The sequence below is a fragment of the Occallatibacter sp. FHG110214_02 genome, assembly GCF_059115385.1.
This window is the reverse complement of the sequence record NZ_JBZYWK010000002.1, coordinates 346,030-403,700: the sequence shown is the minus strand read 5'-3', so window position 1 is coordinate 403,700 and position 57,671 is coordinate 346,030. Positions and strand designations below refer to the sequence as shown.

The 57,671-nt window shown below is 54.1% G+C and carries 38 protein-coding genes and 1 tRNA gene (1 of these 39 running past the window's edge); 22 read left to right on the top strand and 17 right to left on the bottom strand.

What is annotated here, in order from left to right; genetic code table 11:
* Nucleotide 1: 1 nt before the first annotated feature.
* A tRNA-Phe gene (locus AC5S3R_RS03560) sits at nucleotides 2-76 on the top strand.
* A 390-nt stretch (nucleotides 77-466) separates the two neighbouring features.
* Here the strand turns inward: AC5S3R_RS03560 and AC5S3R_RS03555 are convergent.
* Complete coding sequence (locus tag AC5S3R_RS03555) at nucleotides 467-1,816, bottom strand: MFS transporter (RefSeq protein ID WP_494265296.1); 1,350 nt, start codon at nucleotides 1,814-1,816, stop codon at nucleotides 467-469.
* Between the two features lie 33 nt (nucleotides 1,817-1,849).
* Between AC5S3R_RS03555 and AC5S3R_RS03550 the strand changes: the two genes are divergently transcribed.
* Nucleotides 1,850-2,767 (top strand): dihydrodipicolinate synthase family protein, encoded by a 918-nt coding sequence (locus AC5S3R_RS03550; protein ID WP_494265295.1) that lies wholly within the window; start codon nucleotides 1,850-1,852, stop codon nucleotides 2,765-2,767.
* Nucleotides 2,768-2,776: 9 nt separating this feature from the next.
* Nucleotides 2,777-3,634, top strand: coding sequence for an IclR family transcriptional regulator (locus AC5S3R_RS03545; protein WP_494265294.1), 858 nt, complete (start codon nucleotides 2,777-2,779; stop codon nucleotides 3,632-3,634).
* Between the two features lie 2 nt (nucleotides 3,635-3,636).
* On the opposite strand, the gene AC5S3R_RS03540 is transcribed toward AC5S3R_RS03545, so the two are convergent.
* Nucleotides 3,637-5,922: a beta-N-acetylhexosaminidase family protein gene (locus AC5S3R_RS03540; RefSeq protein ID WP_494265293.1), complete on the bottom strand. Its 2,286-nt coding sequence runs from the start codon at nucleotides 5,920-5,922 to the stop codon at nucleotides 3,637-3,639.
* Nucleotides 5,923-6,317: 395 nt separating this feature from the next.
* Here AC5S3R_RS03540 and AC5S3R_RS03535 point away from each other — a divergent pair, with 395 nt between their 5' ends.
* The gene (locus tag AC5S3R_RS03535) at nucleotides 6,318-9,779 is read left to right on the top strand and encodes an outer membrane beta-barrel protein (protein WP_494265292.1); all 3,462 of its coding nucleotides are present in this window, start codon (nucleotides 6,318-6,320) and stop codon (nucleotides 9,777-9,779) included.
* A gap of 538 nt (nucleotides 9,780-10,317) precedes the next feature.
* Here AC5S3R_RS03535 and AC5S3R_RS03530 read toward each other — a convergent pair.
* Together AC5S3R_RS03530 and AC5S3R_RS03525 are read right to left on the bottom strand one after the other, a co-directional pair.
* Nucleotides 10,318-13,650: an amidohydrolase family protein gene (locus AC5S3R_RS03530; RefSeq protein ID WP_494265291.1), complete on the bottom strand. Its 3,333-nt coding sequence runs from the start codon at nucleotides 13,648-13,650 to the stop codon at nucleotides 10,318-10,320.
* A 73-nt stretch (nucleotides 13,651-13,723) separates the two neighbouring features.
* On the bottom strand, nucleotides 13,724-14,605 hold the full coding sequence (locus AC5S3R_RS03525) for a MurR/RpiR family transcriptional regulator (RefSeq protein ID WP_494265290.1): 882 nt from the start codon (nucleotides 14,603-14,605) through the stop codon (nucleotides 13,724-13,726).
* Nucleotides 14,606-15,533: 928 nt separating this feature from the next.
* On the opposite strand from AC5S3R_RS03525, the gene AC5S3R_RS03520 reads away from it, so the two are divergent.
* The gene (locus AC5S3R_RS03520) at nucleotides 15,534-16,205 is read left to right on the top strand and encodes an RNA polymerase sigma factor (RefSeq protein WP_494265289.1); all 672 of its coding nucleotides are present in this window, start codon (nucleotides 15,534-15,536) and stop codon (nucleotides 16,203-16,205) included.
* On the opposite strand, the gene AC5S3R_RS03515 is transcribed toward AC5S3R_RS03520, so the two are convergent.
* Together AC5S3R_RS03515 and AC5S3R_RS03510 are read right to left on the bottom strand one after the other, a co-directional pair.
* Nucleotides 16,177-18,237 (bottom strand): S9 family peptidase, encoded by a 2,061-nt coding sequence (locus AC5S3R_RS03515; RefSeq protein WP_494265288.1) that lies wholly within the window; start codon nucleotides 18,235-18,237, stop codon nucleotides 16,177-16,179. The two genes, AC5S3R_RS03520 and AC5S3R_RS03515, sit on opposite strands and share 29 nt — an antisense overlap.
* 100 nt (nucleotides 18,238-18,337) lie before the next feature.
* Entirely contained in the window at nucleotides 18,338-21,358 is a 3,021-nt protein-coding gene (locus AC5S3R_RS03510) for a TonB-dependent receptor (protein WP_494265287.1), read from the bottom strand.
* 229 nt (nucleotides 21,359-21,587) lie between these two features.
* On the opposite strand from AC5S3R_RS03510, the gene AC5S3R_RS03505 reads away from it, so the two are divergent.
* Together AC5S3R_RS03505 and AC5S3R_RS03500 are read left to right on the top strand one after the other, a co-directional pair.
* Nucleotides 21,588-23,564 carry a S9 family peptidase gene (locus tag AC5S3R_RS03505; RefSeq protein WP_494265286.1) on the top strand — a complete coding sequence of 659 codons (1,977 nt, stop codon included), beginning with the start codon at nucleotides 21,588-21,590 and terminating at the stop codon, nucleotides 23,562-23,564.
* Nucleotides 23,565-23,657: 93 nt separating this feature from the next.
* Complete coding sequence (locus AC5S3R_RS03500; protein WP_494265285.1) at nucleotides 23,658-23,852, top strand: zf-HC2 domain-containing protein; 195 nt, start codon at nucleotides 23,658-23,660, stop codon at nucleotides 23,850-23,852.
* A gap of 106 nt (nucleotides 23,853-23,958) precedes the next feature.
* Here AC5S3R_RS03500 and AC5S3R_RS03495 read toward each other — a convergent pair whose 3' ends face one another.
* From AC5S3R_RS03495 to AC5S3R_RS03480, 4 genes are read right to left on the bottom strand one after another with little or no spacing between them, the layout of a single operon-like run.
* Nucleotides 23,959-24,141 (bottom strand): hypothetical protein, encoded by a 183-nt coding sequence (locus tag AC5S3R_RS03495; RefSeq protein WP_494265284.1) that lies wholly within the window; start codon nucleotides 24,139-24,141, stop codon nucleotides 23,959-23,961.
* An 11-nt stretch (nucleotides 24,142-24,152) separates the two neighbouring features.
* A complete protein-coding gene (locus AC5S3R_RS03490) occupies nucleotides 24,153-24,335 on the bottom strand; it encodes a hypothetical protein (RefSeq protein WP_494265283.1) in 183 nt (60 codons plus the stop codon).
* 11 nt (nucleotides 24,336-24,346) lie between these two features.
* Entirely contained in the window at nucleotides 24,347-24,871 is a 525-nt protein-coding gene (locus AC5S3R_RS03485) for a class I SAM-dependent methyltransferase (RefSeq protein WP_494265282.1), read from the bottom strand.
* A gap of 9 nt (nucleotides 24,872-24,880) precedes the next feature.
* Complete coding sequence (locus tag AC5S3R_RS03480) at nucleotides 24,881-25,423, bottom strand: SDR family oxidoreductase (protein ID WP_494265281.1); 543 nt, start codon at nucleotides 25,421-25,423, stop codon at nucleotides 24,881-24,883.
* A gap of 67 nt (nucleotides 25,424-25,490) precedes the next feature.
* Between AC5S3R_RS03480 and AC5S3R_RS03475 the strand changes: the two genes are divergently transcribed.
* Entirely contained in the window at nucleotides 25,491-25,856 is a 366-nt protein-coding gene (locus AC5S3R_RS03475; protein ID WP_494265280.1) for a hypothetical protein, read from the top strand.
* Nucleotides 25,857-26,626: 770 nt separating this feature from the next.
* Here AC5S3R_RS03475 and AC5S3R_RS03470 read toward each other — a convergent pair.
* Entirely contained in the window at nucleotides 26,627-27,928 is a 1,302-nt protein-coding gene (locus AC5S3R_RS03470; protein WP_494265279.1) for a histidine-type phosphatase, read from the bottom strand.
* A gap of 124 nt (nucleotides 27,929-28,052) precedes the next feature.
* Nucleotides 28,053-30,968 carry a TonB-dependent receptor gene (locus AC5S3R_RS03465; protein ID WP_494265277.1) on the bottom strand — a complete coding sequence of 972 codons (2,916 nt, stop codon included), beginning with the start codon at nucleotides 30,966-30,968 and terminating at the stop codon, nucleotides 28,053-28,055.
* A gap of 157 nt (nucleotides 30,969-31,125) precedes the next feature.
* On the opposite strand from AC5S3R_RS03465, the gene AC5S3R_RS03460 reads away from it, so the two are divergent.
* Both AC5S3R_RS03460 and AC5S3R_RS03455 read left to right on the top strand, forming a co-directional pair.
* On the top strand, nucleotides 31,126-31,806 hold the full coding sequence (locus AC5S3R_RS03460; protein ID WP_494265276.1) for a response regulator transcription factor: 681 nt from the start codon (nucleotides 31,126-31,128) through the stop codon (nucleotides 31,804-31,806).
* Nucleotides 31,797-33,206, top strand: a complete 1,410-nt coding sequence (locus AC5S3R_RS03455) for a sensor histidine kinase (RefSeq protein ID WP_494265273.1) — start codon at nucleotides 31,797-31,799, stop codon at nucleotides 33,204-33,206. The genes AC5S3R_RS03460 and AC5S3R_RS03455 overlap by 10 nt, the downstream gene beginning before the upstream one ends.
* A 73-nt stretch (nucleotides 33,207-33,279) precedes the next feature.
* On the opposite strand, the gene AC5S3R_RS03450 is transcribed toward AC5S3R_RS03455, so the two are convergent.
* A complete protein-coding gene (locus AC5S3R_RS03450; RefSeq protein WP_494265272.1) occupies nucleotides 33,280-34,323 on the bottom strand; it encodes a YncE family protein in 1,044 nt (347 codons plus the stop codon).
* A 414-nt stretch (nucleotides 34,324-34,737) separates the two neighbouring features.
* Between AC5S3R_RS03450 and AC5S3R_RS03445 the strand changes: the two genes are divergently transcribed.
* The 8 genes from AC5S3R_RS03445 (at nucleotide 34,738) to AC5S3R_RS03410 (ending at nucleotide 44,795) form a co-directional block, all read left to right on the top strand.
* Complete coding sequence (locus AC5S3R_RS03445) at nucleotides 34,738-35,250, top strand: hypothetical protein (RefSeq protein ID WP_494265271.1); 513 nt, start codon at nucleotides 34,738-34,740, stop codon at nucleotides 35,248-35,250.
* 97 nt (nucleotides 35,251-35,347) lie between these two features.
* Nucleotides 35,348-36,361 carry an outer membrane protein assembly factor BamB family protein gene (locus AC5S3R_RS03440; RefSeq protein WP_494265270.1) on the top strand — a complete coding sequence of 338 codons (1,014 nt, stop codon included), beginning with the start codon at nucleotides 35,348-35,350 and terminating at the stop codon, nucleotides 36,359-36,361.
* A 179-nt stretch (nucleotides 36,362-36,540) separates the two neighbouring features.
* Nucleotides 36,541-39,150 (top strand): alkaline phosphatase family protein, encoded by a 2,610-nt coding sequence (locus AC5S3R_RS03435; protein ID WP_494265269.1) that lies wholly within the window; start codon nucleotides 36,541-36,543, stop codon nucleotides 39,148-39,150.
* A gap of 177 nt (nucleotides 39,151-39,327) precedes the next feature.
* Nucleotides 39,328-40,002, top strand: coding sequence for a response regulator transcription factor (locus AC5S3R_RS03430; protein ID WP_494265267.1), 675 nt, complete (start codon nucleotides 39,328-39,330; stop codon nucleotides 40,000-40,002).
* A gap of 2 nt (nucleotides 40,003-40,004) precedes the next feature.
* Entirely contained in the window at nucleotides 40,005-41,432 is a 1,428-nt protein-coding gene (locus tag AC5S3R_RS03425; protein ID WP_494265264.1) for an ATP-binding protein, read from the top strand.
* Between the two features lie 137 nt (nucleotides 41,433-41,569).
* Nucleotides 41,570-42,589, top strand: a complete 1,020-nt coding sequence (locus AC5S3R_RS03420; protein WP_494265262.1) for a YncE family protein — start codon at nucleotides 41,570-41,572, stop codon at nucleotides 42,587-42,589.
* 128 nt (nucleotides 42,590-42,717) lie between these two features.
* Nucleotides 42,718-43,407 carry a response regulator transcription factor gene (locus AC5S3R_RS03415; protein ID WP_494265260.1) on the top strand — a complete coding sequence of 230 codons (690 nt, stop codon included), beginning with the start codon at nucleotides 42,718-42,720 and terminating at the stop codon, nucleotides 43,405-43,407.
* Entirely contained in the window at nucleotides 43,404-44,795 is a 1,392-nt protein-coding gene (locus tag AC5S3R_RS03410; protein ID WP_494265258.1) for a sensor histidine kinase, read from the top strand. Before AC5S3R_RS03415 ends, AC5S3R_RS03410 begins: the two co-directional genes overlap by 4 nt.
* Nucleotides 44,796-44,840: 45 nt before the next feature.
* Here AC5S3R_RS03410 and AC5S3R_RS03405 read toward each other — a convergent pair whose 3' ends face one another.
* From AC5S3R_RS03405 to AC5S3R_RS03390, 4 genes are all read right to left on the bottom strand, one after another.
* Entirely contained in the window at nucleotides 44,841-47,948 is a 3,108-nt protein-coding gene (locus AC5S3R_RS03405) for an efflux RND transporter permease subunit (protein ID WP_494265257.1), read from the bottom strand.
* The gene (locus AC5S3R_RS03400; RefSeq protein ID WP_494265255.1) at nucleotides 47,948-49,249 is read right to left on the bottom strand and encodes an efflux RND transporter periplasmic adaptor subunit; all 1,302 of its coding nucleotides are present in this window, start codon (nucleotides 49,247-49,249) and stop codon (nucleotides 47,948-47,950) included. Before AC5S3R_RS03400 ends, AC5S3R_RS03405 begins: the two co-directional genes overlap by 1 nt.
* A gap of 31 nt (nucleotides 49,250-49,280) precedes the next feature.
* Nucleotides 49,281-50,561, bottom strand: coding sequence for a TolC family protein (locus AC5S3R_RS03395; RefSeq protein ID WP_494265253.1), 1,281 nt, complete (start codon nucleotides 50,559-50,561; stop codon nucleotides 49,281-49,283).
* A gap of 249 nt (nucleotides 50,562-50,810) precedes the next feature.
* Nucleotides 50,811-51,815 carry a hypothetical protein gene (locus AC5S3R_RS03390; protein WP_494265252.1) on the bottom strand — a complete coding sequence of 335 codons (1,005 nt, stop codon included), beginning with the start codon at nucleotides 51,813-51,815 and terminating at the stop codon, nucleotides 50,811-50,813.
* Between the two features lie 266 nt (nucleotides 51,816-52,081).
* Between AC5S3R_RS03390 and AC5S3R_RS03385 the strand changes: the two genes are divergently transcribed.
* The 4 genes from AC5S3R_RS03385 to AC5S3R_RS03370 all read left to right on the top strand — a co-directional run.
* Nucleotides 52,082-52,741 carry a response regulator transcription factor gene (locus tag AC5S3R_RS03385; protein ID WP_494265250.1) on the top strand — a complete coding sequence of 220 codons (660 nt, stop codon included), beginning with the start codon at nucleotides 52,082-52,084 and terminating at the stop codon, nucleotides 52,739-52,741.
* Nucleotides 52,738-54,141, top strand: a complete 1,404-nt coding sequence (locus AC5S3R_RS03380) for a sensor histidine kinase (RefSeq protein ID WP_494265249.1) — start codon at nucleotides 52,738-52,740, stop codon at nucleotides 54,139-54,141. The genes AC5S3R_RS03385 and AC5S3R_RS03380 overlap by 4 nt, the downstream gene beginning before the upstream one ends.
* A 383-nt stretch (nucleotides 54,142-54,524) precedes the next feature.
* On the top strand, nucleotides 54,525-56,231 hold the full coding sequence (locus AC5S3R_RS03375; RefSeq protein WP_494265247.1) for a metallophosphoesterase family protein: 1,707 nt from the start codon (nucleotides 54,525-54,527) through the stop codon (nucleotides 56,229-56,231).
* 150 nt (nucleotides 56,232-56,381) lie between these two features.
* A protein-coding gene (locus AC5S3R_RS03370; RefSeq protein WP_494265245.1) for a TonB-dependent receptor crosses the window boundary here: on the top strand, nucleotides 56,382-57,671 show its 5' end (the start). 1,713 nt of this gene lie beyond the right edge of the window; the window shows 1,290 of its 3,003 coding nt (coding positions 1-1,290); the start codon lies at nucleotides 56,382-56,384; the stop codon falls past the right edge of the window.

The window sequence follows — 57,671 nt, the reverse complement described above, 5'->3', positions numbered from 1 at the left end:
AGGCCAGATAGCTCAGTGGTAGAGCGCGGCCCTGAAAAGGCCGGCGTCGGCGGTTCAATCCCGTCTCTGGCCACCACCTGCATTACACTCTTCCGATCAGTAGTAATGCTGATTATTTCCAGCCCTGGCCACTACTAAAGTTCTCAATACAATCTCTTATGCCTATACCGCGCTCTGTTTTTCTGAGCGCAACTCAGTGGTTTGTCCTGCAGCCATGAAAGGCCCTTTGCGTCGACGGTTCGATCTCGTCCCTGCCATCAACCACTGATACGCTCCCCCCCCGAAACTCCGGTAAGCACTGGGCGTGACCACCCATTACAGGTACCAATTCAATGCCTTCGTCCTCGTGCAATACAAGAGGATGGCAGGCGAAAGCGGTATTCCAGAATGGACCGCAAGCTTGGGAAGTAACTACTGTTGACGGTGGTGGCGAACTGAAAAACATGGAATTCTGATTGAGGTGCCATTATGCGCACACGGATTGGGGATGCTGCTTCACTCGGGCGGCAACTCCTCTCATTCTGATAGCTAATAGCAGATAAATCACTGAAGTTGCGCTGAGGCAGATGCCGAAGCCAAAGCGATGTGCCGCCAAAGCTACCGCAAATGACGAAAGCGCGCCTCCGATCCAGCCAATGGAGTTCATGGTGCCGGCGGCAATTCCTCTGCATTCCGGCAAGACGACATCATAGAGCGATGCCCACAAGTTGCCATCGTAGACTCCTTTGGCGAAGCCAAAGCCAAGCACTCCCATGACAAAGGCTGGAATGGTTGTTGACTGTCCTATGAGGAGCAGGAAAGGGAAGCCAAGCAATAATCCGATTGTTTGAACCTTCTGGCGATTGCCTGGCTTTGTTGCAGCGCGATCTCCGAGGATGCCGCCAATCAAGACTCCAGCTACCGAGGCAGCCTGTAAATAGAGGGTGCTATAGATTCCCGCTTTTCCGATGCTCATGTGGAATCGCTCAACGAGAAAAGAGGGAAGCCATGCCAGAAAGATCATGGCAACAAAATTTGCGCCGAAAAAGATGGCAATCATGGCGCTTGCATTTGGGTTGCGCAGAATATTCTGGATGCCATCGCGAAAGCGTAGCTTCTCCGAATTGAGAATTCCTTGAGACGGACGTGTCGCGCGGATGAAGATTCCTACGAGTGGAACGAGGATCAACCCTGATAGGCCAAAACATTCAAAGCAGTATCGCCAGTCATGATGTTCGGCAAGTATGCCGGCAATAGAGCCACCAGCGATGGTGCCGGCATACACACTGGATTGGTGAATCGCCATTGCGCGCGATCGAGTTTCAGAGCCATGGTATAGCGCGATGAGCGCCATGGCTGCCGGAATATAGAAAGCTTCGCTGAAACCGCCAAGAGCACGAAAGAGCACGAGGCTCGGATAATTGGCAGATAGGCCAGTACCCCATGTAACCAGTGACCAGAATGTAAGCGCCGCCAGAACAACTTTCTTAGGAGAGACGCGGTCAGAAACCCATCCCGCTAACGGGCCTGAAACTGCATACAGCCACATAAACGATGACGCAACGACTCCCATTTGGAGATCGGAGAGATCGAATTCCCGCCGTAGCAACGGGAAGACAGAGAAGATCGCTTGGCGGTCAGCATAATTCGAGAAGCATATCAGCCACAGAATTGCTACAAGCCACCATTTGTATGTAACCCGCATGCAATTCTCGTGAGATTCGATGTTGAGTGTGCCTGAGAGGAAGATTAAGCCATAGGCTATTCTTTCGCATAGGTATTTCAAAAAATAAATAAATATTTCAATATTATTGAAGTAGTCAGTTTTATGGTCCAAAATATGAATAATTGGAAATTTCTAGGAGCTTGAATGCAACTCGCCCGTCCTCTACGCGGTATTGTTCCTCCCTTGGTTACTCCGTTAAATGCTCCGGACCTTTTGGATATCGAGGGATTAACCCGGTTAGTTGAATATCAGCTTGACGGAGGCGTGCATGGCCTGTTCGTTCTAGGAACAACCGGGGAAGGGCCTTCTCTGGCTTATAAAACACGTCGTGAACTTGTTCGGAGAGTTGTGGAGCAAGTCGCGGGACGGGTTCCGGTCCTGGTGGGAGTATCAGATACGGTGTATTCCGAGACGCGAAAGATGGCGGCTTTTGCGGCTGAGATTGGCGCCAGTGCAATCGTGATTGCGCCTCCTTATTACTTCTATTCCACGCAAGCTGATCTTCTTCGCCTGGTCGAGCAGTTAACAAGGGATTGCGAACTTCCAATCTTTCTCTACAACATGCCCAACATGACCAAGATGGTCTTTGAACCGGAAACCGTGGCGGAAGCTGCAAAACTGGACAACGTGTGGGGACTCAAGGACAGTTCCGGAGATCTCAACTATCTCGCGCGTGTTGTTGAAATCATGCGTGACAGGCCTGATTTCAGTATCCTTCTCGGCCCTGAGCATCTTCTTCGCGATGGGATGCGCATGGGAGCGCATGGTGGCGTGCATGGTGGAGCCAATCTTGTCCCAAGATTATTTGTGGACCTTTACAACGCATGCCTTGAGCAAGAGGAGAAGCGCATAGAAGAACTTCACAGTCAGGTAATTGCGTTGGGAGAGGTCATCTATCATCCCGAAGAAGATGAATACCGTTTTATCCGAGGGTTGAAGTGCGGGCTTTCCGTGCTGGGAATCTGCAATGATTTGCCAGCGTGGCCTTATCAACCAGCGGGAGCGGATTTAAGGCACTCGATCGAAGAACATCTGTACCAGCGTATGTCTGTTCGGGTATAAAGGGAACGTATGGCACTGCGGCCTATCTCAATGGAAACAAAGAAAAAAACAAAACGAGCCATTGGCAAAGCTGCCAACACCCCTGCCACCGAGGATAGCCAGTACGCATCGCGTGCCGTTGCCAAGGCGTTTGCTCTTCTGCGTATTCTCAGCCGATCCGGGGAACATCATACCCTCAGCTATCTTTCTTTGGAAGTTGGTTTGACGAAGAGTTCGACCTTTCGTCTCTTGCAGACCTTGCAGGCTCTGGGACAGATCAAGCAGGACGAAGAGGGGCGCTACGTCGCAGCGAAAGAAGAGCGTTCCAGCCGATTTGGTCAAATTGCGTCAATGCTGATTCCCATTGCTCGAGAACCAATGCAGCAACTTCAGATGCGCTTCAAGGAAACGGTGAGCCTGGCTGTCTTGTTTCCCAACCATATTGAAGTGGTGAGCGTGATCGAAAGTCCGCACATGGTCCGGATGGCGAATACCGTTGGCCGCATCCTTCCTCCTCATGCAAGTTCTCTCGGAAAGGCAGTTGCTGCGCACCAGCCTGAGCTTACGCTTGAACATCTGTTGAAGAGCTACGGTCTTCCCCGCTTCACGCAAAGCACGATTGTGGACGAGATGCAGGTTGCGCGTGAGATGCAAATGATACGGGAGCGCGGATACGCCACTGAAATGGAAGAGTCCGTGATGGATGGATATTGCTACGGCGTTCCTATTTTTCTGGATACCAACGCCGCAGTGGCCGCCATGAGTGTTTCTATGCCGAAATCGCGAGCTTTGTCAGAGGAGCAAAGCAAGTACCTGATTGCGGCGATGCGTGATGCCTCTGTCAATATTTCGAAAAGGCTGAAACAGGCAATGAAGGCAGTACAGTAAGGCTATTTCTGTACCGGAAATAGCCAAACCTCCGCTACCTGCAGTCCTCGCCCTCCCCCTCCTACTCCAACAGGCCTTGTCCATTGCAGATCTAACCGGCCAGTGGCTGTAGCTTCTCGCGGGATATCGAACTCAAGTGTTTCAGGGTTTCCTTCGCGATGCAGGGGCGCATGAATCTCAATGGAGTTATTTGCGGTCAAGTGAATAGGCAGCGTGTAATCTTCTCCCCCATAAGTAACGCGAAGACGATAATGTTGATTCGGATCAATCCGGGGATAAACAAGCTCGATGGGCGTGTCATACAGGGTTTCCGCATAGGTAATGGTAGAAATGCGCAGGCCGCTATCGGGGATTTTGTCTGCAATGCCATTGACACTTGTTGCGTAAAGCTGAGGATCAGTATGAGCCCCTTTTCCGGGCACAAGATGAGGTTCATTGTTCGGGTCACCGAGATCGTCATAGTAGCCTCCGGGACCTGGATCGGCGTAATGCAGAATATGGGCAAGAGCGGACTGTTTCTCTTCCTCGCTGGGCAATCCCGCAGCTTGGTCAAGCTCTTTATTAAGCCAGGCACGGTTATTTAGATTCACATCCACGCGATCCAGATTGGCTCCGCGTTCTATGCCCGATGCACCATATTTCTCAACACTGAGTTGCAGGCCAACAGAATGGAAAAGCGTATCGGCAAGTGCAACGATGTGATTCCGTAAATCCTTGCCAACCGCTGGTACAGGCTGCAAATCGGAATGTGCGGCGCGGATGGCAGCATCTGCTCCTGTCTTCGGAGCTGCCATAAGGTCTTCGAGAGCTATTTGTTCTTGATGTGTCTCGGCAATGAGCCGTTCTCGTATATAGGCATCGTAGTAGGCGCGATAAAGAGCCGACTGAAAGCGCCAGTTTGCCTTTTGATCCGGAGTAGCAGCTTCTTCCAGGCTGCGGAATTGCAGCAGGGTCGTGTCGATGCTTGCATTCGTCATGGCAGGTCCCTGCCAATTGCGTTCCAATGCCAGAATCCCTGCAGCGAAGTCATTGCTGGACCACCGGCCGATACGCGGCCCAATAAAATAACGGCCGTAATCACGCAGTGTCTCTACCGGATCTGACTTGGCAGACCAACCAAGCTGGTCCCAAATGAATTTATTGACATCATCATTTACGCCTTCGCTGTAGGTAACAAAGCCGGAATGATATTGCATGAAGGTTCGATAGATTTCCATCTCCGCGAATGGTCGCGGATCAATTGGTTCCCGTCCTTCAGAAAAGGCAAAGGCAGGGTCCCATTCCGGCATTGCAAATTGGGCGTGCATTACATGTCCAATGTCCGGATATGCCTGCAGAGCGTATTGCGTCGGAATTTTTGCGCGCTGTAGCGGAAAACTGTCGCGTGACTGGGGACCAACAAAAATGCCAGTGAGGAACGAAGGGTGGCTAGTCTGCAGGATTGAATAAAACTCCGTATACCACGCGCTGTTGAAACCTTGTGCCGAAATCCAGACAGTGGCATGTGGGTGGTATTTGTGAAGAGCTTCTGCTTCTTTTTCAACGAGCGGAATAAGATACTTCGGCTCAGTGTGGCCGGGATCACCACCGGGAACATAAAGCGCGTCGATATGGGGCAATGCGCGGAACAGCGCATCGCTCTTGCGAACCTCTGCTTCTACAGTCGCCGGGTTCGAGTAATCTTTGGCCATCTCGGGATAATAAAGATCAAAATCCAATCCATAGGAAACAGCGGAATTGCAAATCCCAATTAAAGTTTGCAGAGTAGGGGCGGGGAAGAGCGGGCTGGTCGCATTGTCATCAGAATTAGGAGCAATTACCTGGATCGTATTGTTTCCAAAAATAGCCAGGTCACGTGTCTGCTGATCGAACTGAGCTACCGTCCACGCATCGTAGGTATTATTTTTAAACCGATATCCGATTTGATGCCCGCGCACGGGGTATTCAGGCGCTGAGCTGAGATTAATTTCCTGTGGCAGGATAGCGTGCTCAGGCTCCATCTCTAATTTACGCAGTACATATCCTATTCCAAAAAGCAATCCGCGGTGATCGTTCCCGGCAATCACCACTACAATCCCATGTTCCGTATGCAAGGTCGATATAGAAAAACCTTCCGGCTTGTTCTTATCATTTTGCGGTTGCTGCTCCAATAAATGAAGTGTCTGCGGAGAAAGCAGCCTGGGAAGCTGGTCTCTGGTGCCGGTGACAAAGGATACAGGTGTGTCAGCCTCATGAGGCATCTGCTTCCAGGCGATATGAATGCGTTTTTCCGCTTCCTCCTGGAGCACAGCGATCGCCTTTTTCTCTACGGGATCTGCGAAGGCAGGAGAAACCAGTGCAGCATGCGTGCAATCGATAGGAGTGCAGGCAGCGTGGGTAGTGGAAAGGAGAGGGATTGCGAAAAGGCCTTGGCAGAGCCTAAGAGCTAAGCGTCCGACACGGGAAGTCATGGATAGCAGCATAGCTTAAGCAGAAGTATTTTCAAAAAACTTATTTAAGTGTCAATTTTTTATTGACAGTTTCAGATTATGTAAATTAGCGTCTTTTTACTGGCCGTTAAAAGTTTTCTGTACTGGCGCCTGCCTCCATGCAGGAAATGCCGAAGAAATGAGGATTCATGAAACGTTCTGCCCTGCGTCTTTGTGCTTGTCCCCGAATCTGTGCATTGCTTGCATTCTCTATTTTGGTTCTCTTTTGCTCATGGACGGCTTCTGGTCAGGGAATAACGGGCGATATCTCCGGCACCGTGACCGATACGACTGGGGCTGTGGTTGCCGGAGCAAAGGTGACGGCAAAGAACACCGCCACGAATGTTGTTACGACTGCAACTAGCAATAGCGATGGCGTATACAACATGAAGTTCCTGCAGGTCGGCAACTATACGCTGACCTTCTTTGCTCCTGGGTTTACCACGCAAACCACGCCGCCATTCGCGTTGGAGGTGGGGCAAGTAGCCAAAGTGGACGCAACGCTGCACATAGGCTCTGAGCAAACGGTAACGGTCAGCGCAGAAATGGCCCCTATTCTGAACTCCGATAATGCGACTCTTAGCACAACTATCTCGGAGACACTGATTAATGACTTGCCGATCAACGGCCACAATTTTGCAACGCTGGCCCAGTATGCTCCGGGTGTAAACGTTGCGGATGGAAATCAGTGGAATGGCGCATCGGGTTCTCCAAATAACTCTGGAGAGCGTACGCAGAGCTTTGCCACATTGCCAAACGTAAACGGCAACCGCACCTACGCAAATAACTATTTGTTGGACGGTATCAGCATTATCGACACGGGCGCTAATATATCGAACGGCTTTGGCGTTCCTGCCTATGCGCCTGCTGCCGCAGCCGTGAAGGAAGTAAACATTATTACTGCCGTTCCGCAGGCCGAATATGGGGATGCGACCGGAGCCCAGTTGATTCAGGTGATGAAGAGTGGCACGAATAGTTATCACGGCCAGGCGTACTACTATTTACAGAACTACTTGATGGATGCCAATACCTTTGGCAACAAGCGCTCGACGCCTTTTACTCCCCGGTCACCGTACACGCAGCAAATCTTTGGTGCGACATTTGGCGGCCCGGTTCGCATTCCCAGGATTTTCAATGGAAAGGACCGGCTGTTCTTTTTCGTTGACTACATGGGGTATCGAAAGCCAACTGCCGGAGCCGGACAGGCCAGCGTGCCATTGAATGCATGGCGCGGTAATACAGATGGCGCAACAGGTGTAGATTCTTCGGTGTCACCGCTGGCAGGATATGCGTACTTCGGCGATGCTTTACCTCAGCTCTACGATTCTCAGAATGGTTATGCGCCATTCAATCAGACGATCAATGGGAACACTTATCAGAACCTGGTGCCCATACGCAATCCGGTTGCAGTCTTTCTCTTTAAGCATCCCGAGCTATGGCCATTGCCGAATCATGCAGCCTCTACCTCACCGATTCAGTACAACTACCAGGCTCCGGTAAAGTCGTTGCAGCGCAATGACCAGGCAGATATCAAGGTAGATTGGAAAATCAGCGATCATGATTCTGTGTTCGCGCGTGTTTCAGGCGGCGAGGCATGGGATTCGCAAACAAGGCCGATAATGGCGATCTCGTTTCCAACGGTGAATGACTTTCCTTTCAAGCAGTATGTAGGGAACTATGTTCGTATCTTTACTCCCAACATCGTGAATGAATTCCGGGCTGGCTTTACCCGCATTGGATATGAATCTTTCAATGAAGATGCATCTGGTCAGTTTGCGCAGGGAAATAGTCTGGTAGGAATCCCCTATCCCCAAAGCATTCCTGGTTTTTCGCAGCAGTCCTACTCGCAGAGCACCAACAGCACAGGCGTTACGACGATTGGAACAACTGCAAGCGGCAACATCGCCATCGATAACCATTTCAGCTATGCGGATACGCTTACCTGGAGCCGGGGTGTTCACACGCTTAAATTTGGCGGCCAGATTTTCCGTGTGCAGAATAATTTTTATCTGAATGCGACTGGCGGGCTTCTGGGAGGATTTACCTACTCTGGCTCCTTTACAGGCAATCCGAATACAGGGCAATCTCTTGGATATGATTTTGCCGACTTTCTGCTGGACTATGCCTCCACAAGAAGCGTTGCAACACAGTCTGGGGATGTAGGGCAGCGGCAATATCGCTCCGCAGTCTTTGCGCAGGACGATTGGAAGCTGACTCCAACTCTTACCATCAATTATGGCCTGCGTTGGCAGTACGATCAGCCCGTCTACGAAGTGAACAATAAGATTTCCAATGTGAGCCCGACGACTGCAGACATCATCCTGGCCGGAGTGGAAGGGAACAGCCGCTCTCTTTACAAGCCTACCTATAGCCAGTTCAATCCGCGCCTGGGCTTTGCGTTACAACTGAGCCCGCGCATGGTTGTGCGAGGCGGGTTCGCTATTACGACATTCACTGACTACAACGTGCTGAGTCATACCGGAAATGCACCTTTCCATCTAACGGTTTCGCAGACTGCAGTGACACCTACGACAGCATCTGCGGGTTCGCCTTATGCGGTCACGGAAGGTTTTCCAAGTGCCACGGGCGCCACTTCGTCCTACACGGCGTGGGGCAGTCTGCGTCCGCAGTGGGTTCCGCAGTTTGATTTGATAACGGAATATCAGTTGAGCAATACCGCGTCATTCACTCTTGGCTATGTGGGAGAAATTGGCCAGCATCTGTCTGATATTCGCAACATCAACCAGTACAAGCTCGCAGGTGATCCGACGAGCGCGCCGTTCTACGCTGCCGTGGGAGCCAGTACCATCAAGCTCCTTGAGACCGAAGCATATATGAACTACAACGGCCTGCAGGCACAGTTCCGCGAACGCTCTCACAATGGTCTGGAGTTTACGGTGAATTACACCTATTCCAAGAACTTGTCTGATTCCGGCGGCCCAATCGGTGTGAATGATACGAACTCCAGTTCAGGCTATCCGCAGAATAGTTACTGTCTCAGTTGCGAGTATGGTCCGACAGGCAACGACACGCGTCATGTGTTCAACTGGACTGCGCGGTACGAGCTTCCTTTTGGTCGGGGACGTCGCTTCCTCGGTAAGTCGAACGCTGTTGTCGATGAGCTTCTGGGTGGCTGGGTTCTTTCGGCGAACTCGGTTCTGCTTAGCGGATTTGCCAATACTATTACGGCATCTGGAAGTGCGAATGTTGGTGTTGCGGGTACGTTGCATGCAAATCACTATCGCCACATGACAGTTAAAAACCGTAAATGGGGATATGTGACATCTGCGGTTGCTGGAGGATGGGGAGACGATCCGAGCGCGGTGGATTCAGGTGGCGCTTCGAGCCCGTGCGCGGTTGCAGGGCATGACGATGGCGTCTGTGCTTATGGGCAGCCGGCTCTGGCATCTACTGGAGCTACACCTATCTTCGGAAATGCAGGTGTAGGTACCGAACGTGCCCCTGGCTATCAGAACTATGATGCCGCTTTGGAGAAGGCGTTTCACGTGTGGCACGAGCATTCAATTGAATTCAAGTGTTCTGCATACAACGTGGGCAACATCACCAGCTATAACAACCCTGGACGCGGCGTAGCAGGAAGCAGCACTTGGGGACTTGTGCAAAGCACACGCTCGCAGCAGCGCCAGCTTGAACTTCAGTTGGAATACAAATTCTAAATAACTAAGCCTTGGATATTTCAACCATGCGGGAAGCTGTGTCATGGCGGCTTCCCGCTTTTTTATGGTGCTTTGCGGGGGATTATTTCGCGCTGCTCTTTCAATCGAATAGTGTCAGATTAAAAACTCATTGCTTGCAATCCTATAGATGTATCCATAGCAGCTCATCTGCGTAACTGCAGGCATCGCAACTGATCGCCTCTCCAAAACGTGTATTTGAGAGCACCTTATGATGTCGTTTGTGTAATTTCACATTACGGACAGTGATATCCATGTGCTAAGACGCGGAATGCCCCGTGGGCTCTGTAACAGAGGATGACGTAAGAGGGTAGTAGGTAGAGGGCCCGGTAAAGCAGCGTTATTTAGATGATTAGCCTCTGGCTTGTTTTTGTTTCAGTCAGGCCACGATTGACCGCAACCTGACTGAAACGCCTGGCAGGCTTGTGCAATATATCTAGTTTGATGACACCCACTCTAGAGTTTTACCTCCAGAATGTAATGCTAGGGATAACCCAATGAACCTCAAGTTCAGTGCGATTTATTGGATGGTGGGGAAAAAGCCTTCTTTCTCCCACCAGCGGAGTGGCTGTTTGTGAGTTGCGGGCCATACCTCATCCAGAGTGTCGCCAGAGTAGAGGAAACCTCCGCGCATTACCCAATGGACGTTGTTTGAATTGTGAATGTTAATAAGGGGGTCTCGGTCAAGGACAACAAGGTCCGCAAGTTTGCCGGGTTCGATGGAGCCGAGGTCCTTTTCATAGCCGATAGCTTTGGCACTTTGAATGGTGCCAACGCTGAGAGCCTCAAGCGGTGTCATGCCGCCCATAACCATCGACCAAAGTTCCCAGTGGCACTGCAGACCCTGCATCATACCGTGTCCGCCGAGACCAATAATTCCTCCTGCACGCAGAATTTTGGCAGCATCGCCTGCCTGCTGCGGGAAGATATATTCTTTATCCCGCGTCCAGGGCATGCGCTCGCTGTCGCGCGCTAGTACATAAGGATCAATGAAGCGTTTCACCTTAGGGTCGTCATGTACTTCTGTGTGTTCCAGAAAGTATTGCGTAGCTGTGGGACCGCCATAGGCAACAACTAACGTGGGATCATAGGCGGTACCGGACTGTGCAACGAGCTGCACGACATCCTTATAGATGGGGGTTTGCGGAAAGTTGTGCTCATTGCCGCTGTAGCCGTCAATGATGTGCGTAAGGTCAAGCCGGAGATCAATGCCGCCTTCGGTAGTAGGCATGGCCTTAAGTTCCTGCGAAGCCTGAACCATCCACTGGCGTTGAGCACGATTGCCGACCATGTAGCTTTTGAGTGTGGTTGTGCGGTAGTAGTCGGTATAGCGGCGGACAACATCCTCCGCGTCCTTGAGTGACTGGAAGTTATTTTCGAGAAAGATGCCAGGCCCGGTGGAGAAGGCACGCGGACCGACGATGCGGCCAGTGTCAACGAGGTCCTGGTAGGCAAAAATGTCAACGGTGAAAGTCTGTGGATCGCGGCCCGAGGTGACGCCGTAAGCCAGATTTGCTTCGAAAGGCCACGCTTCGAGCTCAAGAACATTGCGGCGCATCTGTGTCCAGTGCGCATGAACATCAATAAGGCCGGGGATAATGGTCTTGCCGGAAACATCCATTACCTTGGCTCCGCTGGGAACTGGGAAAGAACCTTGTGGCCCGACAGAGACAATACGGTCGTGAGTGATAAGAACATCAGCCTTCGGCAGCACCTTGTCGCCATTCATTGTTATAACTTTGGCACCGCGAAGCAGGATGCTGCCGTCAGGAACGGCACGCGGCTCTTCAACTTGTAGTGCTACGTGTTCCGGCTGGAGCTTCGTAGTCTTGTCCTTGTCTTCCGAGGATGGTTTGCTGTCCTTTACCTCGGCAGCTTTTTCGGCAGCCGCCTGGGCATCGGCCAGTTCAGCATTCAGAACGGAAGTGAGTGGCAAGTGAAAGAAGGTGGCGCCGGTAGTCCAAATAATCTCGGAGCCGTCGGGAGACCAGTCGAGATCGTCAATCCCTTCGATGTTGAGTCGCCTGGCGGCAAGGTTGGGTTTGGATGGATCAAGCTCAATGGCAGCCCCACCCACACGCGGCAGATCAAGCAGCCATGCGTTGTGATTCACCAGGGCGATGGCACGTGTACCGTCCGGGCTGATTACGGCAACATGAGCGGTGCCCGGCGTTTTCTGACCCTGGATATCTCTGGTCTTAACCGCGATAATCTCCTGCAGATCAGTGCCGTCAGTGCGCATGGAGACGAGACCTTTGGCATTGCTGAAGAAAACACGATCAGAACCATGCACAAATTGCGGGCGCGACATGTCGCGGGCAGGAACAAGCATTTGATATCGACTGCCATCGGCTGGAATACGAACAAACTCAGCTCCGGGAACAGGTGCGGCGGCGGCAAACTGATATTCGACGCGGCGTTTTTCGCGGTCTTCAATGGAGGAGCGAATCGCAAAGATGGCAGCGCCATCGTTCGACCACACAGGCTGCTCGAAAAAACCGGGAATGCTAGTCAGCTTCTGCGGGGAACCGCTGCCGTCGGCTGCTGTCTTCCAGAGAGCGCCTCCCTGTTCGGCATCCCAGGTTACAAAGGCTATCGTCTTGCCGTCGGGCGACCATACGGGCTGGAACTCGCCTTCCGTGGATTGAGTCAGGCGATGAGTCCTGCCGGTAGCCGCATCTGCAATATAAATATGCGCCAGCGCGGAGAAGGCTACTTGATGGTTGTCCGGAGAGAGACGCGCGTCTGAAGTAATGCGCGCAATCACTGGACCGGTCTCTACACGATGATCGGAATGCACCAAGGGGCCGAGTTGCTGATTCACTTCAGCCTGGAAAGGGATGAGGGATTCTTTGCCTGTAGCTACATCAACATGGTGAATATGGCCGCCGTAAGAGACAAGGATGGCCTTGCTATCGGGCGTGAAGGCATAACCGGGGAGCACATCGCGGCTTCCAATGCCCTCCTGTTCATCGCGGTCGATTGGGTAACATACCCAGTGTTCGGCGCCGGTGCTGAGGTCACGCGCCCTGAGGCCGGATTTAGCATCGAGGCGTGTGCCGTAGACAAGCCAGCGGCCGTCAGGCGAGATACGCGGGCGGATGGCGCTGCCCTGTTCATTGGTGATGGCGTCTTCCATGCCATTTGTCGTATCGCGACGGACAATCTGCCAGAGTGGAAAGACGATGTTGTAGCCGAGCAGGCCCTTGCGGCGGCTGTAATAAATATAGCGGCCATCGGGCGAAGTAACGGCGCCAGAAATGTTGATCTGCTCTCCAGAAGGTGTCTTAGGCGCGGTGCTGGCTTTGGTTATCTGCACGCCGCTGCCACCTAGAACATCCAAAAGCCAGAGCTCACGACCGCCGAAAACGTCAGAGGATTTTTCCACAAGGATGTAGCGGCCATCAGGTGTCCACTCCGGCGAAACCCATTCGATGTGGCGTTCCCGTGTCAGCACGCGAGGATGAGAACCATCGGCGTCGGAAATCCAGACATTTTCCGCACCATCACGGTCGCTGATGAAGACGAGATGCTTGCCATCGGGCGAGAATCGGGGCTGCGCGTCAAACGCCATGCCGGTGGAGAGCGGCTTTGCTTCTCCTCCGGAAACAGGCAGTGTGTAGAGGTCTCCCAGCAGGTCAAAGACAATCGTCTTGCCGTCGGGCGAAAGATCAAGAGATATCCATGTGCCTTCGTCCGTGGTGAAGTGGATGCTGCGGGCAGCTTTTAAGGAAAGTGGCCTGGCAACGTCGCCCTTTTCCTGTGCGCTAGCAAATGGAAGAGCAAAGCCTGTGGCTAACGCAGCAGCTGCGAGACCACGGCCGAGGAGGCAAGCAACATGTCGATTATTCATAGGTGATGTGATATTCCGCTGATTGGATTGCAGCGATTTCGTTCCGCTTGTACCAGCGCGCGGAAAAAATGTCTTAAATCTGCTCATTAAACCAGCGGTAGCCGTGCATCTGCTCATGCTTAGCCTTGCTGAGCAGGACAAGAACCCTCTTGCGATCAACATTCGCAAGGCAGGCCACCAGCGCATCCGCAAAGGCCATCGGAGCAACGAAAGAACTGCGCAGGGAGGTGCCTTCGATACCCACGACATACACATCATGCGCGAAGCGGGCTACCATCGCACTGGCGATATTTGTCACGGCAATGCAATGTGCGCCACGTTTGTGGGCATCGCGCAGGCTTTCCACGGTTGAGCGCAGGCCGCGGCGAAAAGTCATTGCAAGAACAACGTCATCTTGGGTTACGGACCCGACCGCATGGGTCATTTCGCCGGCGCCATGCAGAATCAGGGGCGCGAGCCCCAGCATCACCATCTGATAGCCAAGGTAGTCGCCAACCGTTGCAGTGAGATCGCCGGTTAGCAGTAATATGCGCCGGGCTTTATGAATGCGCCGCGCCAGTTCGACCATGCTCTCCACATCCAGAGAAGCAGAGAGTGCATTCACATTTTCTATGCTGCGTTCGAATGTAGCACGGACAAGGCCCTGCAAGGACGTCTCTTGCGTGGCGCTATCGCGCAGCCGGTCAAAAGAAGTCACATTCGATAGAGATAGGTCGTGAAGATATTTTTTGAAATCTGAATAGCTTTTAAAGCCGAGTTGCTGAACAACGCGCAGTAGAAACGAAGAGTCCGTGCCGAGTTGTTCGGCGCTCGAACGTATGGATAGCAGTACGAAGTCCTGTGGCCGCTCAAAGATGGGCCGAAGAATTTCCTGCCTTCGAGGCGTTAGCGACGCACGCCGCGATTCAAGGGAGTCAGCGAGACCACTGTTGTGATGGATGCGCGATTTATTCACAGAGAATTGGCCTTATTGAGAGTCTGTAATCCCCGACGGCATGATAGTACATATTGTGCATCACAGAATAACTTACGCCACAGTAAACCGCACGATAGTGCTGCTGGAACAATGACGGGATACAATGCACCTCAGCTCTGTATCCGTATAGGCTGTTTTGCGGGCATGCCACTGAGCCGTTGCCTCCGAGATAGAACTTGGTGCCTGCTCTTAGTTGAGAGCGATGCAGGAAAAGATAGCTGCCAGCTTTGAGGCGGGAGTATATATTCTCGCAAACTTGAAAAATCAACATTTGTTGTCAAATCTATTACGATTGACATCATTAGTGGTATTATTTACCTGTTCTTCATGAAATAAGGCGGAAGACCACAGGCGCTGCCGGTTATTGCAACCTTAGGATGAGACGGTTGCAGGGAATGGTGATTGTTCCGCTGTTTTCTCAGGAGAGTCTGCTTTCGCTTCCGTTAATTACGAATTCTGCTGCGCAAGTCAGACTACGTGTATCTTCGGTGCGGAAACCTGGATGCGCAGCTTTGATGCAAGTTCTGTAAATCCGGATTTCGACAAAGAATTTGCCAGGCAGCTGATTAAGGCGCTTGAGCAAAAAACTCAAAGACCTTCAGGGATTTTTCTGATATAAGGCTCATCGGCTTTTCCCTTGTTTTCAAGGGGCGGGAATTGTGCATCCTTGGCGGATACTTTTTACCATGATTATCCATCATCGATTCCGTTCGCATAGCACGATGATCCGAGTCATCAGATCGTCCAAATGCTTACCAGCAATCGGGTTACCGATAGCAACAGCCGATCTTCGATCGTCCCCCGCTCCGCAGGCATCGATGCTGTATTCGATGTAGCACAATGGGCCGGATGGAATTTCCGCGAGGCCACTTCACTCTGGACAACTGCCAGAAGGACTGGAGTCAGGATGCACGCTGAAGCAACCGGAAATCTGGACGACCATGGGCAAAGTCCGCACCTTCTGCCGGACAGTGATCTTGTGCTTCTCTTGAAGCAGCGCGACCAAAAGGCATTCAGTATATTTTTCGAGCGTTATGTAAGGCTTGTTCGTGGAATTGCATTGGGAGTCCTGCGAGATGCCGCAGAAGCGGAAGATATAACACAAACTGTCTTCTGGGATGTCTATAGGGCAATCGATCAGTATGACGCGGCCAAGGGGACACTACGAACCTGGTTGCTCCAATACGCTTACCACCGCACATTCAATCACAAGAAAGCTCTCCAGCAGCGTGGTATTGGTCAGATGGGGCGTGAGGAAGAGATCGATACATTTCACAATAGGCGCTCCGGCCTACATACGATTGAGACTGCGCAGGCCATGCGGCAGGCGCTCAACCTTCTTACCTCCGACCAGCAGACCACCCTTCGAATGTTGTTTTTTGAAGGCATGGAAATGGAGGATGTCGCGCAGAAGCTAGGCCAGAGAGTGTCAAACGTCCGTCATCACTATTACCGGGGCCTGCGCAAGTTACGTGATGTGATGAATGGAGACACGGCACGAAAGGGAGAAGCTAACAGCCTTTCTTCCCCCTTCCGCAAACGCCGCGCTTCTACTTCTCATGCTCCTCAAACCAATTAAGAACATGCCCGAGCAGCGCCTCCTGGTGATCCCGTTCTGCAAAGACATGCGGTTCACGCGGAAAGCGTATCATCCTCGTCTCACGTCCCATAAAGCGAAGGCCGTAGTAGAATTCCTGTCCCTGAGAGATCGGAACACGTTCATCGGCCTCGCCATGCACAACTAAAACTGGCGTTGTGCACTGGTTCAGAAAGGTCACAGGGGAATGTTCCCTATACAGGTCCTTATGGGAAGCAAATTCGCCGAAATAGCCATCCAGAAAACTAGGAGCGATGTCTGTAATTGTGGCCATCGATACCAGGTCCGTAACGCCGGCGCCGACAACAGCAGCTTTGAACCGGCTGGTATGAGTCACCGTCCACGAGGTCATAAAGCCGCCGTAACTCCAACCTCCGGCGACCATCTTGTTTTTATCAGCTATGCCTTGCGCGACAACGAAATCGGCCCCGTCCATCTCATCCTGAAAATCGGCGCCGCCCCAATCTTGAAAGTTCGCTTCAGTAAAGTCAGGTCCTTGGCCGTCTGAGCCGCGTGGATTAGGCAGCAGAACGGCATATCCGTGCGAGGCCATCATCTGTGCCCAGTCGTGCCACGAGCCCAGCCAGCCACTTTCCCAGATGCCCTCCGGCCCGCCGTGGAACTGTACTAATGTCTTGTACTGTTTGCCGGGAACATAACCCGCTGGAAGCACCAGTACGCCATAGATCGTACGTCTGTCGCGCGTACTGTTCCACTGTACTTCTTTGACTGTGCCCAGAGCCCAGTCGTGAACTTGAGGATTGGTTTCGGTGAGTGTCTTCCATATATGGTTACTGAGCGTCGTAACTTCGGCTGGGTGAGACGTGGTTCCAGTAGCAAAGACAACAAAGCTTCCATCACGCGAGACGGAGAAATCACGCAGGGATGAAGCATGCTCATCACGAATCGTTGCCTTCCCGCTCTGGACATCTACATCTGCCAGCACAGCAGTCGTACGCTCCACACCGGAAACCAGCAAGTGGTGTCCGTCCTTGCTCCATGCGGCATCTTGCCAGGTGACAGGCAGATTGGAGCCAAGAAGCGTCTCCTTTCCTGTGTTTCGGTCATAGAGGACTGGAACACCCGTTATCCCCTTTTCCGTCATTCTGCTATAGACCAGATGCGCTCCATCCGGTGACCACACGACAGGCATCGATAGCGCATGCTCGGCCAGCGTCTGTTCCACTTCGCCCGTCTGTGCGCTGAGTATCTGAACCTTGGAAACCCGCCAGTAATCATCCAGGCGCGGAGTAGGAGAAATGCGTGCAACGATATGCTTGCCATCCGGCGACCAGTCAAAGTCGCAGACGTTGCGGTCTCCCACGGTCACCAAGGTCGCGGTATGCGCCGCGAGGTCATAGGTATACAGGCGGTCGAAACGATAATCGGAATCTACTATGCGGTCATCGATCTTTTTTTCTTTGCGTTCGGTTTGTGTCTTCGTGTCTGTATCCGCACGTACAAAAGCAATCTGGCGCCCATCCGGTGACCACTTGAAAGCCTTGATATCGCCAGGCAGGTTGGTCAAGGGAATTGCTTCTCCACCCGCTGGGGACAGTATCCAGAGCTGGTTTCCCTGCGTTACACCGGGTTTGGCATCTTCTTTTTGCGCCTCAACTAGCTCAGGCCTGCTCTCCACGCGCGAGAGGCTGAAAGTAAATGGAGAATCACCGTGCAGACGGATCGGGTTCTTGCGTGTTGAAAGAAAGGCCAATTGCTTTCCATCTGGAGACCAGCGAGGAGAGGAGTCAGCTCCGTCCCCTGATGTCCACTGGCGGGCCCGACTGGGCTCCGTGGTGCTCGTAATCCAGATGCTTTCTACTTTCGGAGCGGTAGCTGGCTGTGGTGTCTGTATCGAATAGGCAACCTGCGAGCCGTCAGGGGACAGCTGTACTTCGGCCACCTTGCGGATGGTGACAATATCATACGGCGTGATGACATGCTGTTGCGCGGCCAGGCTCCATGGAGTCCAGGCCAAAAGAGCTGCAAGAACATAGCGGGATCGAGATGACATAGAGAGTCCTCACAAAATTGAGCTAAAAAATGGCGACGCCCCATTACTGGAAACGTCGCCGGAGGGATGACCCTGTTGCGGTAGAAACCAGAAGGTTAGCTCAGAACATGTATTTGAGCGCGAACTGGATTTGGCGTGCGGTTCCAAAGCCCATCGTGTTACCGAAGGTGCTTGATATGGTGCCGAAGGTGGTTGAGGTTGGCGTCCACGAAACATTGGGGAAGCCAAAGTTGGCATGGTTAAAGATGTCGAAGAATTCCGCGCGGAACTGCACATGCTGCCGATCGGTAATATTCGTTTCCTTAACTAGGGAGAAGTCCAGCTGATTAAACTTCGGTCCGTAGACGGTGTTACGCGACGAGTTGCCGAAGGTGCCGGCAGCCGGTTTCTTCCATGCGTTGCGATTGAGATACGTGATGTAACCGTTCGCGTCGAGCGTGCGTTCAACATAGTCCGACACGCCCGGAACTACGTCAGGTCTCTGGGCCGTGTAGTTGTAGTTGCCGTAGGTGTTAATGCCAGACATCGCTACGCTGGAGGTAACGCCGCTGCGGAAGATGCCCAGGCTGTTGATGCTCCATCCTGAGACTGCAGTGCGGATCACCCGTGGAGAATTTCCCAGGAATCCATATCCCGACCCCATTGGAAGTTCATAAACAAGGTTGAAGCTGAGGTTGTGGCGGATATCTCCCGAACCATTGCCGCGTTCGGCCTTCAGATTGTTTACATCCTGTGGATCGCTTCCATATAGTCCCTGGTCCTGCACGTCGTCAATCACATGCCCAAGCGTGTAGTTAACGCTGCCATTCATTTTCTTCCCAATGCGCTGCTTGAACTGCGCCTGGAATCCGTTGTAGCTGCTGAAGCCGTTGTTGTTTTGCAGATAAATGCTACCGAACGCCGTGTTCGGGCGCGTAGCCGGCGACGAGTTTTGGATGTACAAGTTAGCGTTGGTTTGCCGCCAGATGTTCAGGCCATGGTTTCCTACATAAGACAATTGGAAAGCACTGCCATGTCCCAGGTCCTGGGCAATATTCAGGTTCCACTGCACGCTGTAAATGTCAGGCTTGTGCGTGGGGAATCCATACACGGTTGGCGCGGGCACAGTACCTGAAGACAGGTAATCGGTATAGGGGTAGGAGAGGCCTGGATTGGCAGCCTGCGTCAGAGTCAGGTTGCCGCTGACGTTGTTCAACGGAACGTTGTACGAACCAAAACCTACAGGGTAGGCCTGGAAGAAGAAACCAGAGCTGGCACGTACGACGAGGCGCGGTGTAGGAGACCAGGCAAGACCCAAGCGGGGGCCGAAGTCCTTGAAGTTGGTATCAAAGTAATCCTGCCCAGCACGCATCAACTCGCCTGTACGCGGATCATAGGACTGCGTAGCGTGGTTCTTATCATACGGCGGAGTAGCCCAATCCCAGCGGATGCCGTAATTAGCCAGCAGTGTGGGAGTAATCTGCCAGCTGTCCTGAACATAGGCGCCGAGTTGCGTTGCTCGAGTGCCGTGGCCGGGGTCGCCCGCTGTCTGGGTAACTTGCTGAACGGTATTCGCCTCAAATGCCGCGACGCTCGCGTACGACACCGCAGCAGTTGTAATGCTGTTGCGGTTAAGTTGGATGCGATAGGCAGTTGCGCCCCATTTGAGGGTGTGGCGTCCACGCACAAACGTCATCTGGTCACCCCACTGGAAGCTGTTGTTGTTCGACAAGCTGTTGCCGCGTGAGCCTACTACTGCATCAACGCCAGCAATGGAAATCTGCGGGATGTCTTCTGCCGAGTCCAACCGGCTGGCCCAGCGCTGGAAGCCGATTAAGGCGTCATTGATAAAGTGTGGGTTGAAAATATGCTGCTCATGCAGTGCAATATTCGTGGTCGTCAGCGGAACATTCTGGTGGTCATTCAACCCTAGGGCCGTCGTTGTTACGCCAAAGAGAGGTCCGGTCGTCAGAGAATTATTGATGTTTAAGCGGGCAAACATCGAATCATTCTGAGAAAACTGATGATCGACACGAATGCTTCCCGTGTTTTCCTGCACGCTTGTATTGGAAACGGTGTTGTAGACCACGGTGTCGTCCGTCGTGCTGCTGTTCACCGTAGGCATGTCATCCAGAAGAGGCTCAAGCTCAGGATGAGCGGTCAGCGCAATCGCACGAGCCGAGTTGCTGAGTACGCTGCCCGATCCGATAATACCGATGGTTTGGCGAGAGCCCTCGTAATTGGCAAAAAAGAAGGTGCGGTCATGATAGATAGGGCCGGCCAGGTTGCCTCCGAAATCATTGAAGCGGAAACGCGGCTTGATATCGCGGGCAAAATAATTGCGCGCATCAAGTGCTTCATTTCGAAAGAAGTCATAGCCTTCGCCGTGGAATTTACTGGTACCCGACTTGGTGACGATATTAACGAGCGAACCTGCTGCGCGGCCGTATTCGGCAGGATATCCACTGGTCTGCGCACGGAACTCCTGGATCGTTTCCAGCGAGCCGGTAAGCAGACGTGCGCCGCGCTCGAAACCATTTGCCATGTATGGTTGATCGACGCGCGACGCATCGACGCCGTCAATCGAGTACTGGTTGTGAACCGTGTGCAGGCCATCAAAGCTGATGTCCGCAATATAGCGGCTGCGAGCGACTGCGCCTGGAGTAAGCAGGCTCAAACGTGCATAATCGCGTCCATTCACGGGCAATTCTTCAATCTGCTTCTCGCTGATCGTGTCGCCAATCGAAGAAGAAGTCTTGTCGAGCTCCGGCGCCTCTGCTTCCACTGTTACCGTCTCTGTTGTGTTGCCAGGCTTGAGAGCAAAGTCGAGACCTGTTGAACTGGCGGCTTTCAGGGTTACCGTGTTGAGAATATCGGACTGAAAACCAGTAGCCTCGACGCGAAGGCTATACTCGCCGGCTTCGAGACTCGGGAAGGTATAAAAACCTGTAGCATCTGTTGTTGTGGACCGCTCAACGCCAGTAGCGTTGTTGTGCACCGTAACTTTGGCGGCCTTGATGACGCTCTTTGAAGTGTCTGTTACGGTGCCCGACAAACCGCTGAAGGTTTGAGCAGAGGCAGACAGAACAGACAGTACAAAGAGGAGTGTAATGCTGAAAAATCTTAAGCGATTCGTTTGCAACACAGTTCTCCTAAAACGGGTGGTATGTAGCGGCGATTACCATGCGGGGGAAATTTCATGGTTCGCGCGCTCTCCTGGTGTATGCAAATGCCGCAACAAAGCCTGATTTGTACCAGCTATGTGATTTTTTTGTGACAGGATGGTACAACTCGCGTAAAAATCCGGCACTTGCTGATGTTGGGCGCACATAGGCAGCATGCCCAAACCTATTTACCTGTCAGGAGTTCCATTGGCGACGCGACGTTCGGTTGTAGCTCTCAGCGCTTTGCTGGCGTGTTCTTTTTCCCTTGTATCCGCCCAGACTTCCTCTGGCCCCGTATTCAGTCCGGCATCCAGCCTGATTCCAGTTGGCACACCCGCCATTCCGCTTGCCCTGGTGCAGAAGGCCGCTTCATACACGGAAGCGCGGGAGGCGCACTTTCAGTCCTGGAATCCAGTCAAGCGATCCATGTTGGTGCGCACGCGCTTTGGAGAGGTGCCGGGAATCCATGAAGTCGAGATGCCTATGGGAGCGCGTCATCAGATAACCTTTTTGCACGAACCGGCACGTGAAGCCAAATGGCAGCCGAAGTTCGGGCGTTACTTTGTATTCATGAGTGACACGGGCGGGGCGGAACAATTCCAGCTCTACCGGCGTGATGTTGGCACTGGCCTGGTCACACTGCTTACGGATGGAACCTCGCGTAATATGTACGCGGCCCTTGCTCATGATGGAAGCAGGATGGCCTGGGCCTCCACGCATCGGAATGGTGCTGACCTAGATCTCTGGGTGGAAGATCCGGAGAATCCAAGGAGCGCGCGCCTGTTGTCGCAGTGGCAGGGGGGCGGGTTGCAGGTGCAGGACTGGTCTCCGGATGGACGGAAGATTGCCGTGCTGAATTATGTCTCTGTCAATTCCGCGTCTTTATCGCTGGTTGACACGGCAAGTGGTGCGGTAAAGACCCTGACAGACTCCCTCGATCAGGGAAAACTGGTTTCCTGGGCGCAGGCGCACTTCACACCGGATGGAAGCGCCATCCTCGCGCTTTCGGATCGCGACTCAGAGTTTCATCGAATCTGGCGTATCCCACTCAACGGAGGATCTCCTGTTTGTCTGACTCCCGGCGTGCAGCACGACGTGGATGTATATGCCATTTCAGAGGATGGGCACACGCTGGCTTATTCGCTCAATGAAGAAGGCATTAGCCGGCTCCATCTGGTATCCCTGCCTGCAGGCAAGGAATTGCCCGCGCCGTCTCTGCCGACAGGCGTAATTGCTGACCTGGCTTTCCATCCTGTAACGGGAGAGCTGGCCCTCTCGTTTTCAACTCCCACGCAGCCCTATGACGCCTACACGCTCAAAGCAGGCACGACAAAACTGACTCGCTGGACTGAAAGCGAAACCGGCGGCTTGAAAATGGACGACGAGCAGCCTGCCAAGTTGATTCACTGGACTGCGCAGGACTCCGTGCGCCTCTCAGGCTTTCTCTTCCGCCCTCCCGCGCACTTTACAGGAAAACGGCCCGTCATCATCGACATTCACGGCGGCCCGGAAGGGCAGGCGCGCCCGGAATACCTCGACGATTACCACGAGTATCATTACTTCCTGCGCGAAATGGGTATTGCACTTATCTATCCCAATGTCCGCGGTTCTATAGGCTATGGAAAGAGCTTCTCAATGCTGGACAATGGCGTAAAGCGAGAGGACTCCGTTACGGATATCGGGGCGTTGCTGGATTGGATTAAGACCCAGCCGGATTTGGATGCTTCCCGCATTCTTATCGCCGGAATGAGTTACGGCGGATACATGACGCTTTCCGTGGCGACTCAATACAACAACCGCATTGCGGCTTCAATTGATACGGTGGGTCTGTCGAATATTGTGACGTTCCTGGAAAGAACAGCCGAATACCGGCGGCAGCTTCGCCGTGTTGAATATGGCGATGAGCGCGATCCAGCTACACGCGCCGCTTTGGAAAAGATCGCGCCTGCCAACCTGGCAAGCAATCTGACAAAGCCCATGTTTATCCTGGCCGGCAAGATGGACCCGCGAGTACCGTATGCGGAATCAGAGCAGATGGCCGAAGCAGCACGCAAGAATCACGCACCTGTCTGGTTTCTGGGCATGAAGGATGAGGGACATGTGTTCCAAAAGAAGACAAATATCGATTACGGCTTTTACTTGAAAATCCTCTTCGTTAATCGATATTTGCTCTCCCAGCAATAAGGAGTCGCCGAAGCAGCGCCGAATTGCTTGCCGAGGTTCGGCGTTTCCAATTAAGCTGTTTCACGTTCGGAAATAACAGGTATCAGGCCAATCTTGATAAATGCTCATTCTCATCGACGATTTGAACAGCTATGCAGTTTGGCTGCCCGCGGAGCACTGTCGGACAAAGAGGTGGAAGAGTTGAACAACCACCTCGCCGATTGCCCTGCATGCTGTGATTTCTTGGAACAGATGCTGGCTCTGACGGATGTTCTTCAGGAGTATTCAACAGATATTTTCAAAGATTGAACAGGTTCAGCTTCTGGCTTTCACCACAGATGAAACGCATGCCGCGTTCGGGCTTTCGGGCGCAGTTCATTACCTCGTCTCAATCAGCACTCGGCAAGAGCTCAGCTTAAGCAAGCGCCTTTTTATAAAGGCGTCCTTCCTTCATGATGAGGTGGAAGTTCTTTTCCGGATTGGTGACGAGCTTGATGTCCGCAAGCGGATTGCCTTCGATGAGCAACAGATCGGCATGTGCGTCAGGCTCGATCCCCCCGATGCGGCTTGGGTAAGGATTGCGGGCCGGAGAGCGCAAGCAGTTCACCATTAATAGATGTGGCCGTGAGCAGCACCCGCTCCGGCGGTAAACGCGCTGAAGTCGCGTGGTGATCCGTCATCGAACAGCTGCGCACTTGGCTCAAAGAGTTCTCTCCAGGCTTTCTTCTCGCCAGTATGAAGCGCGTCCAACGCCGCTTGTACTACCGGATGCAATTCAGACTGAGCGTTCATGAGAAGCCCTTTCAGTTGCTGCTGGTTTCGGCGAACGCGGAGTACATTGTCCCTCCGAAGCGTGATCTTCTGGTGTCGAGCTGCTGCACCGCGTCCACCCCTGCCTTACGAAAGAGTGAACGCAGCTTCTCAAAGGTCACAGGATACGGTCCCCAGATGTTGGGGATGGAGCGTTCGTACTCCACAACGAGGAAGCGTCGGCTTACAGCCGCTAGTCTCGAAAGCAGCTGTTCTTGTTCAGGGATGAAATGAAGCGTGTTTGCCATAAGGAACCCATCGCAACTCGGCAGTCTTAAGCTGAGGCTATTGAGATCGGCAAGAAGCGTACGAATCTCGACACCATTATGTCTTTCCGGAATCTTCCGTATTGCCCGCGCGTCTACGTCAATGGCATGAATAGTGCTTCCGGGGGCTAATAACGAAGCGAGGGCTAACGTAAAAACGCCCCCGCCACACCCAAGGTCACACCAGATCTGCGGCTGCGCCCATTCGAGGTGCTGTGTTCGAATGAGTGCGGCTGCCTGCTCAGTCGTCATGCTTTGATGTTAGCGGGTCGTGTATCCGCCGTTGACAAAGATCGTTTGTCCTGTGATCCACCAACCATCGGTAACCAGGAACTCGATGATGGGAGCAATATCCTTGATATCCGTCAGCTTTCCATTCATCGCCGCAGACTTGTGATACGCAATGGAGTCAGTCGTCTCTGCTGGATAGAAGAATGGGGTATCCATTGGCCCTGGTCCGACGCTATTGACCGAAATGCCGCGCGCTCCAAATTCCTTGGCGGCTGCGCGAGTGAAGTGTTCGACAGGAGCCTTGCCGCCGGCATAGGTTGAGTACAGGTCGGTGAATGCCGCCAGAAGTGACGTCACGATGGTCACAACCTTGCCGTTGTCGTTTAACTGCCGTCCCGCTTCCCGCAAAAAGAAGTATGCCGTCTTGGCGTTGATTGCCATCATGCTGTCGTACTCAGCCTCGGTCGTCTCAATGATTGGCTTCTTCAGCACCTTTCCGATAGTGTTAACTGCAATATCGATACCGCCGAATTGCTTCTTTCCCTCTGCGAAGACTTTCTCTACATCGGCCACCCAGGTTCTTCGCACCTCCTGCCACGAGTGCAACCTTTCCAGCCAATTTCTGTCCGGATATGTGCCGTTGCTGACGCTCAACAAGCTGCGCATCTCGTCGAAGGACAGCTTCCTCTTTCGCCCCGAAGTTCGCCTGACGAAGGAGGGCGCGGACGCGCCCTATCTCGAACTGGACATCTGCTGTGTCGTGGATGGCGGGCTCTGTATCGGCGAGGCGAAAAGTAACGACAGCCTCAAGGGCGACAAACTTACGCCAGCCGAGACAGCCGAACGCTACCGGGATCTCGCCATCGCGATGGGAGAGTCCATGGTCGTATTCAGCACCAGCGCTCCTAGGTGGAACCAAGCAAGCCTCGATGCAATCCGTACTGCCTTTGAAAAGCACCCGCACGTTGTCATAAAGCAGTGGACAGCAAGCACTCTCTACAACTGAGGTCCAGTAGCGTGGAGCAGTGTTGGAGAGGGCACCGCGCGGGCTTGATCTGCGCCACGGTGCCAGAGACAGCGGACAGAAGGGCATCTGATCTACTTTTCAGATGTATCGCCCATCTCAAAAAACATTACGGTATACTCCCTATAAAGGGCGTTTCGGCATACATTACAACGCGAAAAATGATCCGAACCGACGCCCCCTGCCATCCACAAGATCCGATGTCGCAGCATCATTTTCGAAGAAAATAAAAGACTTAGCGCATCGGAGCAATAAGCGGATCTTAGGGAGTGAGAGGGCCTTCTAGGGCGACGAAAACCTTCAGAATCAATCAGTTACAAGTTCGCGGGAAGATGGCGTAAAAGCGGTCATCGGTTCGATGACCGGGAAGCCAATTTCAAGCCGCGGTATTCAGGCGGGGATTCAAAACGATTCCCGCGGCCGGTATCCGGAAAAGGGTGTGTAGCACTGACCAAAGCCGCCTCTGGCCACCACTTCCGTTCCACATACAAACCACATACACCGTGCCTTGGCTTCCCGAGCGCAGCTCAGTGGTCTTGTCCGCAGCCCTGAAAAAGCCCTCAACGTGGCGGCCACTCGTCATTTTTGGTGGGAGGCTCCTTGCCGTTCGGAGCAAGTGCGGATGCAGCGGCATATCACTAAGGAACAGTATTTGCCAGGTGCGGCGACGGCTCACGGACCATCGCCAGCTTCCAGGCAGGCATTCAGGCTACGATCAAGCCCCGAGTCTTCAAGACGATGGTCATCCAGCACTACTGAACAAATGCCGGATCGATCACCGTCTTGAGCGTCTTCTCGAACGCGGCCCACTCGCACGAGCCATCTGCCCGGCTACAGCTAGGTACAAACACCGGCACGCGCTCGGGAGGAACAGCAAGGCTGAGCGGAACCGAGTTGCGCATCTGGTCCAGTGTTTGAGCGGTGTACCAGGTGCGTACGGAGAGTGCGCCGGTTTTGTTGTTCTGCCACAACTCAAAAACCAGCGCAGCACCGGGAGGCGTGTCGTCGCGACGGCCATCTTCCAGCCAGTTGATATTAAGATTGCCGGCAATGTTGGCAAGGTTGTTGTCATGGCCAACCAGAATCAGCAAGCGGTCCTCTGGCTTGCTCAGCGCACCAGCCTCTGGCTTGCCGGTTACAGCTTGCCGCATGGAGTGGAGCATGTGGTCAAGCGCATTGGAAGACTGCGAGCGGGCAATGTAAGTGGTGCGCTGTGCAATGTCTTCGCTGGCAACGTGTAGTTGAAGCAGTTCCCGCAGCTTGGCGAGATCAACATGACCCCAGCCTACGTTCTGCTTGTCCATACCCTCGGTGTATTCAAGCAGAAAATCTTCCGTCATGGTGGAGGCAAGCGAGAGCGGAGAACTGAAGTCTGCTATGTGATCGCCTTTGCCAGAAGAAAAGGACGCAGGAACATCGAAGAGAGACTGCCGTGTGGAGCCGTCTTTGTTTTCGCCGCTGAGCAGCACTTCTTCCAGCGCGTTGAGTTGTGCGCGATATGAGTCCGCAACGCCTTGCGCGTTGCCGCCAATACGTCCGGCAAGCGCAGCAGTGGCGAGTGCCTTGTCCGGCTCACCTACTCCCGCGGAGAGCGGATGAAAGAGTGGATTTGGTGTGCCTTCAGGCAATGCGGTTACGGCAACGCCGCATCGGGGAGCGAGCCCTTCGGCAAGTGCCTTGCCTGTTTCGCGCGTGCGCTGGTCAGAGTCGGAAACGATGCGAATGTGCGCCGCATCCTCGCAGCCTGTCGCGGCAAGTAATCCTTGCGAGGCAAATAGCTCGCGGTCATATTTGCCAAAGATGGTCATCAACTGCGCGCCATGTGCTGTCAGGTATCCGGGAGCAACGTTCCACTGCGGCCACGGCTGCCGCGAGTATTTGTTCAGTGTGTCGAGCTTGCCGGTGGGTGAGCGGACACCGTGGCGGGTGTACACGATCACGAACTTCAGAGATGTATTTTCATCCACGGTGCTTTTAGCTGGAATCGCATTTTGCGCCTGCGCTGTAGCGATCCCCACGGCGGCCAAAAGAAGAGCCGCAATTGTCTTCCTCATCAGAGTTTGTCTCCGCATACGGTTTTTATGGGAATAGAGATTGGAAATCAACTTGTTTTCAACTTCAGAAAATGAGAGTGGTGGCGGAAGGTGGATCAATACAAGTCCACCCTCCGCCACTGCGCTATTTGTTGCGGCCTGAATCCCAGCGCAGGCTAAAGCTGTATGTCGGCTTGTAGTATTCGCGCTGAGTCAGATATTGCGGTTGCCCGTTGTAGTAGCCAAAGACCTCGTTGTTGAGGTTCAGTCCATTGACGATTACGTGCAATCCGCGCCACACACGTGCTCCCACCTGGGCGTCCACCTGCAGGTGCGCATAGGAGAAGTTGTCGCCCGTTGGGCCATTTGCCGGACCGGCGGTATTGCCGGAAGGGTCGGGCTGGTTGTTGAACCACTGGTAGGCATAGTTGTAAGCGCCGTTGTAACTGATGCCCATGTGCACATCGGCGCGTCCCAGCGTGTAGCCGGGCTCAATGTTGAAGGAGTGGTGCGCGGTGCCAATCAGCGACGGCGAATCCGTACGCCCCGGAATGCCGTTGGTGTGCGAATTGGCATACGTATAGTTGGCCATCATGACAAGGCCGCGCAGTGCGCCGGGCAGTGTGCTCAACCGCTGCTTCCATGAAAACTCAAGCCCTGAGACGCTGGCGTCGCCGGCGTTAACATTCTGCTGCGCCTCGTCCCCAGGATTGCTCGCCGGGATGTTGCAGAGAGAGCCTGTAATCGAGCAGAGGGTGTAAGTCGAGGCGATGGGGTTGTAGAGCTGCTTATAGAAGAACCCGGCCTGGATCAAGCCGAAGGGGCGAAGCTCCTGCTCCAACAGCAAATCATAGTTGTTGGCGTGGGTAGGCTTTTCTTTGGGGTTGCCAATGCTATAGCGGGGATTGCCGCCGTCCGCTCCATTGTCCAGAACATACGGCGCCAGGTCATAAGGATTCGGTCGCGAGATTCCGCGCGAGTAAACGGCGCGAATGGCGGTCATCGGGGTCACCATCCAACGCGCCTGCACGCTGGGCAAAGGAACGATGTAAGACTGGGTAGTGGTCTCCGGAGTGGTTCCAATCCAGTTGCCATTGTTGTCCAGACCGTTGCCGTTCGGACCAGCTGCGGGGTTCACGTAATAGCCGAGTACATGCACCTGTGTGGCTTCAAAGCGCAGGCCCGTTTGCAGGCTGAACTTGGACCAGTTAATGGTGTTCATCACGTAGCCCGCGGTGGTGCGGTTAATCAGGTCAAAGTTGGCGGAATCCGAGCCTTCCCGCGTGGTTGGCAAATCCAGTTGGAAGTATGTCGGGTTTGCCTGCCAGTAAGAGGTCAGCCTTTTCCAGTCGGTGATAGGCCCCATGTAATAGGTGCCGCCATAGTAGTGGTTGTTGGTGAATCCGGTCTGAAACGGGACAAGGCTCGCGGCGCTGTCGCCCTTGGTCGGTCCAACGTAGTTGTACTGCGGGGTCGATGCGTACTCGAAGGAGTGGTTGTTGCGGAATTGGCCGCCGAATTCAAAGGTTGCCGAGTGCGAACCGAGGTGGTAGTTCAGACCCATTCCAGCCCACTCCTGCAGGTTTAGTGAGACTGCCTGTCCGCTGGTGGTGCGGTAGGTAGCCAGGATGTAGTTCGTCGGGCTGAAATTATCATTCGCGGGGTCCGCATTGGGGAACTCGCATCCCGCTGACCACATGGGGCGGTAGATGCTGGTGGGCGTCCCGGCATAAACGCAGTTGCTCTTGACGTAGTTTTTCAGAGAAGATACCGGGTTCCACTCAGCCCTCGGGTCGCCGCCGGCGTTCTCGAAGCGAGAGCGGGAGACGGCAGAGCCCCAGTGAATCCATGAATTCTTCAGAATGTGGCTGCCATCGAGAATCAGGGTACCGATTTCCGGGTTTCTCGTTTGATTCGACTGGTAGTACTGCGACTTGGAACCGACCTCGTAGTAATACTTGTCGAGAAAGTCCTTGAAATCAGAAAGCAGGAAGTGCACAGCAAGGGTGGTTTTGGGGCTCACCTTGTAATCCACGGTGCTTGTGAGGCCCCAGCGAGTCTCATCCATGCGATACATGCGCTGCGTGTCCTTGGTGTAATAAGGAGTCGTCGAGCCATCAGGGTTGATATCCGGGCTGGGCTGGATGTTGTCAATGCCGCCGCCGTTGTAGTCGGCTACAAAGCCGCCAATCACGCCCCAGCGCTTATCCGCGCCAAAGCGCATTCCTGCGGTTGCGTTCAGCTTGCCGATGTAGCGGGTGTTCTGGATCGGCGTAAAGCCCAGCGTGGTCTCGCCGCTGAGGTAGGGCCGGTTACCCGCCGTTTTGGTCACCAGGTCCACGGAGCCGCCGATGCCATCGGCATCCTGGTTAGCGGAGAGGGTCTTGTTGATAACGATAGACTCTACCATGTTGCTGGGAATCGTCGTCAGGTCGATTTGGTTGATGGTGACCTCAGGCGAAGCCAGGGTCACTCCATCGACTGTGACATTGGTAAGCCGCGGCTCCAGCCCGCGCACCTGGATGTACTCGCCCTGGCCTTCGTTGCGTTGCAGAGTCACGCCGGGCAACCGCCCGGTTGCGTCTGCAATGTTGGAATTTGGCAGCGCAACAATTTCCGTGGAAGGCATAACGTTCACGATATTCTGCGACGAGATTTCCTCGACAGCCGCCTGCGTAAGGTCCTGCGCGCCGCCGGCGACAACTTCTACCTGCTCGCTGCTTGGGTTCACGCTCAGCGTCGCATCGAGCGTCGCAGTCTGTCCTGCGGCCACATCCATTTCCTTGCGGAATGGCTGAAAGCCGGTAAATTCAACAGTGAGCGCATAATGACCGGGTGCCACGCCAGTCAGCGAATACTCGCCCCGCTCGTTGGTAATGGTTGTCTTGCCCAGGGGCTCAAGGTTGATGTGCGCGCTTTGCAGCGCCGCGCCCGAGCTGTCGGTAACTGTGCCTGAAATCAGGCCTTTACCGGTCTGCGCAACGGCGATGGATGCAAGTAAGATGAGGCAAAATAGCAGGCCCGCAGTACGGGCGAGCAGGGTTTTTCGGATGGTAGTCATCCTGTTTTCTCCTGTGTTATTCCTGCGTTCGCGGTGGCAGGGGATATGCGAGGAGTATCTGGGGCCTACCTAATCTGAATCTGAGGATGAGGCCGGAAATGGGCGTTTTTATGGACAATTCATAATCGGCGGATAGCATCGGCTTCAGGATTCATTCATGCAGGTTTTGATTGTGGAAGACAAGCGCAGCCTCGCAGGCCATCTTGGCCGCGCGCTTGAGAGTGAAGGTTATTCCGTAACGCTGGCGTATGACGGAGAAGAGGCGTTGCGTCTGGGGCGCACAAACGACTTTGACGTAATGCTGCTGGACGTGATGCTACCGCGCATGGATGGCGTTACGGTTATCCGCAAATTGCGCGAGGCGCGGATGCGGACGCAGGCGATCATGGTTTCCGCGCGCGATTCGATGGGCGATATTGTGCAAGGGCTGGATGCGGGCGCTGACGATTACCTGACGAAGCCCTTTGCGCTGGATGTTTTGCTGGCGCGAGTGCGGGCGGCTGCGCGCCGTGTTCCTGCGCCGGAGCCTAAGTTGCTTCAATTTGAAGATTTGCTTTTACGCCCGCTGGAATATGAGCTGCAGCGTGGGGAACGCGTGGCTCCCCTTACCAAGACGGAATGCGCGCTACTGGCCGTGTTGATACGGCGCGCAAACTCGATTGTTCCGCATGGCGTGCTGATTGAAGAGGGGTGGAGCAGCGATGCGGATGTGAGTTTTGATTCCCTGTATGTGTTTATTCGCGCACTGCGGTCGAAGATTACCCAGTCCGGCGAACCGGAGATGCTGCATACAGTGCGCGGCGTGGGCTACTCGCTGAGGAGCACCGCATGTTCCTGAATCGCACGTCCATATCGCTGCGGCTGACGTTCTGGTTTGGCTGCATCTTTTTTGCTGGATGGGTGATGTTTGGCGCGGCGATGTGGCTCAACCTGAAACATACGCTGACGAAAGAGCGCTACACCACGCTGAGCCGGCGTATTGACCGGCTGCAGGCGCTGCTTGAGTCTGGCCAGAATGAGCCTGCAGCGGACCGGGCGCAGGACTTTCATGATTTTGCACATGCGACAGGCAACGGGCTTGCAGAAATTTATCGCGCCGATGGTTCCCATGCTTATCCTTCGCCGTCGTTTGCGGCGAAGTCGTTTCCCTGGCCGGCGGTGCCGGATAAGCCGGGCGAGCAGTTTGTTCATGTGTGGTCGTATGGTGCGCCCTACTGGGTAGTGGTTCGCTCGTTTTCGCTTGGCTCGGAGCAGCTATATCTTTACGCTGCTGCACCAGAGGCGGGGAATCTGGTCGTGCTGGAGCAGTTCTGGAAAGGACTGCTGGCGTCAGTTCCGCTTCTACTGCTTATCTCTTCGGTAGGCGGTTATTGGCTGAGCCGGAGAGCGTTGAAGCCGGTGGACCGCATTACAGCTACGGCGCGGGCTATCAGTATTCGCAATTTGTCAGAGCGTGTACCGGAGACGCAGACGGGGGATGAGTTGCAGAGGCTTGTAGAGACGTGCAATGCGATGCTGGCGCGGCTTGAGTCTGCTGTGAATCAGATTAAGCAGTTCACGGCAGACGCCTCTCATGAGTTGCGTGGGCCGCTTTCATTCATGCGCACAGTGGCGGAAGTGGCACTGCGCAATCCCCAGGCCGACAGCGAAAGCCGTGCCGCGCTTGAAGAGATTGTGGACGAATCCGCAAAAGCCGCGAAGCTGCTTGAAGACATGCTCACACTGGCCCGCGCCGATGCCGCCGGCACCGATGCCGTGCTCGCTCCGCAAGACCTCGCCGCCGCGCTCAATGAGGCTTGCGAGATTGCCCGTCCCATCGCTGCTGAGCGTAACCTCTCGTTTTCCGTCTCGCTTCCGCAGGCACAGCCGCTCTTCGTTCTCGGCGAGTTCTCGGCGCTTCGCCGGTTGTTCTGGATTCTGCTCGATAATGCGCTCAAGTTCACTGAGCCGCACGGCGAAATCAAGGTCGCGCTGGAAGCAACAGCGGAGCAGGCCACGGTTCTCATCCACGATAGCGGCGTGGGCATCCCTGCTGAGGCGCTGCCGCACATCTTCGACCGCTTCTATCGCGCCGATCCCTCGCGCAGCCACGTGGAGGGCTCGGGTCTCGGCCTCGCCATAGCTCAGTGGATCGCAGAGATTCACCACGCCAAACTTTCCGTAGTCAGCCAGTTGCACCAGGGAACCGTGGTATGTCTCGCGCTGCCTCTTTCTCCAGACCGTTCCCCCGCTGCCTGAGCAGGCTCCTGTGAAATTACCGGCGCGCCATGTGCCGCTAAGTGAGGCACATGGTCGCACCGGATTAGTATTGTTAGCGATTCATGTGGTAAACAAGCAGGCCGGCGTCATCGATGGGGGTCTTGGGATGGACGACGAAAAGCTGCTTGCTCTTGGAAAGTAGCAGGCCGGTTTTTCCGCCATTGGTGGGAATGTTCGTGAGCAACGTGTAGTGATCGGCGGAGTCTTGGTGGAAGATGCTCATGCCTTGTGAGGCAAAGATATAAATCAGCTTGGACGCAGGATCCCAGGCCATGCCATCGGCGATATTCATGCAGGGCTGTTGCGTGACAACCTTTCCCGTGTTGGCATCGAAGACATAAAAGATACCCGGCTTGCGGCCCACAACGAAGAGGCGATGGGTTGCCGCGTCCAGCGCCATGGAAGTATTCAGATTCAGGTCGGGAGTTGTCCATGTATCAACGAGCTTCATCTCTTTGAGATCAACAACGCCGATCTTCTTCTGGTCACGAATGTTGACGTAAAGCTTGTCTGCCTTGTCATCAATTGCAATTGCTTCCAGGTTTACGCCTTCCACACGAATGTGCCCAGTTACTTTATGGGAATCGACATTAATCGCGGTGATTTCCGAATAAGGAAGATTTGCGGATTTTCCGCCGTTGCCAATATAGAATGTACGTCGTGGCGCATCGTAATAGCCCACATCCGGCGAATCAGTCTTGCCGGTCACAGAGCCGTCAAGCATTTGTATGCGGTCAACTTGATGAAAGTCTTCGGCGGAGAGAAGCAGCGTTGAAGAATAGCCGCCATCGGCAACAAGTAATTCATCTTTCTCTGCGACATAAGCCAAGGTGTGCGGCGTTTTCACGCCTGGGACGCTCTTCAAATGTGCACCAGTGGCTGCGTCAAACACTTCGAGCGTGTGATGTTCTTCAGCAGCAATGATGATGTGATTGCGCCGGGTATCCAGAGCAAGAAAATCGAAATCTCCTTCGATACCTGGCAGCGGAGTCCATGCAGTTAACGTAACCGGAGATGCGTTGTAGCTGCTCTGAGCTACGGATGAAACGGATAAGCCAAGAGATGCAAAGAGAGCAATAGCTACTGCAGCTTTCACAGGGTTCCTTTCGGGTTTGCGGAAGATTTGTGGAGGTAATGCGCGCTTGCCATCTTCGGTTTATAGCAGCGGACTCTAAAAGCAACCTTAGAAATACCCATGTCACGATAAATTCAACGTTCACTGAGCTAGCAACTCTTCCATACGCAGCGCATGCGGCGCTAATCATGAAGCGCTTCTGAACGCAAAAGCGTTGTTTTTTGCGCAAATCAGCAAGAGGCAATTGTGAAAAATTGACAAACAATTGCAGAAGCCAGGAAATACGAGGCCTTTCTAAGGCGGACCTAAGATTCATTCGGTTGAATAGGTCTATCGCTGCTTTCCGGATCGCTTATCCATCCATGGCTCTTATTCCGGGAGCGCGAAGGTGCTTTGAATCGAGATATTCCCAAAGGTATTGAAAAGGAGTGCATCATGCTAAGACTGTCCGCCAGACCTATTCTCCTCGGAGCTTTATTGCTGGGCCTTACCTCTGTGACCATGCAGTCACAGGAAGCGTCGGCCAAGAAGCCTTCCAACATTGTGCAAGTCAATGCACCACTGGCGCAGTCGCTTGTCGATAAGACATTCGCGCGCCATACCGGCGAGATTGGTAAGCTCGGCCTTCATGCGGTTCCGCCGGGATCGACGGATAACGTCATCATTGCTTCCAACATCCGCTCAAAGAATGGGAAAAAATCTTCGCCTGCAGATCTAGAAAAACTGGCAGCGGCCAAGCCTCAGGCTGCCCGCATTGACAAAGAACAAATCTTTGACTTGCTGATTCCTATTACGGATACGCATGGCGGTGACCTAAGTGGCGGATTCGTTGTCATGGAAGTGCCGTTCACAAAAGCCAGCAGCGAAGACGAAGCTCTCAAGATTGGCGTGGCCATTCGCGACGAAATTCAGAAGCAGATTCCCAGCAAAGATGCCTTGTACCGCTAACCAACGTTTGGAGTGAGGGTCATGTGCGCTCGCTCCAGGATTGTTTCATTTCAACCTGCGTATCGAAACGCAATTACATACAGAGGAGAAGAAGTACATGAAGCGGATCGCGTCATTTTCAATCGCAATGGTGTTGTTATGCGGCGGCGTCTCCGCATCAGCAACAGACTACAAGGTGCAGACACGTTACTCCATTGCAGGACACGACGGCTGGGACTACATCAGCGTGGACAGTGCAGCACGCAGAATCTACGTCTCGCACGGCGTGCGGGTAAACGTTCTGGACGCCGATACCGGGACGCAGGTGGGAACCATTGAGGACACGCCCGGTGTGCACGGCATTGCCATTGCCGCCAAGTTGAAGCACGGCTTTACCAGCAATGGGAAGGAAGACAAGGTGACGATCTTCGATACAGAGAAGTTGACCGTCATCAAAAAGATTGATGTAGGTAAGGGGCCGGACGGCATTTACTTTAACGGCGCCACGCAGCGGGTGTTTACGAATAATCACAAATCGCATGACATTACTGCGATTGACGCGACCAGCGGCGACGTTGTGGGTACGGTAAATGTGGGTGGCGACGGCGAAGGCGCAGCCAGCAAGGAAGGCTTGGTCTATGTTGCTCTCGAAGACAAGAACGAAATTGCAGTGTTTGATGCGAAGACATTGGAAGTGAAACAGCACTTCCCACTCACAAGCGTGAAGGCTCCGACGGGCCTTGCTCTTGATGGCAAGAACAACCGCATCTTTGTCGGCGGTCACAACAAGACCATGGAAGTGCTGGACGCTACGACTGGCAAAGAGATTACGACGTTGCCCACTGGAGGCGGCACCGATGCCGCGGGCTTTGATGCAAAGGATGGCCTGATCTTCTTCTCGAACGGCGAAGGCAACTTGACGGTGATTCAGCAGAAGGGGCCGGATGAGTACGCCGCGCTAGATTCTGTGGCGACGCAGTCTGGCGCAAAGACTATGGCCTTCGACAAGAAGACTGGAAAGATTTTCCTTCCCACTGCAACCGTTAACGTAACGCCTGCTATTGATCCTACAAAGAAGCCGACGAAGACAGTTGTCGATGGCACCTTCTGCGTGCTGGTTGTCGGCAAATAACTCATGGGGTCAAGTTCATTCCGCTGAGATGAAAGGCAAAGAGAGCACAGGAGAAAACACATATGATGTGGCGCAAGAAAATTACGCCAGGAAAAGCTGTACTTGCACTTGTTGTTATTTTCAGCGGAATGCCTCACGGGATAGTTGCACAGGATTCCTCGTCGCAAGGAGCGCAAAAGATGGGGCCGGTTGGCGAGCAGGAAGCGAAGCCTTCCAAAGCCGTTCGGCCCGTCAACACCGTCGTTGATCCGGGAATTATCCCCAGCCGTCAGGGAATTACGCCAGCCGGATTGCAGAGTGTTTTTGAAAGCCGCGTCAATGGAGTTGCTTTCAGCGAAGATGGCAGTTCTATCTATGCGGTAACGCTGGGGCAGAGTGGCTCGCATGTCTTTCAGATTGATTTGAAGAGTAACCGCATGATGGGCGTGGTGGATTCTCCGCTCAGTACAGGAATGCAAGGGCTGGCTTATGATCCAGTGGCGCGTGTTGCGCTGATGAGTGGTACGCCGGGCGGAGCGAAATCGAAGGGTGCAGATGTGCAGCTTGCCACTCTCGACAGCCCACATAACACGATTATTGCGAATCATCTCGGGGAACAGCAGGCAGGCAGCGTTGCGCTGGGGTTGAAAAAGAATGCGCATGGGCAACGTGTTGCGGTCGTTGCTCTTACGTTTAATGATGCTGCTGCGGTTATCGACCTTGACACAAAACAGGTTATCGCGAAAGTTAAGACAGGTATCGCTCCGTTTGGCGTTGTGGTCAGCCACGATAGTTCGATCGCGTACGTTAGCAACTGGGGCGGACGTTTTTCAAAGCCGGGAGAGAGAACGGCTACCACAGGGACAAATGAAGGTGCAGACCAGATACTTGTGGATGAGAATGGAATTCCAGCCAGTGGTACGGTCACTCGCATTGATCTTGTGACCGGACAGGCGACTGCGAATATCGCCGTCGGCCTGCATCCGTCCGGCATGGCTTGGGATGAAGACCGCAAGCGGCTTTATGTTGCGAACAGCAACTCGGATACGGTTTCTGTTGTGGATACGGCAACCAATCGTGTGTTGGAGACCATTGCACTTCAGCCATTTGATAAAAAGGTTGCGGGTGTTGCGCCAGAGTCTGCCGCTCTCTCTCCAGACCATTCTTTGCTATACATTGCCTGCGCCGGGATTAACGCTGTTGGCATGCTGAATGTGAAAGGTGCGCATCCTCGCACCATGGGCTATATCCCGACGGGATGGTATCCCGATGATGTTGTTGCGAGCCCCGATGGCAAGTACATCGCGGTTTCCACCATGCTGGGCGTGGGAACGGGCTGGAACAGCCCCAATCTGTTGAATCGTGAAAAACGTGATGGAATGAAGCCGGAGCTGAATGACCATCGCCGCTACGTTCATGCGGATCGTGGAACAGTTCACATTATTCCTGTGCCGGATGAGGACGAGCTTGCTCGCTACAGTATTGCGGTTGCGGAGGACAATCACCTTGGAATTCCCGGTCAGTTGATGCCGGCTGCTCCCGCACGTGCCAATGTGGCTCCAAAGCCGGTTCCTGCGCGCCTCGGCGAGCCTTCCACAATCGAACATGTCGTCTACATCATCAAGGAGAACCGCAGCTACGACCAGTACTTCGGCTCACTGGGCAAGGGGAATGGAGACCCCAGTCTGAATCAGTATGACGGTGATGTAATTCCGAATCACCGCAAGCTGGCGCAGGAGTTCGTACTGCTGGACAATTTCTTTGCGAACGGCGGCAACAGCGCGGACGGGCACCAATGGCTTACGCAAGCCGCAGAGACAGACTACCCTTACTGGCCTGGCTACAACGGCCGCAGCTATCCGAAAAACGGCGATGATCCGCTGGCATTTGCGGGCTCGGGCTTTCTCTGGGACCACCTGATTGCCAACCATAAGACGTTTGCTGATTTTGGGGAATACGCGGGCCAACTGGGCGGGAAAGACAACGGGGATTTTCGCGCGAAGCTTCTGGAGCAGTACAAGCAAGGGAGCGATTTTGCTAGCACATTTCGCACCAAGGCTCCCATTGCGCGGTTAAATCAGTTTCTAATCCCGGACTACCCAAACTACGGCTTGAAGGTGCCAGATGTTGTTCGTGCACGCATCTTTCTTCGGCACTTGAAGGATTGGGAAAAAGACGGCAAGATGCCGAATCTCGTCATGCTGCAGGTTCCGTCGGATCATACGCAGGGCACGACTCCAGGTTTTACCACGCCAAAGGCATGCCTTGCTGATAACGATTTTGCCATTGGGCAGATCGTGGAAGGAATCTCGCACTCACGATTCTGGAAGTCATCGCTCATTTTGATCGTCGAAGATGATGCGCAGGATGGTCTGGATCATGTGGATGGGCATCGCACGGTTGCTTTGGCTGTCAGCCCTTACACAAAGCGCGGCATGGTCGATTCCACGTTTTACTCGCAGGTCAGCATGGTGAAAACCATTGAAATGATCTTCGGCGTGAAGCCTATGTCGGTCTTTGATCTAATTGCCAACGATATGCGGGCCAGCTTTCAGAGCCAACCGGACCTCACTCCGTATCAGGCAATTGAGCCCAGGCAGTCCATCTATGAGATGAACCCGCCGCGGAATTCCTTGACTGGCCAGCAGAAGCTGGATGCCATTGCTTCCAGCAAGATGGATTGGAAGGAACCGGATGATGTTCCGACCGAGCAACTTAATGCAATCCTGTGGCGAAACAGCATGGGCACGGAGTATCCAGAATGGAAGAGACATTCTGCCGCCTTTCAGCCAGTAACAGGCAAGGAATGAACGATTAGATTCGGACGTATATTACTACCACAACATAAGATAAGTCGCGGCTGCCTCTGCATTGGTGCATTGGCAGCTGCACTTGTCTTAAGGCTTCCTTAACAATGCGAGCAAATAATATCCATAGTCACACTGCTGAAGCATATTTTTGAGAGTGCGTGTTTTCGAGCAGAGCATATGAACATCATCATTGTTGAGGACAACAAGAGAATTGGAAACATCCTTCGCCAGGGACTTATGGAAGAGGGGCATCAGGTTGTTCTCTCTGAGCGCGGCGACCATGGGCGCGACCTTCTTCTGAGTGCGCCTTTTGATCTTGCTGTGCTAGATGTTATGTTGCCCGGTCTGGATGGCTTCGCTGTTCTGCAGCAGGTACGCGCACAAAAATGCGATCTTCCGGTTCTTATGCTGACGGCGCGCGACACGATGCCGGACATCGTCCGCGGCCTCAATCTTGGAGCGGACGACTACCTGACAAAACCATTTCAGATTCAGGTGTTCATGGCGCGCGTGCGAGCCATCAGCAGGCGCGGGCCGGTTCTGGCTCCTGTGCGCTTGACTGCAGGCGAATTGGTGCTGGATACGACGAACAGAAAGGTGACACGGGGGAGTCAGCCGATTAGTCTGACCAGAAAAGAGTATGTGCTGCTAGAGCTGTTGATGCGGTGCAAGAAGCAGTTGGTAACGCGCAACCACGTACGCGAAGTTGGGTGGTCTTATGACGCAGATGTGAGCGACAGCAGTATCGATTTTTATATTCATAGTCTGCGTTCAAAAATCGATATTAAGGGCGAAGAAAGTCTCATCAAGACAGTGCGTTCCCTTGGTTACACTCTGGTAGCGGACAAATGAAGATGAATCACCGATCGCTGCGCATACGCCTTTGTATCCTGTACATCGTATTTTCGTCAGCCACAATGGTATTGCTCGCATCGTTCTCGTATTGGACGCTCAACTATGCGTTGGAAAGCTCACGCCAGCATACGATGGAAGGGCGCGAAGAACGTCTCATCCGCTTTGTCAATGAGTGGCCGCAGACCACGCCAGAGACACCTTTGGCGGATATATTGCGCCAGCTCAGCTTGGTATACGCTTCAACCGATACGATCCAGGTTTATGAGGCAGACGGCAAGACGGTATATGCCTCGTCCAATATAGGTGACTTCAAGGATCCGTGGTTGAATCAAAACTGTTCGCGAAGGTGCTATGGGCTTATCTCAAATGACGCTCATCTTGTCCGCGTTCTGGACCATGTGGCCATGCTGCGAGGTCACGCCTATCGAATTTCCTTATCTGGAAAGATAGATGAGCATTATGATCTGCTGGCGACAGTGCGCAATTTATATCTTCTCTTGTGCCCCATCATGCTGCTGATTTCCGTCGGCGGTGGATTTGTTTTGAGTGGGCGAGCCCTGGAACCGATTAACCGTATTACAGCGGAAGCAAGAGGCATTGGAATTCAGGATCTGAAACGGAGAATTCCTGTTCCAGAGACCGGAGACGAGCTGCAGGTACTTGCAGAAACATGGAATCAGCTGCTTGCCCGGCTTGAAATTGCAGTGGAGCGACTGACGCAATTTACGAGTGACATCTCGCATGACCTGAACACAACAATCACAATCATGATGACGACAGCGGGCCTTGCGCTCAGTCGCGACAGATCGCCAGCGGAATACCGTTCCGCATTGCGTTCCATCAATGTGGAGTGCGAAGCAACAGCGCAGATGCTCGACACCCTTCTCGCAATCGCGAGGGCAGATATGGTTGACCAGAAGATTGAGCGCAAGACCATCAATCTGACAGAGATGATGGAGGAGATATCCCATCAGTTCCAGCCCCGCGCCGTAGTCAAAGGGCAATCCATTCGCCTGTTTGTCGAAAGGGGCATATCGATAGACGGAGATTTATCTTTGCTGCGGCGGATGCTGGCCATTCTTCTGGATAACGCAATTAAATACACGCCGGAGAAAGGCTCTATTACCCTGTCGCTCACAAAGGAAGCTGGAAAGGCAAGGATTCAGGTGAGTGATACGGGCATTGGAATTCCCGCACATGTGCTGCCCAGGATATTCGACAGGTTCTACCGTGTAGATGAGTCCCGGGCGGGCGGCGGAGAAAGCAGTGGGCTTGGGCTTGCGATTGCCAAATGGGTTGTGGAAGCGCACCACGCAACGATTGATGTAGCCTCCATCCCCGGACAGGGAAGCACCTTCACCGTATGGATTCCTAGAATGACCTATCGCTGCGAACTCCCTGAAGCAGTCTATGCACCGGTTGCCTGAGCCGCCTCAGATGCCTCTTAGATTGCAGAATCGATGACCTTCATTGTGGCTTAAGGTTATCCACCTATAGTCAGAAAACTGCAAGTAATACGCTGCGGCTTTCCGTGGCTTCATGCTGCAAAAGGAGCGATTCAAAGATGCGTTTCGTACGTTCTATCTGGCTGGCTGCTGCGCTGGCATTGGTTGCAGGCGGTCTGTCCCTTCATGCACAGTACGCATGGTCCGTCTCCAAAACACTTCCCATTGGCGGAGAAGGTGCATGGGACTATGTCACCGTGGATTCTCCAGGCCATCGCCTGTTTGTAACCCGAACCACTCATACCATGGTCATTGATGCGGATTCTGGAAAGACGCTTGGCGATATTCTAGGCCAGAAGAGGGCGCATGGAGTCGCTATTGTGCCGGCGTTGAACCGCGGATTTATCTCGGATGGCGCGGGCAACGGAGCAATCACCATCTTTGATCTCAAAACGTATTCTGTGTTGGGAACGCTGGCCTCAGTGGCGGACGCAGACGGAATCATTTATGACCCGGGCACAAATCTTGTTCTTGTTTCCGCCGGTGACAGCAGTGCCCTTCTTGCCTTCAAGCCGGATATCGATCCGGTGAACGGTAAGGTCGGCGCGCCTATTGAACTGGGTGGAAAACCCGAGTTCCTTGCCGTGGATGGACATGGCAAGGCATTCGTTAACCTTGAGGACAAGGGGCTTGTTGCCGTTGTTGATTTGAAAGCGCGCAAGACCGTACAGAAGTGGCCCGTTGCTCCGGGCGGTCATCCGGTTGGGTTGTCGATTGACGCCAAGGCGCATCGTCTTTTCATCGGGTGCCGTGATCCGCAGAAGCTTATCGTGATGAACTCCGATACCGGCAAGGTGGAGGCCTCTCTACCGATTGGCGCGGGTGTGGATGCTACGGCATTTTCAGAAGGCCAGGCATTTGCAAGCTGCGGTGACAGCACGTTCTTCGTAGCGGAAGAAAAGGGTAGCAAGTTCGAGATAACCCAGGCGGTCAAGACTCCTGCCGGCGCACGCACGTTGGGCGTGGACGCGAAGAGCCACCGCATCTACCTGCCGACAGCAGAGCTTGAGCCTGTTACCGCCGGACGCCCCAAGCCCAAGCCGGGTACGTTCAAAATCGTTGTCATAGAACGTCACTAGGCGGCAGATACAAACTGGGATGTGACAAAAACCACATCCCAGTCCCTTGTAACAGGGCTGTTGTGTTGAATGGCGCCCCTATTCTCAAACAAGCGTCCGCTTGCTAGCCTAAGAACGAGGCTCAGTACGTGCGCATACTGATAGTGGAAGACGAGTTGCGCCTGGCGCAAAACATTGCAACGGCGTTGCGTGAGGGCCCTGGCTACGCCGTGGACATTTGCCATGACGGTGAGGAGGCGCTGCTTCTTTGCCAAACGGCGGATTACGACCTTATCGTCCTCGACCTGATGCTCCCCAAATTACGCGGAGATGAAGTGCTGCGCCGACTCCGCCGCCGGGATGGCGATACGCCGGTGCTGGTTCTTACCGCCATCGCGGAAAAACAGAGCACAGTTCAACTGTTGAATCTGGGCGCAGATGATTATCTGACGAAGCCCTTTGACCTTGGCGAATTGATTGCCAGGGCGCAGGCGCTCATTCGCCGCGGAAAGGGAGTGAAGCAGACGCTGCTGCGAATGGGTAATATTGAGCTGAACCCAACCCAGCAGACGGTGCGTGTGCGTGAGCAGCTTCTCGATCTCTCGCCTATGGAGTATCGCATCCTCGAATATCTCATGCATCATCCATTCGCCATTGTTTCCAAGCGCGAAATACTGGAGCACTTGTACGACTTCACGTGGGAGCACCACTCCAATGTGATTGAGGCACATATCTCCAATCTCCGCCGCAAGCTGCGTAATGTAACGGAGGAGATTGTTCTTGAGAACAGACGAGGCCGTGGCTACCGGCTTGTCACGGAAGACAGGGAGAGCGCATGAAAGATGCTTCTCTTGTTCGCCGCGCCATTGCCGCGGTATTACTGATTGAGTTTGTTTGCGCACTGGCTTTTGCGGGGACATCCATCTGGCATGAATGGCGGGCACGTCTGCGTGCCGTGGATGTTGCAATACAGGGCCGTGCTGATTCGCTGATAGGCGCTGTGCAAGATGCGGAAGACCCCGGCGCGCATGTAATGGTGGACCCGCAGGAATTCAAGCCACCGTCCAGCGATGTCTACGCCGTGTATACGCTGGATGGGAAGTTGGTGGGCACATCCCAGCATGCGCCTGCGGCGCTGGTGTCGCTGACTCAAAACGGCGTGCGCAGCGTGGATGTGGATCATCACCAATATCGCGTGTTGCAGAAAAATGCCATGCGAATTATCGACCGCGAAGAAACAGCCGGAGTCGGCCTGCACCGACCCGTTTTTGTTGTCTACGCCGTTCGCATCGATAACTTGTGGCACGAGGTACGGGAGGCTGTTAGCTTTTATGTGCTAATGGGCGTAGTTCTTCTATGTGTCACCGCCGCTATTCTCGTCTATCTTCTGCGCCGCCTTCTTACTCCACTCAGAGAGCTTGCTGAAGAGGCGTCGGCTATTCGCGTCGATTCGCTTGCCTTCGAGCCTCCGCCTTCGGTACTACGCGTACGCGAGCTTGCTCCGCTTGCGCATGCGCTTTCAAGCACAATTTCCCGCCTGCGGCTTGCTTTTGAAAAAGAGCAGCGATTCATCAGCGATGCAGCGCATGAGTTGAAGACGGCCGTGGCGGTGGTCCGCTCCACCATTCAATTGCTGGGGATGCGCAGCCGTTCTCCAGAGGAGTATCAGCGTGGCCTTGAGCAGGTGCTTGACGATAACCAGCGCGTGGAAGAGCTTGTTTCCCAGATGCTTACGTTGGCCAAGGCCAGCGAGCGTCCAGAAGATCGGTTGATGAATATCGATATAGGAGAAGAAGTGGCTTCCGTGCTGAAATCCATTGCAAGCATTGCGGAGCACAAAGACGTTCATATTGTTCCATCGCTTGCGCGCAATGTGAAAGCGCATTTGCCGCAAAACGCTGTGCATATACTAGTCTCAAATCTGGTGATGAACGCCGTGCAGCACAGTCCGCGTGGCTCCGAGGTTTGCGTGACCGTTCGACCAGCGCAAAACGGTCACCTTGGCACGATGCTTGAGGTGCGAGATTTCGGCTCCGGAATCGCTTCGGAGAACCTGCCCCATGTCTTTGAGCGATTTTTCCGTGAAGATCCATCCCGCTCGCGAGATACAGGCGGCGCCGGCCTTGGACTCGCAATCTGTAAAGGCATTGTGGAATCTGTCGGCGGCACGATTGAGCTGCAGAGCACGCAGGGCAAAGGAACCACCGTCAAAGTCTCGTTCCGTTAGTTATAAGCGGCAGGCCAGCGCAAGTATCTTTATCGGCCTGCTGCATTACACAGCTTCGCTTTTTGCATCGCGACGGCGAGTGAGCAGGAAGTAGACAACCGGCGTTACTACCAGGCTAAGCGCCATAGAGATGACGAGGCCGCCGATTACGGCAATCGCGAGCGGTTGCAGCATCTGCGAGCCGGCGCCGAGTGCGAAAGCCAGCGGCAGCATTCCGCATACAGCGGCAATCGCGGTCATCATGATTGGCCGCAGGCGGCGCTGTGCCGCATGCATCATAGCGTCGCTTGCCGATGAGCCTTCCGCACGAAAACGTTCATCTGCGTCGAGTAGCAGGATGCCGTTTTTCGCCACGATGCCTATCACCATAATGAGCCCCATGAACGACGCCACGTTGAAGGTCGTTCCGGTAGCGAGCAGAGCCAGAATCACGCCAGAGATCGACAGCACAGATGAGGTGAGAATCGCAATCGGAGCGGGGAAATTGCGGAACTCTGTAAGCAGCACACCAAAGACCAAAGCCAGAGCTATTAGCAGTACGCGCAGCAGGTCGTGGAATGACTTTTGCTGTTCCTCATAGGTGCCGCCATAGGTTACGCGCACAGACGGAGGAAGATGGAGACCTTCCACCGTGCGCCGTACGCGCGCTATTCCGGTTCCCATGTCTGTGCCTTCCAGCCGTCCCGTAACAACAACTAGTCGCTGCAGGTTCTCACGGCGAATCTCGTTTTGAGGCGGAAGCTGTTCAATGTTTGCAAGCGATCCAAGCGTAGCTGTATGACCGGAGGCGCTATTGAACACCGTGTTCTGAATGGCATCGAGCGAGGAACGGTGGTCTTCTCCGAGGCGTATGCGAATCGTATAGGGCCGTCCATTGGTAATTAGCGGATTAGTGGCAGGAAGGCCATCAAGAATCGCGGTAGCATCCTGTGAGATTTCTTCCGGGGTAAAGCCAAATCTCGCGGCTATTGTGGGATTCACCTGGAAGTTTGTAGCAGGTCCGCTGATGGTGTTATCGATGCCGTTCTCGACATCCACCACGCCGGGTATTTTGCTGATGGCGTCACCTACACGAGGCCCGAGCTGAGAAAGAAGCTCCGCATCGGGCGAATATATCTTGATCTGGATTGGCTCGGGCGCATTGGATAGATCGCCGATCATGTCTTGCAATACTTGCGTGAACTCCACATCAAGCTCGGGCTCTGTAGCTCGAACTTGTGCGCGCACGTCGGTAATCACGTCATCAATTGCGCGGCTACGTTTTGCCTTCAGTTTGACTGTGAAGTCACCGTAGTTAGCTTCGGTTACGGCGGCAAGCCCCATCTGCAAGCCTGTGCGGCGCGAGGTGCTTTCTACTTCCGGCGTGGATTGCAGAATCTGCTCTATATGCCCCAGCACGCGGTTGGTCTCCGTCAGCGAGCTTCCGGCGGGCATAATGTAGTCCAGAATAAAGCCACCCTCATCCATCTCAGGAAGTAAGTCACTGCCGAGCGCCTGATAGGCCGCCCATGTTCCAACAACGAGCACCAGGCAAGCCGCGCCCAGCCATATCGGTCGCTTCAGGGACCACTCCAACACACGGTGATGCACGTGCAGAACGCGCTGCATGAACCGTCCGGCGTTGTGTGTCTGTGTAGCACCGTTTTTGCCCCGCTCGCGCAACAGAACAAAGCTGAGGCCGGGCGTCCATGTGAGCGCGAGCACCAGCGAGGTTAGTAGTGCGGCGGTCATGGTAACGGCAAGCGCGCGAAAGAAGCTGCCAATGACGCCGCTGGTCGATACAAGTGGCAGAAAGACAACAACAGGAGTGATGGTGGAGCCAACAAGCGGTATCGTGATTTCCCGCAGCGCCTTACGTACAGCATCGATGCGCCCCTCACTGTTGTCGCGGTGCATTACGATGTTCTCGACGACCACGATGGCGTCGTCGATGACGAGACCGATTGCCGCGGCCAGTCCCCCCAGCGTCATCAGATTGAAGCTCTGCCCAAGCAACCACAACGTAACAACTGTTCCTGCAATGGTCACAGGAATTACCAGACCGGCAATCAGGGAGGAGGTCCAGTCGCGCAGGAAAAGAAACAGAATGACGCACGCAAGCAGCAGACCGATGACAATTGCATCGCGCACGCTGGAGATACTGTCACGCACCAACTGGGACTGGTCATAAAAAGGCTCAAGCTTGACTCCCGCAGGCAGAGCGCGGCGCAGTTCCGTTACTTGCGCTGCAACGCTGTCGGCCACGGTCACCGTGTTGCTGGAGGGCTGTCGCGCAATGTTGATAAGCACCGCGGGCTTGCCGTTGGCTGTTACAGACGTATAGATCGGCATGGTTGCCTGCTCAACAATCGCCACGTCGGCAACACGCACCGGAGCTCCCGCAGGTGTCGTCTTCACCACAAGCTGCCGAAGCTGATCGGCGTCATGCACCTGCGCGCCGACGAGGCCGAGAATCAACTGGTGGTTCGTCTCGTAGAGCCCGGGTGAGTCAATAATGTTCGATGCCTGAATGGCATTTAGAAGATCGGAGACGGTGACGCCTGAAGATGCAAGCAGCGCCATGTTGGGCACAACATGAAACTCGGGTACTTTGCCACCCTGCACCAGCACCGTGCTCACGCCGGGTACGCGATTCAACGATGGCTTGAGCTGGTATGTCGCGATCTCCCATAGCTGCGTCTGCTGCACCGTGTCGGAGGTTAGGCTGTAGCCAAGAATCGGAAAGGTGGCGAACGTCAGGCGGTTCGTGGTGATGCGCGCAGTAGGGGGAAGCGTCTGCTCCACCTTGCTCAGCGCAGCATCCACCAGTTGCAACTGCCGCACCATATCTACGTTCCAGTCGAAGAACAGACTGACTTCCGCCGAGCCGCGGCTGGTGATCGAGCGTACCGTCTGCAATCCTGGCACTGAATTCACGGCATTTTCAATCGGTCGCGTGATGGTGACCTCCATCTGCTCGACCGGCATCACGCCGTTGTCTACGCCAATTACCACGCGTGGAAAGTTCGTATCCGGAAAGACCGAGAGGGGCACTTGAAAGGCCAGATACGCGCCTGCCAGCGTCAGAATCGCAGCAAAGAAAAAGATTGTTCGTGTTGAGCTAGCCAGCCAGAAGGGAGAAGCCTCTTTTGTCGCGGAAGAAGTGGTGCCCATCAGTTATCGCCTCCGCCGCTTCCCGCTTTCGGCTTGTCATCATCATCTGCAGCGCCGACCTTTACTTTTGTGCCGTCTTCAAGCCCATAAGCGCCGCCAGTAATCACCTGGTCTGACGCGGAAAGACCGCTCAGCACCTGCACATCCTTGCCATCAGTGATGCCTAAAGTCACTGCTTTCTTGTGCGCCGCGCCATCTTTGCCCACCAGCATTACAGACTTACTTCCATCCTGCGCTGTCAGCACGGCAGCGTTGGGAATTTTCCATGCCTGCGCGACGACTTTACCTGTAATCACAACCCTGACCGGCGTGCCGACCTTTAATTTGTCAGCTTTGTTGTCAATCTTCAGCCACACTTCAACCGTGGTGCTTCCCGGATCAAGTGCGGGACTGATGAGCGACACATTCGCCGTCACGGGATTATCCATGCCGGGCACGCGCACCTCTGCTTCATCGCCAATCTTCATGCGCTGTGCAAGGTTCTGTGCCAGATGTGTCTTAGCCAGCAGAGCGGATGTGTCCATCACCGTCAGCAAGGGAGTTCCAGCCGCAGCAGTCTCGCCTGCAAACAAAGAACGGTCCGTTACTACACCGTTGATAGGGCTGTGAATCTCCGAATAACCAACCTGTGCATCCGCCCCCTTCATCTTGCCTTCCGCGGATGTCAATTGCCCTTGCGCAGCTCGCAGGGCCGCTTCATGGCTCACCTTCTGGACAGACTGCAAGTGTGTCGCAGCCGCATCATACGCGGCCTGCGCCTGCACCAGGGCTGCTTGCGCCGTGTCCAGATCGCGGCCTGGAATTGCACCCTCCGCGAATAACTCCTTGCGGCTTTTTACAATGCTCTGGTTCAGTTCCAGATTCGCTTTTGCCTGGGCGAAATCAAGCTCTGCCTTCTGTGCATCTTCAGGAACCTGTGCTTTCGTCGCAGTCGTATAAGCGGCCTGCGCAGCAAGATAGGAGCCTTTGTTATCGAGCGCCGCCGCTGCCAGGTCCGCATTTTCGAGCGTGGCCAGCAGTTGTCCTTCTTTTACTTTGGCTCCGCGCTGCACGTAGAACTTGCGTACAGGCGCGCTGATCTTCGGTGCAATGGCTGCCTGCGCCAGCGGAGCTAGAATCGCATCTGCCGTGATGTACTCCGCAATCGGGCCCTGCTCAGGCTTCTCCGCTTGCACGGTCACTTCCACTTCCGGCTCCGCGTCCTTCTTGCATCCGGCTATAAACAGCAAAGGCAGAGCGGAAGCAGCAACAGCGGAAGCCGCGAGCCATCCGGTCACTCGCATCGGTTTTCGAGCAGTCAATCTCTTCCTCGTTTCCAGGGAGTTCATTAATTCACATTGTTCCCGTAAGGATTTGCAGATTTGCGAGAGCCGTTTGATATCGCACTCGTCCATCCTCGCGCGCATTCTCCGCGCCCACATAAGCTGTTTGTGCATCTACCACTTCCAGCACGGTGGCCTCGCCGCCTGTATAGCGCATCTTGGTCAGGCGAAGGCTTTCCGCCGCGGTCTGCACGCTTGTGTCTAGAGAAGCAAGCTGATCGTGCGCTGCCATCGCTTCTGCATAGGCTTCATCCGATTGCGCAATCAAACGCCGCTGCGTTGCAGTCAGCGCGGTCTTGGCCACATCTCGCCGAATCTCGCTCTGCTTCACCTTGTTATGCGTCGTCAGCCAATCCCACACGGGAATGTCAAGAGTGATGCTCGCGGAGTAGCCAAGATTACGCACATGGTCCGGCCCCGTGGAATCGAACTGCGGCGCGTCGATGCCGTAGGTGTAATTCAATCCAAGCGCAGGCAGATAAGCGGCACGCGCGCTCAACACATCTGCGTCGCCAACTTTTACCGCAGCCAGCGCGCTTTTCATCTCCGGATTATTCTTCGCCGCAGCCTCTTCTATGTCGGCACGCGGAGCCAGTGGACCCGGAATTTGCTGCGTAGACAAGGTGTAAGCTGTGCGCGGATCGGGAAACAACAGCACCCCCAACTCCAGCCGTGCCTTCTCTGCTTCCAGTTTTGCATCTGCTAGTTCGCGTTCGCGCTGCTGCTCTTCCAACTGTGCTTTCACCACATCGGCATGCGCTGCCTCGCGTTGTTGCTCGCGTTGTTCCGTCAAGCGAATGAAATCTTCTGCTTCGTCATGTGCACGCGTGGCAATCGTAACGCGATGTTCCGCCGCGCCCACTCCGTAGTAGAGCTCTGTCACAGCGGCAACAAGACCGCGGCGCGCAACTTCCAGCTCCGCCGCAGCCTGCGCAGCAGCGGCATCGGCGCGATGTACATCGGCCACCTGCGCCAGGCCGAGCGTCTCATTCACCACTCCTTGGCTGGCATACTCCCGCACAGCATTGTTCGCAATAAATCGCGGCGAAGGCTGTGCTCCAGCGCCCTGTCCCGCCTGATTTACCGAGCCATTTGGCTGCGTATAAAACCCCTGATTGTGAAATGTAACATTGGGCAGCAAACTCGCTCTGGCAATCGAGCGGTCCAGATTGGCAGTACGGCTTCCAGACACAGCCGCAACATACGAAGGTTCATTGGCCTGCGCACACCGGATCGCCTCATCCAGCGTCAGCGCAGACGCCGGTTGAGCTACGAGAGATTGCGCCATCATGCCTGGGCAGGTGCAAAGCAGAAGAAGCGGTGCTGCCCACATTCGCTTGTGAGACCACATGGACATTAAAATTAGCAGCCAACCCTTAAGGAAAAGTGAAGATTGGCGGCAGGTAAACCATTTCGCGCCAATTCCGGTTGCTCTCTTGTGGCACTGCTTAACCGCAGCGCAAAGCCACACTTGCATCACACCATTACAGACGCAAAGCGCCGAGCCACATACCAGCGGCCCAGCGTTTTGAGCATTGGTTTACTTCTTGAGAGAGGTCAGCACGTCAGCCAACTGCTCATAGTGGTCCGTGGATATAAAGTCCGCTTTCGCGTGTGCAGCGGCCTTCCAGCGCGTCACCGCAGCCTCGCGGGAACCGAAGTTGTATTCCTTATCCCAGCCCTGATTGTCCGCATCCGTAAAGCCGTCGAGGCAGTACACGCCAACAAGGTAGCCAAGCTTGTGGCCGTAAGTAATAAACTCCTTCAGTCGCGCGTCATCCTCCGCCGTCCAGTCGCCAGCATTTGCCTCGCCGCCCTTTTCAATAAAGGCCCAGTCAAGACCTATCCAGCGATGGAAATTGTCCGCGCGGCCTTGGATCAGATCGTGCGGCGCGGCATTAAACTGCAGATCGACTGCTTCTGCGGGAGGCAGTTTGCGGCCTGGGTTCGGATCAAGCTTGGGAACGCTGCCGAAAGCAATAAGCTTTCCGCCCACCGGAACCTGATCATAAAAGGCTTGAATCTTGTTGAGGTCATTCTGCTTGTCCTCAAGAAGCACCATCATGGGCTTGATATCGAGCGGAGAAACCTTGAGGATGTCATCCGTCTTTACCGCAGTTGTAAGCCAGTCTTGATGCTTTTCGAGCAGTTCCCTGATGGCGGCCATGTGCTCCGGTGGATCATTCTTGATGTCGAGGTACAGCGTGATCACAGGCCAATTGCCCTTATTGCCTTCCCTCAGCGCTTTCTCAATCACCGGGCGAACCTTCGGAAAGAAGTAGCTCTCAAGCGTCGGATCGTCGCCACTGGCATTCTTTGCGCCATGGATCATCATGGATTTGCCGTCGGTCCAGGACAGGTCTTCCTCCACGGCAAACGGTTGGCCGGAGGAAATGGCGCGGTCAAGGCGGTCGGCGTACTTGCCGTGGTCAGGATACGCATTATGCGCAAATACAATCGTGCGTGCGCCGGGAGCCACTGTTCCATGCTGCGCATAGGCAACGGCTGCCAGAGCAAGGCTTGCCACGAACATCAACTTCTTCATTCCAAATCTCCTAACGGATTGATCGAGTTTCACCAGGCGGAAAGCAGACTTTGTCCCACCCCAGGCGTGCGGCCCGTGCCGACACGACTTATCGACAGCCTGGCTATTGCCCTGCGGTAATCTGCAAGCGGAGTTTCTATGCTGGGGCTTCCAGGTTGGATTGGACCATTCCGCTCTTAAGAAAACCTTAGAGACGGAATGCTGTTACATAATTTTCATGTGAAGCGGCTATTATCGGCGTAAATACAGAAGCGGAACGTACCTATATGAGAGTCCTGGTAGCTGAGGACAAACCTGCAATGGCCGATTTGCTGACGCGTGCGCTGCGCCGCGATGGGCATTCGGTTGTCGTCGCGCATGACGGGCAGGAAGCGTTGGAGCTGGGGCGCTTTGGCGACTGCGACATTATTCTGCTGGACCTTATGCTGCCCCGCATGGACGGATTCACCATCATACGGACGTTACGCGCAGAGCGGCGCTCCATACCTACTCTGATTGTCAGCGCACGCGATGATATGAACGATATTGTGCGGGGCCTCGATCTTGGCGCGGATGATTATCTGACCAAGCCCTTTGCGCTCGACGTCTTGCTTGCCCGTGTACGTGCTCTTTGCCGGCGTCTCCCACAGAGCACCAAGGCCAATCTTGTTTATGAAGACGTGGAACTTGATGTAAGCACACATGTACTGCGCCGCAAAGAGAGCATCAACCCACTCACCCGCACGGAGTTTGCCTTGATGGAGCTCTTGATGAGGAGAGCGGGCTCAATTGTCTCTCGCGACACCTTGATTGAAGCAGGTTGGGGAAGCGGCGCGGAGGTAAGCGAAAGCACGCTCTATGTCTTTATCAGCATGCTCCGTACAAAAATCGGCGACCCGCAGTATCTGCACACGGTTCGCAGCATAGGTTATTCGCTTCGCAAGTGAGATTAGGTCTTTCCATCTCGCTAAGGTTGACCCTCTGGTTTTCCGCAATCTTTCTGTGCGGATTGCTCCTCTTTGGCGTGCTGCTGTTGTATTCCATGACTTCGTCCGTGAATCACGCAAGAGACCAGAAACTCAAGCAGCGCGCGGAGCACATGGTGAGCGCCATTCAAAGCGCGCGCACATATCCCGCCGATTCCCCGTGGAAGGAGGAGGATGTTATCGTGCCATCCACGGATGGCCGCATGCTTCAGGCGTATTCGCTCGATAGCAAAATCCTTACACGGCAGAAGCTTGCGGAGGCGCAGTTTCCATGGCCCGATGTTCCCACCGGGCGAAATGAGCAGCGCAAAAGCACAACATATAACGGACAGACATACCGCATTTATGTTCTTACCACCTCGCTGAATGGGACTCTGCTCCGTGTTTTTGTCGCACGAGTTCTCATGGACAATCCAAGCCTCCTGGATCAGCCGGCAGCGCTTCTGATTCGTTTCATCCCCGGCATGCTGCTTGTCTCGGCGCTGGCAGGCTATTTCATCAGCCGCCGCGCTCTTATGCCGGTCGTGCGGCTCACAGAATCCGCACGCTCCATCGCGATAGGCAATCTCGCTTCCAGGTTGCCAGTTTCACCTGTCGGTGATGAGCTCGCGCGCCTTGCGGAAACATGCAATGAGATGCTGAGCCGTCTGGAAGAAGCCGTAAAGTGCATTACGCAATTTACCGCGGACGCATCGCATGAGCTACGCAGTCCCATTGCATTTATTCGTGTCGCCAGTGAGGACACACTTCGTATTCCAGGCCTGCCCGCAGAGGCAGCTCAAACACTTGAAAGCATTGTCGGCGAGACCAAGCATTCTCAACAGTTGCTTGAGGACATGCTTCTGCTTGCCCGTTTTGATTCTGGCAGTGCGCCGTTGGAATTCGAGCAGATTTTCCTTGTCGAGACTGTTGAGTCAGTTCTCTCGCGAATGGAAGTGTTTGCCGTGCAGAAACACCAGATGCTTGTTACACGGCTCTCGGACGAAGACCCAGTGTCCATGGGCAATGCGCAGATGTTCGGTTGCCTTGTCAGAATTCTTGTGGACAACGCGATTAAGTATACGCAGCGGGAAGGCGCAATTGAGGTCACGCTTACCCGTGAAGGGCAACAGGCGCGACTTACAGTGTCTGACAACGGGCCCGGCATCCCCGAATCTCATCTTCCTTATATATTTGACCGTTTCTATCGCGTCGATCCATCACGCGGCGAGCAGACAGGGACGGGACTCGGGTTGGCAATCGCGAGCCAGATTGCAGTTGCACACCATGCGCAAATTGCTGCGCGAAGCAAGGAAGGAACAGGAACGACCTTTGAAGTAATATTTCCACTCATCGATTCCTACACGCCCCGCGCAAATTGATTCTCAATCCAACTTACAAGCGAGAAGGAGCTTAAACACAGCGTCTTTGCATGTATTTCCATGCCTTTGTGAAAACCAGTTGAATCTCAATTCTCTCTAAGGATTCCTTTAGAGTGGTTTGCTCTACTGAGGCTGTTCCGTTCACATGTCTTGATTAACACAAGCTTTCGCAACATTTGGCGAGCATGTGCAGCGGAATCGAGATACTTTGCGCCGCAAACAATACGCCTTTGCTTCGTTAGGTTGCAAGGCTATGAATAGCGGTGGTCCAGAGCCAGCGATGCGCGCTACAGCATTGCGCGCGTGGAATCACTCTGCAAGAAAGGAAGCCGGGAACCATCGTGTTAAAAATCATCTCCTCGGAAAAACTGGTTTTAGGAACATTGTTCGCATTATCGGCAGCATCCGTTGTAATGGCGCAGTCGCAATCATGGAAGTTTGGCGTCATGGCCGATACGCAGTGGAGCAAGGACGACGGTAGAAACCCCGGCGCTTGCGCAGTAGATATGGTGAAGGCTGTCAACAAGGAGTTCATCAAGCACAAGGTCGATTTTGTAATTGAAGTAGGAGATCTTGTGGATAAGACGGGCAATACCGCCGAGGCCGTTGCTGCTTCTGAAGGCGTTCGCGCTGCGTTTGCGCAAGAGCTTTATAACGCGGGAATCGGGTTCTTTCCTGTGCGTGGCAATCACGACTCGCATCCTCTGGCAGCGACGGAGTTCAAGCGCATTTATCCGCAGTCGCAGAACGGCAAGATGAATGCGACACCAGCGAATGTCTTTACCATCCCCAATCCCGATGCGGCTGTGCAGCCCTTCCCCTCGCCCTCTGGCACGCCCTTTACTCTGGGCACAAATTTTAGTTCTCCTGATCCCGGCACAACTGGCGGTCTCGATTGGCGCGGTCTAAGCTACTCCTTTGATTACAAGGGCTCGAAATTTGTTCTGGTAGACCAGTTTGCCCCGGCTGACCGTGACCCCTCTCAGAATCAGCAGTTGACCATCGCTTCGCAGGTGCCGTGGATTACATCCACACTTGCTACAAAGCCAGCTGGCGGTCACGCATTTGTCTTTGCGCATAAGGGCTTGATTAGCGAGCAGCATGTCGATACGCTCTTCGGCAAAGACCCATCATCGGACGCCGCCGCGCAGGACGCCTTTATCAACGCGATGTATAAGAACGGCGTTCGATATTACATCCAGGGACATGATCACCTGCATAATCGCGCGTTTGTCTCGGTTACCAGTGGCTCGCCTCTGGATGGTGTTTCACCCAAGGTCGAAAACATCGTTAGCCAGTCAGTCAGCCACAAGTTCTACACGCCCAATACTCCTGCAAATGATGACAAGTACGACGTTCCTGCATTCGGTCACAAGCGCGAAGCGGAGCTATCACAGGACCTGCACCAGGTCGGCTTCTACATCTACACGGTAGAGGGACCGAAGGTGACGGTGAAGTACTATGCCGCGCCGGTATCGAATGCCGCGCCGACTCCCAACTGCAAGCTGGCATCGCCGGAGATGTGCGAATATACAGCGCCCACAACACCGAAACTCACATTCAAGAAACTTGAAACTTTTGGCTACAGCCTCAATGGAAAAGAGTTCCTGATCTGCCAGGACGGGCAGGAAAAATGCAACAGCTCCTACACCAAAGTTGCGGATAGTTATAAAGGAACTTCCATGAAGATTTTGAGCGGCAGCAATGGCAGTGCGGCTCAGGACTTCCAGAAGCGCCCCTTCCTCAAAGCTGTGGATACAGGTTGGACCGATCAGCCTGCCAACACGGCAAGCCACATTCTCACACTCTGGGGAATGGAGGACTTCAACAAAAAGACCACGGACACTTACACGCTTTCCATGACGTATTCCGGCACGGCTGATGCCTCGTTTGTTCTGGCTACCAAAGGCAAGCAAGGCAAGTGGATCAACGCTGTGGATAAGAACGAAGGCGGCAACAAGAAGTTCATCAATGGGCCGTGGAAAGCCGGATACGAACTCGGCACATACGGCTTCGACAAAAAGGCGAAATCGGTGTGGGCCGTGATTGATTATGCCGGAGATTTCGCTGTGGCAAATCCGAATAAATAACCGACTTTCAGTGCAACGCAGCGCGAATTTGTGCCGCGCAAAAAAGAGACTTCAGAGTGGATGAGGAAATAGGTTGCGGCAACATCCAGGTCTGACGAGAAACAGGAACTAGTACATTCAACTGCTTACGGATTCATTTAGGAGGCACACATGCGCCGTCTAATCATTGTTCTTTCTGTCTTTATACTGTCCGTGCTTCATATGGGAGCGCAAGCAGACAGGTCATCCCTGACTGGCATTGTTCTGGACCCCGCACAGAGAGCGATTGCTGGGGCCAAAGTTAAACTCAAGTCCATCGCCACCGGAATCGAGCGTTCCCAAGGGACGAATGCTAGTGGTGTTTACACCTTCAGCTCGCTTCCCTTGGGGCAATACGCTCTCACCGTCGAAGCAAATGGCTTTGAGAAAACCAAGGTCGATACCTTCACTCTCGAAGTGGGTGAAACCCGTACGTTGAACCTTACCATGCAGATCGGTGGCGCGCATGAAGAGGTGACTGTCATCTCCGCCGCACCAGACCTCGATATCAACTCCGCAGTCGTCGGTGGAACCATTACCAACGATCAGATGCAGGCATTGCCAGTGAATGGCCGGTACTTCGCGAACCTGGAAACGTTACTTCCCGGTGCTATTGCTTCGGGTAACGGCGACCAGTCCAGCGTGCGCTTTAGCGGCAATTCGCAGGAAGACAACAACTTCCGTCTTGACGGTGTGGACGCCACCGGCTTGAATCATGCGTATGAGAAGGCTCCTCTTGTTGTGCAGTTTCCAATGGAGTCTATCGCCGAGTTGAAAGGCAGCAGCGCCCTTTATAGCGCAGACATTGGTGGCATGTCCGGAGGGCAAATCAATATGTCCTCCAAAAGCGGTACAAACCAATTTCACGGTTCGCTCTACGAGTACCTTCGCAATAGCTACTTTGACGCACTGCCGTTCAACAGCGGTGGTCAGGCGGCCCCATTCAAGATGAACAACTTCGGCGCCAGCTTCGGTGGCCCCATTCTTCGCAACCGGTTCTTCTTCTTCATTAACTATGAAGGCGTGCGCCAGTCGTACGTTCAACCATTCAATGCTAACGTGCCGAGCGACGCTTTCCGTCAACAGGTACTGCAGGCCCAGCCGTCGCTGGCAACTTTCCTCAATGCGTTTCCCAAGGGAATGCAGTCCACAAATAACCCGGACATCGATCTGTGGTTCTCAGGCGGCCTGAATCCGACAAGTGAAGATGGCGGCCTGCTACGTCTCGATTACGCACTCTCGCAGAAGACAGACCTTTCTTTCCGTTTCAACACGGACTGGTACACAACAACCCAGCCCGCGCTGGAGCAAAATGTAGCCACGATGTACTCCACTCCAAACGTTGTAGTGGATGTAGTGCACCGTTTCTCGCCGTCCATCCTGAACGATGCAAAAGTCGGTTACAACCGCCAGGCTTTCTGG

Coding starts and splice junctions, on each gene's coding strand:
- AC5S3R_RS03550 (WP_494265295.1), top strand. CDS start 1,850: ATGCAACTCGCCCGTCCTCTACGCGGTATTGTTCCTCCCTTGGTTACT.
- AC5S3R_RS03545 (WP_494265294.1), top strand. CDS start 2,777: ATGGCACTGCGGCCTATCTCAATGGAAACAAAGAAAAAAACAAAACGA.
- AC5S3R_RS03530 (WP_494265291.1), bottom strand. CDS start 13,650: ATGAATAATCGACATGTTGCTTGCCTCCTCGGCCGTGGTCTCGCAGCT.
- AC5S3R_RS03520 (WP_494265289.1), top strand. CDS start 15,534: ATGCACGCTGAAGCAACCGGAAATCTGGACGACCATGGGCAAAGTCCG.
- AC5S3R_RS03515 (WP_494265288.1), bottom strand. CDS start 18,237: ATGTCATCTCGATCCCGCTATGTTCTTGCAGCTCTTTTGGCCTGGACT.
- AC5S3R_RS03490 (WP_494265283.1), bottom strand. CDS start 24,335: ATGAACGCTCAGTCTGAATTGCATCCGGTAGTACAAGCGGCGTTGGAC.
- AC5S3R_RS03485 (WP_494265282.1), bottom strand. CDS start 24,871: ATGACGACTGAGCAGGCAGCCGCACTCATTCGAACACAGCACCTCGAA.
- AC5S3R_RS03470 (WP_494265279.1), bottom strand. CDS start 27,928: ATGAGGAAGACAATTGCGGCTCTTCTTTTGGCCGCCGTGGGGATCGCT.
- AC5S3R_RS03465 (WP_494265277.1), bottom strand. CDS start 30,968: ATGACTACCATCCGAAAAACCCTGCTCGCCCGTACTGCGGGCCTGCTA.
- AC5S3R_RS03460 (WP_494265276.1), top strand. CDS start 31,126: ATGCAGGTTTTGATTGTGGAAGACAAGCGCAGCCTCGCAGGCCATCTT.
- AC5S3R_RS03455 (WP_494265273.1), top strand. CDS start 31,797: ATGTTCCTGAATCGCACGTCCATATCGCTGCGGCTGACGTTCTGGTTT.
- AC5S3R_RS03445 (WP_494265271.1), top strand. CDS start 34,738: ATGCTAAGACTGTCCGCCAGACCTATTCTCCTCGGAGCTTTATTGCTG.
- AC5S3R_RS03440 (WP_494265270.1), top strand. CDS start 35,348: ATGAAGCGGATCGCGTCATTTTCAATCGCAATGGTGTTGTTATGCGGC.
- AC5S3R_RS03435 (WP_494265269.1), top strand. CDS start 36,541: ATGGGGCCGGTTGGCGAGCAGGAAGCGAAGCCTTCCAAAGCCGTTCGG.
- AC5S3R_RS03430 (WP_494265267.1), top strand. CDS start 39,328: ATGAACATCATCATTGTTGAGGACAACAAGAGAATTGGAAACATCCTT.
- AC5S3R_RS03425 (WP_494265264.1), top strand. CDS start 40,005: ATGAATCACCGATCGCTGCGCATACGCCTTTGTATCCTGTACATCGTA.
- AC5S3R_RS03420 (WP_494265262.1), top strand. CDS start 41,570: ATGCGTTTCGTACGTTCTATCTGGCTGGCTGCTGCGCTGGCATTGGTT.
- AC5S3R_RS03410 (WP_494265258.1), top strand. CDS start 43,404: ATGAAAGATGCTTCTCTTGTTCGCCGCGCCATTGCCGCGGTATTACTG.
- AC5S3R_RS03405 (WP_494265257.1), bottom strand. CDS start 47,948: ATGGGCACCACTTCTTCCGCGACAAAAGAGGCTTCTCCCTTCTGGCTG.
- AC5S3R_RS03395 (WP_494265253.1), bottom strand. CDS start 50,561: ATGATGGCGCAATCTCTCGTAGCTCAACCGGCGTCTGCGCTGACGCTG.
- AC5S3R_RS03390 (WP_494265252.1), bottom strand. CDS start 51,815: ATGAAGAAGTTGATGTTCGTGGCAAGCCTTGCTCTGGCAGCCGTTGCC.
- AC5S3R_RS03385 (WP_494265250.1), top strand. CDS start 52,082: ATGAGAGTCCTGGTAGCTGAGGACAAACCTGCAATGGCCGATTTGCTG.